Below are 51478 nucleotides of genomic sequence, written 5' to 3' on the forward strand. Positions count from 1 at the left end.
TCTCAGTTTTACCAACACCGGTTGGGCCAATCATGAGAATGTTCTTTGGCTGAACTTCTTCGCGCAGCTCTTCATCCAACTGCTGACGACGCCATCTGTTGCGCAGTGCAATTGCCACTGCGCGTTTCGCGTCATGCTGGCCGATGATATAGCGATCGAGTTCACTAACGATTTCCCGAGGAGAGAAATTTGTCATTTTCTTACTTTCTAGTTCCGGATAGGTGGCAGATATGTAGTGAGTGTGGTTCCTGCAAGAGGGCGCATAACGATCCGTCGCGCCACGTTCCAGCCTGAACCGAGTAGCAAAACAAAACTCCCAAGCAATACAAGGGAGATAGCAGTTAGCTGCGATGCAGAAAAGTCGGCAGACTCCAGCAAATAGGCTAATGCGAAGCCTAGGTAACTCAGCGCTGCAACCAGCATTGCACGACGGTCGATGATGAGAGCGACCGCACCAAATGCCAGGACAACAGCAATGGAGACCAAGGCATAAGCTTCTGTCTGCTGTTCAAAGTACATTCCACTCAAGATGGAATGAACGATAAGCGGGGCAGCAAGCAGGTGAAGCCAAAAAGCCTTGTCTGTGTTGAGTGTTTCTCGCTTGGTGTCTTTGGTGTCAAAATACATCGCGCAACCGAATGCAAACAGACCGCAGACCAGCGAAACCCAGGACAGATAGTCAAGAATTTTCGTGTCAGTCACTAGTGTCAATGCGCCTACGATCAAGCCCATGATCCCCGCAACAATGACGGTCAGTGTTATTGGCACCTTAAAGCGCCAGTAAAACAACGAAGCGCCCACTAAAGCGAAGATGGAACTCAGAATGACCTGAATGGCTTCGGAGTCGTTGTTCAGAACATCAGGTGTGAACAGGCCAAATCCAACAAGCGCAATTGAACCTCCAAACAATCCTGTCAGTAAAATTGAAGGAAGCGCGAGCTTCTTGATCTTGGTGAACCATTCAGCCAGCACCCATGTGATGATGGCAGCTGCGCCAGCAACAGCAGCTGTAGGAAGCCCGCCTTGAGTGAGCGTGTCCCCAAACCCAACACCGTAGCCAGCAAAAAGAATTAGGATACCAAGGCTAATGAAAATATCATGAAAGCCGCGTGTAAACCGAACTTCTTCCGGATCATGGAGGCTATCAGTCGTTTGTTGGTTCTGAATGTTTTCTGCTTGAAGAGATAAATAGGAGACGAGCTTATCAGCTTGATCTGCGCTGATAATTCCTGCGGAGATGGCTCCGGTAAGAGATGCTCTTGATATCATCAGTTCCTCGTCAAATCCAAATGGAACATTAAAAGCTTCAAGTATCCTTGGCTTAGCAAATTAAGCTGATCTAAAAGTGTCTTGAACGCAGAACTGGAGATCGAAAATTATTGATCTCCAGTCGTATCTTGTCGCTATCCTTACTCTTCGTCGAGCACTTCGACGGTAACGTTGCTGTTTGTGTAGACGCAGATGTCTGCTGCGATTGTCATGGACTTGCGACATACCTCTTCTGCGGTCAGGTCCATATCAACCAGCGCACGTGCCGCGGACAGCGCGAAGTTGCCACCGGAACCGATGCCCATGACGCCATTTTCCGGCTCAAGCACGTCGCCGGTACCTGTCAGCACCAGAGAGTGCTTTTTGTCAGCAACCAGCATCATGGCTTCCAGACGGCGAAGGTAGCGGTCTGTACGCCAGTCTTTCGCCATTTCAACGCATGCACGCATCAACTGGTCAGGGTATTGCTCAAGCTTGGCTTCAAGGCGCTCAAACAGCGTGAACGCATCAGCAGTCGCGCCTGCAAAGCCGGCAATAACCTTACCGCCTGCCAGTGGGCGGACCTTGCGTGCAGTGCCTTTAATGACCGTTGATCCAAGAGACACCTGACCATCTCCAGCAATTACGACTTTGCCGCCTTTGCGCACGGTCAAGATGGTTGTGCCGTGCCACTGTTCAGGTTCACTCATTCATTTTTCTCCAGAGTTCTATCGGCAACGGAGCAAACTCCCGCGCAACTCAATTTCAAATTTGTGTCTGCGGTATTATGTATGTAGTCCTTGCCGCATTGCCAATGCGGCAAGCCAAAAAAACTCAGTTATCCTGTAGCTTTACGTGACTTGCCTCACTGACGAAGCGGTCAACAAGCTTATGCAATCGCTTGATCTGATGGTCTTTTGTGAGGTCGCCATTTTCATCAAAGGACTTGCCCGCAAAATTAATAGAGACCATTTCTGGCAGGACAAGGCATCCTAAAGACACTTCCATGATCGTTCTCAGGTGCATGAGGCCTCTCAAAGAACCATGCGCACCGGGAGAAGCCCCACCGACAGCATAGATCGACTTGTGGAAGAGCTGAAGCGGCTCTTCCTCTGGCAACTGGATGCGACTGATCCAGTCCAATGTATTCTTCAGCAAAGGGGTGATTGAGGAGTTGTATTCCGGGCTGGCTATGAAGATCCCATGATGGGTCTCAATGAGCTTCCTGAGCTTGAATGTATTTTCAGGGATACCCGTATCATCTTCCAGGTCACCATCGTAAATAGGCAGAGGATAGTCGGCGAGGCTGATTGTGGTTACTTCTGCATTGGCGATCGTCAGGTGTTTCGCCATCAGCTCTGCCAGCATTTTATTGTAGGATCCCTTGCGGGTTGAACCTGAAAAAACGAGTATCTTTGGCTTCATAGGGCTATCCTCACGACATGGCTCTGCAACCTCTCGTTCAAGAGCTGCATGATCTCTGGTAAAGTCGGCACGAAGAGTACCCTATACTACCCAAGCGTAAGGTTTATGGAAGATGCGTGTTTTTAGGTGATTGACCGCTAAACGCCTGCCTTTGAGAAATCAAAAGGGCTTTCGGAAAATCCAGACACGAGCTGGAGGAATATTCTTCACGATCCATCCGGTTTTCGACCAACTGAACATTTTGGATTTCAGTGTTACCGGAGACGCGAAGGAATAAGAGAACTGGATGAAGGGAGCACCGGGTCTCATAAGAGCGAAGGCATCACGAATGCACTTCAAGCGAAATTCCATCGGCCTGGACACAAGCGGTAGGCTCGAAACCACAGCACACAATGAGTTTGGCGCGATATGCTCAAGGCTGGGACGCATGTTGTAAGCGTCACCTTGAACCACGTTCAATCCTTCAAACTTGTCACTGAGATGTTCGCAGAAGTCTGTGCTGTACTCCAAGCAGGTAAGACGGTCTTTAGAGATGCCTGCTTCCAGAATAGCTTTTGTGACCGGGCCTGTGCCAGGTCCCAACTCTAAAACCGGATTATTTGACTGAACGGGAACGAATTCTGCCATTCTCTGGGCGAGAACAGGGCCTGACGGGGCAACTGCTCCGGTCGTGAGTGGTGCTTCCACCCACGCCCGAAGAAATTTGGAAGGCTCACGAAATTTGCTCAAGGCATTTCCTGCCCGTGACCTCGTTTCGTGAAACATTCAACTCTCCGTAGCATCAACAAAGGGTACTACTGAGATATTACTGATTGGTGGCAATTTAAAGAGCTATGCCTTGAAATTCTCCAAAAAATCTTTTGCCTTTGCAAAAAAGCCAGTAGATTCCGGATGATTTTCTCCAGAGGATTCACCTTCAAATTCTGAAAGAAGCTCTTTCTGCCTCTTCGTAAGGTTTGCTGGTGTCTCCACGGCAACCTGAATATACATGTCGCCCTTCTGGCTAGACCGCATAATCGGCATGCCTTTACCGCGCAGTCTGAACTGCTTTCCGGTCTGAGTGCTTTCAGGAACTTTCACGCGCGCTGTATTGCCATCCAATGCCGGAACTTCGAACTGACCACCCAGAGCAGCAGTTGTCATTGAAATTGGCACGCGGCAGAAGATGTCAGCACCGTCACGCTGGAAGAACTCATGCGGACGAATGGACAGGAAGATGTAAAGATCGCCTGCGGGACCACCGCGAGCACCGGCTTCACCTTCGCCTGACAAGCGAATACGCGTGCCATCTTCGATGCCTGACGGAATATTCACGGAGAGCGTGCGCTCTTTCGTTGTCCGGCCAGTACCGCCACAGCTGTCACATGGATCTGTAATGATCTCACCACGACCCTGACAGGTCGGACAGGTGCGTTCCATGGTGAAAAAGCCCTGAGCCGCTCTGACACGCCCAGCACCGCCACAGGTTGGACAGGTGGACGGACGGGTTCCGGACTTTGCGCCGGAGCCACTACACGGCTCACATGTTACTGAGGTTGGAACCTCGATCTCGACGGACTTACCTTCGTAAGCTTCTTCAAGAGAGACTTCCAAGTTGTAGCGCAGATCTGCGCCGCGTTCACGACCAGAACCACGACGGCCACCACCACCACCAAAGAACTCATCGAAGATGTCTGCCATGGAGGAAGCAAAGTCGCCCGGACCTGCTCCGCCGCCACCACCAAAGCCGCCGTTTTCAAAGGCTGCATGGCCAAATCGATCGTAGGCAGCGCGCTTTTGCGGGTCTTTCAGGGTTTCGTAAGCTTCGCTTACTTCCTTAAAGTTTGCTTCCGCTTCATCATTACCAGGGTTTCGGTCAGGATGGAATTTCATCGCGAGTTTGCGATAAGCGCTCTTAAGTGCCTTTTCGTCGACCTCCCGTGCTACCCCCAGCACCTCATAGTAGTCGCGTTTAGACATTATGAAATAAGCTCCAAAGACGTGATGTCTATTTGCGTTTTGAAGCCTCAGGAGAACATCAGCTCAGTCTGAGGTCACTGTAGGCAGTCGAGTTTAATTCTTGCTTCGCAACGAACTCACTCGTGAACTGCACTCATCTTCAAAACAAAACTGTTTACTGTTCAGTCGGTGATTGAGGTGCAGCTTTAAGCGCAGCGCACACATTACCAACTACCCATATGTAGGAAGCAGCTCTCTCAAATGCAATTGCACCTAAAAGGTTCTCTTCGACTAAAATCTTCCATACAGTCGGGAAATACTTGAATAAAGTTTACCTCGCAAGCCCATAGGAGCTTGCGAGGTAAAAGTATTAGTTAGCTGGACTTTTTGTCGTCGTCGCGAACTTCTTCGAAGTCTGCGTCAACCACATCGTCAACTGGCTTTGGTTCACCATCGTCTTCAGCACCCTCTCCGGCTTCTTCTGCCTGAGCGTCCTTGTACATAGCTTCGCCAAGTTTCATGGAAACTTCTGCAAGAGACTGGGTTTTCGCAGTGATATCTTCCAGATCTTCACCTTCCAGAGACACCTTCAATGCAGCCAAAGCGCCTTCGATTGCAGACTTGTCTTCGTCTGAAACCTTATCGCCGTACTCCTTGACGGATTTCTCTGTTGAATGGTGAAGTGCTTCACCCTGATTTTTGGCTTCAACCAGATCCTTACGCTTCTTATCGTCTTCAGCGTGAGATTCTGCGTCTTTCACCATCTGCTCAATGTCAGCGTCGGATAGACCACCAGATGCCTGAATACGGATCTGCTGCTCTTTACCTGTGCCTTTATCGGTTGCAGACACGTTCACGATACCGTTGGCATCAATATCAAAGGCTACTTCAACCTGCGGGACGCCGCGAGGTGCTGGTGGGATGCCAACCAGATCGAACTGACCGAGGATCTTGTTGTCCGCAGCCATTTCACGCTCGCCCTGGAAGACGCGGATGGTCACTGCAGTCTGATTGTCTTCAGCTGTAGAGAACACCTGGCCCTTCTTGGTAGGGATTGTGGTGTTGCGGTCGATCAGACGTGTGAACACGCCACCAAGGGTTTCGATGCCGAGGGACAGCGGAGTAACGTCGAGAAGCAGAACGTCCTTAACGTCACCCTGCAGAACGCCAGCCTGAATTGCCGCACCCATTGCAACAACTTCATCAGGGTTTACGCCCTTATGAGGTTCTTTGCCGAAGAACTGCTTAACAATTTCCTGAACCTTAGGCATGCGAGTCATGCCACCGACGAGAACAACCTCATCGAGTTCACCAGCTGCAAGGCCTGCGTCTTTAAGAGCCGCTTTCATTGGAGCAACAGTACGCTGAACCAGATCGTCAACGAGTTGCTCAAACTTAGCGCGGGTCAGTTTAAGGGTAAGGTGCTTAGGACCAGAAGCATCTGCTGTGATGAACGGCAGGTTGATTTCAGTCTGAGAAGAAGAGGACAGCTCGATCTTTGCTTTTTCAGCTGCTTCTTTCAAGCGCTGCAATGCGAGCTTGTCGTTCTTAAGATCGATGCCCTGCTCTTTTTTGAACTCACCCGCAAGGTAGTCAACCAGACGCATGTCAAAGTCTTCACCACCGAGGAAGGTGTCACCGTTGGTGGACTTCACTTCAAATACGCCATCGCCGATTTCCAATACGGAAACGTCGAAAGTACCACCACCAAGATCGTAAACTGCGATGGTCTTACCATCGTTTTTGTCCATGCCGTATGCAAGGGCAGCTGCAGTTGGTTCGTTGATGATACGCAGAACTTCAAGGCCAGCGATCTTACCGGCATCTTTGGTTGCCTGACGCTGAGCATCGTTGAAGTATGCAGGAACGGTGATAACTGCCTGGGTGACGTTTTCACCAAGGAAACTTTCAGCGGTTTCTTTCATCTTCTGCAGGATGAAAGCAGAAACCTGGGATGGGGAGTACTTCTCACCCTCAGCTTCAACCCATGCGTCGCCGTTGTCGGCTTTTACGATTTCGTATGGGACGAGCTTTTTGTCTTTTGCAACGGTCGGATCATCAAAACGGCGACCGATGAGACGCTTAACAGCAAACAAGGTGTCTGTTGGGTTGGTTACAGCCTGGCGTTTCGCTGGCTGACCCACAAGCTTCTCACCATCGTCGGAAAACGCAACCATAGAAGGGGTAGTACGCGCACCTTCTGCGTTCTCGATTACTTTGGCGTCCTTGCCGTCCATTACAGATACGCACGAATTTGTCGTGCCGAGGTCGATACCGATGACCTTTGCCATGTTTTCACTCTCCTTTCGGCAGACCGCCCGAACCCCAAAGGCCTTCGGATAATGTCGGATCAACATCCGACCGGTCCCCAATACATTGCACTTGCGTGAGTTGTCGCAAACACGCAAGAAAACTTCAATTGGCTATATAAGAGGGGTCCCTTGCCCCTGCAAGGGACAGGACCCGATATATCGACACAAGATCTACCCGAAGCCATTTTCTGAGTTAAGAAAATGAAATTTTCTTTGGAAAACCACAGAAAACACCTCTATTGCATCCCGATTTTCTGCGTTACCCCCATTTCTAAGAGGGTGTTTGTGGATAGAGCTCTTCAAGAGAGACAGAGTGTCCACTTTCCTGGACGATGCGCACGTGCTCCCGTGAAAGCTGCCTTGCCGCGTCGACACCGCATGCATGGGCAATCATATCGACTTCCATCCGCACACTATGGCAATAAGCAGCAACACGGTGGCTCTTCTCTGTTGGATCAAGGCCGGCCTGAAGCGCTTCGTTGTGCGTGGTGATACCCGTTGGGCATGTGTTCTTGTTGCATCGCATAGCCTGAATGCAGCCCAACGCGAACATGAAACCGCGAGCTGTAACCGTAAAATCTGCACCTTCACACAGTGACAAAGCGACGGCTGAGGGCGTAATTCGCTTTCCAGAAACAATGATACGGATACGATCACGCAGATCATGCTTTCGCAGAACATGGTCCACGATTGGCAGGGCCTCAGAGATCCTTAGACCTACGTTGTCCATGAGAGGCATTGGCGCTGCACCAGTACCACCATCTGCCGAATCGATGGTGATAAAATCAGGTGCATGCTCGATTCCACGGTGGTTGATTTCACGACAAAGCTCTTCCACCCAAAGGCTCGATCCAATCACGGTCTTGAAGCCAACAGGCTTCTTAGCAATACTGCGAACGCGACTGATGAAGTCTAAGAGCTCACCTGTATTGCTGATTTCAGGGTGACGATTTGGGGCATGCGAGGGTTGCCCGACTTTGAGCCCCCGAATTTCTGCGATCTCAGGTGTCACCTTTCCGCCAGGCAAGAGACCACCTTTTCCAGGCTTGGCGCCTTGAGCGAGTTTGATCTCGACCATCTTGACCTGAGCGTTGTCCGTTATTTTTTTCAGCTTGTCTTCATTGAGAGTGGAGTCATCATTCCGACAACCATTTTTTGCCGTCCCGATTTGAAAGACGATGTCGGCGCCACCTTCTAAATGGTAGGGAGACAAGCCACCTTCCCCGGTGTTCATCCAGCACTTTGCCATCTTTGCACCTCGCGAGAGGGCGAGAACCGCAGGACGGGAAATTGCACCGTAACTCATGCCAGAGATATTAAAATAACTGGGTGGCACATATGGATTTTCGACATAGGGGCCAATGAGAAGCGGTTCTGGTTCGTCAATCTCCTTCTCCAGTTTTGCAAAAGGGGCATTCACAAACAGCGCTGTTCCCGGCAAGTTGAGGTTTTTTGTGGACCCGAATGCCATTGTGTTGCCTTCAGCCTTGGATGCTCGATCTATCCAAGTGCGTTCGGCACGATTGAACGGCATTTCCTCTCTATCCATTGCAAAGAAGTACTGGCGAAAGAATTCACCTAAATACGCGAAGAGTGATCGGAAGCGGCCCACAACGGGGTAATTATGCCGAATCGCGTCTTTGTGTTGGCGGCGATCAACTACATAAAGAACGATGGTTACAATGACCGCGAGCAGAATTAGGAGTGAAACAAATGCTGCAAAAATATTTAGTACAGCCGAAAGCAGTGGAGGTAGAAGGTGCATTTGTGGTTCTCCTTAACCGGGAAACCACTATTTTGAGGAATATGGGTTAAATTCACTTTCGGCAAATCTCTCCAAGTTTTCCGTTTTTATAAGCGGTCTTTTCAGCAGATATGCCCGGCTTAAAAGAGATATCGAGATGCGATTGAGCGATGACTTTCCTAAAGGTTTCAAATACCTGCCCGGATATTTCTCTTCGGAAGAGCAAAAGGAACTTGTCAATACGCTCAGATATCTCGTCAAAGAAGCTCCATTGTTCACTCCCGTGATGCCGCGAACAGGAAAGCCATTTTCTGTTCGGATGACCAATCTTGGAACATTGGGTTGGGTATCTGACAGGAGTGGTTATCGCTACCAGTCTCAACATCCGGAGACCGGTCAGCCCTGGCCTGTTATCCCTGAGGTCCTGCAGGCTCTTTGGAACAAGGTTGGCAACTGCCCGGCAGCGCCAGAAGCCTGCCTCGTGAATTATTATGCTGCAACAGCAAAAATGGGCATGCATCAAGACAGTGATGAAAAAACGTTTGAAGCCCCTGTTGTTTCGGTCAGTCTCGGAGACACAGCAATATTCCGGCTCGGCGGTGTGAAGCGCGGGGGCTCGACGCAATCACTCAAGCTTAATTCAGGAGACGTTGTTGTACTCGGGGGAGAAGCGCGACTATGCTACCACGGCATTGACCGTATCCAGGGTGGGAGCTCAAGCCTCCTTAAGGACGGAGGCAGATTAAATCTGACTCTCCGCCGCATCTCGCCATTTTAGCTAGAGCATCAGGCTTCTTCGAGCGCACCAGCCATAAAGAAGGCACGAATGCCGCTGGACACGAAACGAATAGTGCCTTCGACTATCTCGTCCTGATCCATTTCTTCATCGTAAGGGCCTTTGGAAGCTCCGGTCACAACGTAAAGCGCCTCTAACGTTGCGCTGTGCATGAGCATCATCAACAACTGAGCACGAGGTCCTGTTGGGATGTCACTCTTCGTGGCTTTTGCCAGAGCCTTTGTGATGCGAAGGATAATCCTCGGTGGCTCCCATGAGTGCATGATCTTCTGGCCGGACTCTGGATCGGAGAAGACCTGACGAATGAGAACAACAAACGGCACCAGCTTTCCGGTGTCTCTTGAGATCCCTTGTACAATCAAGGGCTCCATAAATGCTCGGGTTATCTCTTCTAGATCGGGTTCGCGCCCGCCAACTTCCAGCGCATCCAGACGCTGCATGCGCATATCGTCAATTTCGCGAAGGCGGCGCATAAAGACTGCCCTGACGAGATCATCTTTGCTGCCAAAGTGATAGTTGACTGCAGCAACATTGGCATCGGCTTTTTCGGTGATCATTCTTACAGAAGTTTCCGCAAGACCATGTTCAGCGAGCAAGCGTTCTGCGGCATCAAGTAACCGTTCACGGGTCCCCAGTTCAGAACTGTCTGGCACAGCGGCACCTCCAGGAAGATAGTTTACAATTGTTTTGAGAACTCTCTAAAGGTTTTGAGTAGACCCTTAGAAATCTCAAATACTTCTCTTAAGCTATCTTGCTTTTAGCACGTTTTATTGAGCAACAACCCGCCTACAATTCATATCATCAATTGCAATGACTATATAAAACTTAGATAAATTTATGCAGTAACTTAGTATGATCCAATTATTTCTAGATTTTTCACATATAGCCGGCTAACCAATAAAAAACGGGAGCGTAACAACTCCCGCTTTTCATAGTTTCAACTCAGAATGTCTTAGAGGTGGATGCCGTAAGCAATTGCTGAAAGAGCGATTGCAATGACCCAAAGTGCGACACGTCCAGACCGGCTATGCTTCGCTTCCGATCTGCCAATCGCATCTGCGGTTGCCTCATCGAATCTCAGGCCGTTGTTTGCCATCGACTCCAGTTGATTGGAAAACTTGCTCGCACGGTCAGCAATAATCGGCAAATCACTTGCCAGACGACCCAAAACAGTCACGCCTGTTGCTAGGTCTGTGATGCGTCCCATAGGGCCAAGGTTTCTCTGAATCCAACCGGTTACAACAGGATCAGCCGTGTTCCACATATCCAGATGCGGGTTCAGCGAGCGGGCGACACCTTCTGCCAGAACCATGTTTTTCTGTAGCAAGATCAACTGAGGCTGAGTGTGCATGTTGAACATCTCAGTCACTTCAAACAACTGTGTCAGCAAACGCGCCATTGAGATTTCACTGGCATCATGCCCATGGATCGGCTCACCAATCGCCCGAATTGCTTGCGCGAATATATTCACGTCCTGATCTGCAGGCACATACCCAGCTTCAAAATGAACTTCGGCAACTCGCAGGTAATTGCGAGTTATGAAGCCATAGAGAATTTCTGCCAGGAAGCGGCGCTCAGACAGCCCCAAACGCCCTGTGATCCCTAAATCGACTGCTACCAGAGTTCCATCCGGTTCAATGAAGAGATTGCCCTGATGCATGTCCGCGTGGAAAAAACCGTCACGTACGGCATGGCGCAAGAAAGTCTGGATCACTTTATTGCCTAGTTCAGCCAGGTCATGGCCAGCTTCTTCGATACCTTCCAGATTGGAAAGCTTTACACCGTCAATCCATTCCATGGTGAGTACGGAACGAGAGGTGCGGGGCCAGTCCACACTGGGAACGCGAAAATCTTTGTCGTCCTTGCTGTTTTCACCCATTTCAGAAAGAGCTGCGGCTTCCATACGCAGGTCCATTTCCAAAATGACAGCGTGCTCATAGGTCTCAACCATCATAAGCGGACGAAGGCGGCGGCTTGCCGGACTGAAGCGTTCAGCAAGGCGCGCTGCAAGGTAAAAGCTCTTCAAGTCGCGCTTAAACCCGCGCTCGACACCGGGGCGCAGCACTTTAACAGCTACTTTTTCCAGTTCGCCATCGCGGTTTCGGAAGTACGCAGGGTGTACTTGTGCAATCGACGCAGCGGCGACTGGTTCACCAAACTCTTCAAAGTGATCTTCGACTGTTTTGCCGAGCTGTTCTTCGACTGTTTTGCGTGCGTACTGCGTCAGAAATGGCGGAACATTGTCCTGAAGTGCAGATAGTTCCTTTGCCGCTTCCTTACCAACCACATCCGGGCGTGTCGCAAGAAACTGCCCCAACTTAATGTAGGAGGGACCAAGGCGGTTCAGCGCATCTGTCAGGCGTGCTGCAGCATCTTTTTTCTCAATGCCACGACGCTCAAGCATACGTGCGACGCCAATAGCCAAGCGCGGTCCGGGAGGGAGATCTGGCAGAGAAACGAGTCCGAACACACCTTCGCGGGCCATAACATAACCCGCGAAAACCAGACGCATAAATGGCACAATATTTGCGATCATAACTGGTTAGATTTTCCAGCCGGAGTGAAGTGCAGCGATACCGCCGGTGTAGTTTCGATAGGTGACACGCTCAAAACCTGCATCACGTATCATCTGCGCAAAACGTTCCTGATTTGGAAACTTGCGGATAGATTCTACAAGATAGCTGTATGGGTCTCCGTCACCTGTCACCGCCTGTCCGATTTTTGGAATGGCGTGGAAGGAAAACAGATCATAGACCTTATCAAGTGCTGGCACGTCTACCTGAGAGAACTCAAGGCACATGAAGCGACCGCCGCGTTTAAGTACACGGTGAGCCTCTTGCAGTGCTTTTTCGATTTGTGGGACGTTACGGATACCGAATGCGATGGTGTAGGCATCGAAGTGCTTGTCCGGGAAAGGCAGCTCTTCTGCGTTCCCCTGAATGAACTCGATGTTTTCTGAAAGACCAGCAGCGCTCGCACGGTCTTTGCCAACACCCAGCATCGATCCGTTGATATCGCAGACGGTTGATTTGATTGTCCGGTTAGAACGCTCAACAACGCGGGTTGCGATGTCTCCAGTCCCACCAGCCACGTCCAGATGTCGCCATTCACGGGCGCCATTCTTTGGTGGGTTCATGCTGGACACCATCGCATCTTTCCAGAGACGATGCATTCCACCAGACATGAGGTCGTTCATCAGGTCATAGCGGGATGCCACTTTGTGGAAAACATCATCCACCAGATCCTGCTTTTCACCTTCGCGAACTGTGCGAAACCCGAAGCTAGTTGCCATTTCAGTCGGGTCTGTTACGGATGCCTGCTCAGGGGTTGAGAACTCACGCGCCATAATCAAATCACTCCATTTCGCGGGCGAACATAGTACAGCTTGTTACAAAGCGCTATTGTTGAACGTAATCTTTGCCCAGCAGCAAACCACTGTACCAACGGATATCTTATGCCTGAATTACCGGAGGTTGAAACAGTCCGTCGTGGACTAGCACCTTTTTTTGACAATGCAACAATTTGCAGAGTTGAACAACGCCGACCTGATCTTCGTTTTCCTTTTGGCGATGATTTCGTAGATCGCCTGGAAAATCGCAGAGTTGTTTCCTTCAGCCGCCGCGCGAAATATCTATTGCTTGATCTGGACAGCGGTGATGTTTTGGTGATGCACCTTGGCATGTCGGGTTCGTTCCGCTGGATCGAAACTGATGATCGAGAACCAACACAAACCGTTGAAATGTATCATGCAAAAGGCAAACACCCTCAGCATGACCATGTGATTTTCCATGTTCGTCCAGCTGATCAGGAGACGATCGTAAAGATCATATATAATGATCCGCGGCGCTTTGGATTTATGGTGCTCATTCCTCGCAGCGAGCTGGCGACACACCCGATGTTTGTCGATATGGGGATCGAACCACTTGGCAATGAGCTGGATGGAGCCTACCTCGCCAAGCTGTTTGAGAACCGGAAGACCTCTCTGAAAGCAGCTTTGCTCAATCAGAAGTTCATTGCAGGACTGGGTAACATTTATGTGTGTGAAGCACTCTGGAGAACGGGGTTAAGTCCTTTCAACAGCGCATCCACACTTGCGGGCAAATCCGGTAAGCCGCTTAAAAAAGCCGACGAGCTTTCCAATCACATTCGGGAAGTCTTGCAGGAAGCGATAAAATCCGGCGGATCTTCCCTGAAGGACCACCGGCAAGCGGATGGTTCTCTCGGATATTTCCAGCACAACTTCTCTGTCTATGATCGTGAGGGAGAAGCTTGCCGAACTCCCAAGTGTGCTGGCGTCATTGAGCGGAAGATCCAGAATGGGCGCTCAACATTCTTTTGTCCGAAATGCCAGAAGTAGCATGCGAGCTGACATGTCACGCTTGAGGGAATTGCATTCCCTAGAGCAACTGTCTAGGAGACAGGCATAATATTATAAAAGCCAGCAGGATGCCCTGCAAAAGGCGAGAAAAGGATGGCCCTATGAAAATCGGTGTAGTTGGTGTTGGCGCTGTTGGAAGTACTGCAGCCTACGCCATGGCCATGAACGGTGTGGGCAACGAAATAGTGCTTGTCGATTACAATCCGAAACTCGCTATTGCCCAGGCGGAAGACATTCTTCACGCGACCCCATTTGCGCGCCCGATGAGCGTTATTGGTGGCGATTACAGTGACTTGAAGGATGCAGCAGTCGTCGTGATTGCAGCTGGTGTCAACCAGCAACCGGGAGAGACCCGGATTGAGCTGTTGGCACGCAATGCTGGTGTGTTTGCAAAAGTCATTCCTGAGGTGCTGAAATATGCACCAAATGCGATCCTGATCATCGCAACCAATCCGGTTGATATCATGACTCAGGTTGCGACCGAGATTTCTGGTCTGCCGCGCAATCGCGTTATCGGCTCAGGTACAATTCTGGATACTGCACGGTTCCGTACTTTATTGGGTAAACATCTGGGCATCACGCCAACCTCTGTACATGCAGATGTGCTTGGTGAGCACGGTGACAGTGAAGTGCTTGTCTGGTCTGGCGCGAAGGCAGGCAACACGCCGTTGTTTACCTTTGCCGAGCAGATCAACAAGCCAATCACTCAAGATGTTCGTGACCGTATTGACCATGGTGTTCGTTACGCTGCCTATTCGATCATCGAAGGCAAAGGTGCAACCAACTACGGCATTGGCGCAGGGCTCTCCCGCATTGTGAAGGCTATTGTGACAAATGAACATGCTGTCATCAGCCTTTCCATCGTCAATGAAGAGATTGTTGGCGTGAGGGACACGGCCCTTTCAGTGCCGCGAGTGCTGGGTGCTGATGGTATTGAAGCTACGCTCCTCCCAAGTCTGGATGAGTTGGAACGTAGCCAGCTGCAAGCGTCCGCGGTGGCGTTGGAAACGGCGGCAAAAGAAGTGCTTTCCAAGCACCTGAAATAGTGAAGATCCTGCAAAAGCTTTATTTCGGCAGTTTTATTAGGCTTTTGCGGAATTTTCTTATTCTCACCTTGGCAAAAACCTGTTTTTCACCTATGCCACAGACCTAGTTTCTGATGCACAAGCGCATACAATCGCCAAGTTAGCTATTGGATTAGGTTTGTTGCGCGCGTCTGTGCACCACTTGCAGCGCGGAGAGTATTGATGACACAGGCGGATATCGGCCTTGTTGGACTAGGCGTCATGGGAGCCAACCTGGCTCTTAATATCGCAGACAATGGCTATAAAGTAGCGGTGTTCAACCGTACTGCAGAGGGAACCCAAGCTTTCATGGAGAAGGCTGGACACCTCAAAGACATGTTTATTCCCTGCTACAGCACAGAAGAGCTGGTAGCGAACATCAAAGCCCCTCGTCCTATCATTTTGATGGTTCCGGCAGGCGAGCCAGTTGATCAGCAGATTTCTGTTCTGAAAGACCACCTGAAAGACGGTGACATTCTGATTGATGCAGGCAACAGCGACTTCCACGACAGTAATCGCCGCTACAAAGAACTGGCCGACACGCCATTCACCTTTGTTGGCATGGGCGTTTCTGGTGGTGCAGAAGGCGCTCGCTTCGGTCCATCCATCATGGTTGGTGCTTCTGAAGCCGCTTACGGGCGTATCGAGCCTATCCTGAAAGCGATCTCAGCAAAGCACAATGACGAACCTTGCGTTGCTTTGATGGGCCCTGAAGGCGCTGGCCACTTTGTGAAAACCCTGCACAACGGCATTGAGTATGCCGACATGCAGATGATTGCTGAAGTGCACGAAGTTCTCACCGAGACCCTTCACCTGAGCATTCAGGAACAAGCCGAGATCTTCTCCAAGTGGAATGAAGGCCCGTTGGCGTCTTACCTCATTGAGATCACCGCAAACGTTATGGGTGTGATTGATGAAGAGAGCGGCAAGCCAATTCTGGATGTTATTCTGGATACTGCTGGTCAAAAAGGCACTGGTCGCTGGTCTGCTGTCGAAGCGCATCTGCTTGGCGTTCCGGCAACTGGCATTGATGCAGCTGTTGCAGCTCGCTGCATGTCTGCAAGTCGCGCACTCCGTCAGGAAGTTGCAGAACTATACCCGCAGTCTGATGCAGTGCTGACTTGGGAACTCAAGCAGGAAGGCATTGATGCCTGTGAACGTGCTCTGATTGCCGGTAAAATTGCAGCCTACGCTGAAGGCTTTGCTGTGCTGGCTGCTGGCGGCAAGGAAAACGGCTGGGATCTGCCAATGGGTGACATCGCTCGCATCTGGCGTCAGGGCTGCATTATCCGCTCACGCTTCCTGGATGAGATTGCGCAGGCATATGACCAAAATCCTGACCTGAAATCTCTCTACCTGGCTCCTGCTATTGCTGAACGTATGAAAGATGCTGTTCCTGGTCTGCGCGATATGCTGAGCTTGAGCATCACCAACGGCGTGCCTACGCCTGCTCTTTCAGCAGCGCTTGGTTCGTTTGATATGATCCGTCAGAAGCGGACTGCTGCCTATGTGATTCAAGGTCAGCGGGACTTCTTCGGTCAGCATGGCTTTGAACGTACGGACAAAGAAGGTTCCGGCTTCCATGGCCCTTGGCCTGCTGGTGGCGCGTAAGCCAGATACAACTTAGGCATGCTAGTTATTAACTAGGCTGTGCTATGCCTGATTGAAATTTGATACAGAAACTGACAGGACCCCTATGTGGCCCTGCCCGTCTTTAAGAAGGCTGGCATGTAGAAGCTACAAACTAAGCCTTTACTAATCCCGGGAATAAGATGTGACTGCCAATTCACCCAATGGAGCTGAGATTTACCGCCGTCTCATTAAAGCGATTGAGAGCCGTGAGCTGAAACCCGGCAGTCGCTTGAGAGAAGCTGAACTGGCAGAGAAATTCGGTGTCAGCCGCACACCTATCCGGGAAGGCCTGAAGCGCCTTGAGGCGCAAGGGCTTGCTGTTCATGAACCGAACCGCGGCATGGTCATTCCTAGTCTGGACCACAACCAGATCAGCGAACTGTACTATCTGCGAGAAGTGCTGGAAGGAACTGCTGGTCGCCTAGCTGCGCAGCACGCCTCAAGCGCTGAGATCGAAATTCTGCAGGAAATGGTCGAGTCCGACATGCAGAACCTTGCGGATGCGGAGCGCCTGATCAAGACCAACCGTGAGTTCCATCGCCGCTTCTATCTCGCTTCCCACAACCGCTATCTGGTTGAGCAAATTGATCATATGCGCCTATCTTTGCTGCTGCTCGCGGGCACGACCCTGACGGATGATGACCGTCGTCGTCTAGCGATTGAGGAACATGCTGAGATTGTGGATGCAATTTCCAAGCGAGATTGTGATCGTGCTGACAAAGCTGCACGTCATCACATCGCGGAAGCCCATAAGGCTCGCTTAAAATTCTTCACTCAACTCACCTGAGTCTTGTCAAAATCTGGATGATTTGGAGCGCGTTCTGCTAACAGGGCGCGCTTTTTGTTTAAGTGAGTCGGTATAAGTACCTAGAAAACCAGCCAAAACAAGCTTCACTTTTATTAGTCTGAGATATCACATAAGTTTCATATGAACATAGTAGACGTTCATATGAACAGCATATTTGCAGATTGAAGCAGACTTTTGTGATGGAAACAGCGCTCAGTACAAGACAATCAGAGATCATCTCTCTCGTGCGGTCCAATGGTTTCGCGAGCGTAGACTCGTTGTCGGAGCAGTTTGCGGTTACCACCCAGACGATCCGTCGAGACATAAACCGCTTGAGCGAACTGGGGCTTTTGAGACGGGTTCATGGTGGCGTAGAGGTTCCGGCAAACCGGGGCAACATCACCTACAAAGCCCGAAAGATCCTCAATTTTGAAGCAAAGAACGCGATTGGGAACTCTGTTGCGGAGTACATCGACGATGGTGCAACACTTGCTTTTTCCATTGGCACGACGCCCGAGATTGTTGCAGAGGCTCTTGATACCCATGAGGGTTTGAAGATCTTTACGAACAACATGAACGTAGCCATTGCAGCACTACGGAACACTTCCAGCGAAGTTACGATTGCAGGAGGTCGATTGCGTCATGGCGATCTGGACGTTCTTGGTTCAAGCGCAGAAGGTTTTTTCAAAAACTACAAGTTCGACGTCGGCATCTTCGGCGTTGCTGGCGTGGATAGCGATGGCACCCTTCTGGACTTCAACGAGGATGAAGCCACTGCCCGTCAGTCCATTTTGGCGAACTGCCGTCAATCGTTTCTTGTTCTGGACCATTCCAAGTTCGGTCGCCTCGCCCATGTCCGCGCTGGATTCCTGACTGATGTTTCGAAGATCTTTTGCGAAGAAACTCCGCCAGCTTCAATCCTTTCAATAATTGAGAAGTCATCTGCAGAGCTCGTAATCTGCAAACAGGAGCCTACTCTATGAGCAACCTGAACCATCCAGCTCGCCTAGAACTCTCAAACCTGACCAAGTCCTGGGGAGACTCAACGGCAGTCAACAATGTCAACCTGTCCGTGGATGGTGGAAGTTTTACGGTCTTATTGGGGCCAAGTGGATGCGGCAAATCCACGACGTTGCGCTTGATTGCCGGGTTGGAAGAAGCGACTTCCGGGCAAATTACAATAGGCGGGAGAGACGTGACTTATCATTCCCCCGCCCAGCGTGACATCTCTATGGTGTTCCAAAACTATGCGCTCTTTCCGCATATCTCTGTGGCTGAAAACATTCTGTTTGGGCTCAAAGTACGCAAAGTAGGCAGAGCAGAGCGGGATGAGCGGCTGAAGACTGCAGCTGATCTTCTCGGGATTTCTCAGCTGTTGGACCGGAAGCCATCCCAGCTCTCTGGAGGGCAGCAACAACGGGTTGCTCTAGGTCGCGCCATCGTTTCTCAAAAGCCTGTTTGCCTGATGGATGAGCCCCTCTCCAACCTTGATGCAAAGCTTCGTCAGGAGATGCGCGTAGAGTTGAGAGCACTACAGCAGCAGCTTGGGCTGACAATGGTTTATGTAACCCATGACCAGACAGAAGCCATCACCATGGCCGATCAGGTAGTGCTGATGAACAAAGGTGAGGTTGAGCAGGTTGCAACACCAAAGGTGATCTATGAGCGCCCTGCCAGCGTGTTTACAGCGCGTTTCATTGGTACTCCGCCGATGAACATTGTGGAGCTGGATAAGGTTCGTTCTGTCACCCCTGTCACGGCTCAATCCCTGCTGCCTGATGCACCAAAAGGATGTTTGCTGGGCCTGCGCCCGGAGGACATCAGATTAACTGGTGAAAACGGCGTTCCGGCCCAGGTGATAAGCCTTGAATACATGGGGGCAGATACGCTGGCTAATTGTTCTGTTGGCGGTGAAAAGCTGCTTGTTCGCGTGAAAGGCTGCACCGAATTGAGCCCGGGGCAGAACATTGGCCTGGCCTGGGATGATAAAATTCCTGCAAGCTTTCAGAGAGATACCGGCAAGCGCCGGGAAGAATTCAAGCCGGTCGAGGTGCAATTCGAGCCGGCTTGAAAAACGCGCATCAGCGCATTGGAGTGCCCCAATTACTAGGGCAATTTGAGGATATAAACCTATGAAATCCATTTTCAAGTCTTTAGGTCTGGCAGCTTCTGTTGCTGCTCTATCCCTTGGTACTGCGATCAGCGCTCATGCGGTTGATCTGCAATTCTATTTTCCTGTGGCTGTTGGCGGTACAGCCGCGACAACAATTGAAGAACTGACAGCAGAATATGCGGCTGCTCATCCTGACGTGAGTATCGATGCTGTTTATGCCGGTTCTTATCAGGATACTGTTTCCAAAGCTCTGACCGCAGCGCGTGGCGGCAACCCTCCGCAGCTCTCTGTAATCCTGTCAGTCGACATGTTCACTCTCATTGATGAAGACGTGATCATTGCGTTTGATGATGTGGCCAACTCTGACGAAGACAAGACGTGGTTGAATAGCTTCTATCCTGCCTTCATGGAAAACTCCCAGACTGGTGGGAAGACTTACGGTATTCCGTTCCAGCGCTCGACACCAGTTCTCTACTGGAACAAGGAAGCCTTTAAAGCGGCAGGTCTGGATCCTGAAAAAGCACCTGCAACATGGGAAGAAATGGTTTCCATGGGCCAGAAGCTGATCAAGAAAGACACTTCCGGCAACGTGACCCAGTGGGGCGTGCGCATTCCTTCCTCTGGTTTCCCATACTGGCTGTTTCAAGGCCTGACCACCGAGAATGACGCTATTCTGGCGAACGCTGAAGGGAACAAGACCAACTTTGACGATCCAAAGGTTGTTGAAGCTCTGCAGTACCTTGTCGACCTTTCTGGCAAGCATGGTGTGATGGCTCCAGGCATCATCGAGTGGGGTGCTACTCCGAAGGCTTTCTTTGAAGGTAATACCGCTATGATGTGGACCTCGACTGGTAACCTGACCAACGTGCGCAACAACGCTCCGTTCGATTTCGGCGTTGCTATGTTGCCGGCAAACAAGCGTCGCGGCGCACCGACCGGTGGTGGTAACTTCTACATCTTCAAAGATTCCAGCGATGAGCAGAAAAAGGCATCTGTAGACTTCGTGAAGTGGATCACTGCTCCGAAACAGGCTGCGAAGTGGTCTATGGCGACTGGCTACGTTGCGCCATCTCCAGCTGCTTGGGAGACTGACGAGATGAAGGCTTACGCAGCTGACTTCCCGCCAGCACTCGTTGCTCGTGAGCAGCTGAAGCACGCCGTTGCAGAACTCTCCACGTTCCAGAACCAGCGCGTGACCCGTGTCTTCAACGACGCCCTGCATGCTGCAATCACCGGTAAGAAAACACCGGAAGAAGCTCTTAAAAGTGCCCAGGCAGAAGCGGATCATATTCTTTCTGAGTACCGCTAAGCCACATTGATTTCATATGACCCAGCGAGGCGCAGCCGTTCTGTGCCTCGCTCCAGCATTTTCCAAGAGGTTGCCCGATGACCAGACGTATGCAGTGGATTTACGCGTGGCTGTTGCTCACTCCAGCAATGGTGATGTTGTTCGCGTTTACCCACTTCCCGGCCATCACCACTATCATCAATAGTTTCTTCTCCACTCCGCGTGGGCGCAGGCCAGCCAAGTTCGTTGGACTGCAGAACTATGAGGAGTTGATGGCTGACCCGACCTTCTGGAAAGTGCTGGTCAATAACCTTTGGTATGCGATGGCAACCATTCCAGCTTCTATCGGCATCTCTCTGCTGATGGCCATCTGGGTGAATGACAAGCTTAAGGGACGTAGTCTTGTGCGCATGTCGTTCTTTGCACCGACTGTGTTGCCTTTGATCGCGGTCGCAAATATCTGGTTGTTCTTTTATACGCCGGGCTTTGGGTTGATCGATCAGATCCGCATGGGTGTCTTCGGGCTTCCCGAGAACTCATGGCTGGGCCAGCAGGAAACAGTGCTGATTTGCATGATGGTTGTGACTATCTGGAAAGAAGCCGGGTTCTTCATGATCTTCTATCTGGCAGCACTACAGGCCATTCCACCCTCCTACAAAGAAGCTGCTGATATTGAAGGGGCGAGTCGTTGGACCTTCTTCTGGAAAATCACCTGGCCGCTGCTCATGCCAACAACTTTGTTCGTATCTATCAATGCTGTTATCAACTCTTTCCGCCTGGTGGACCACATCTTCACCATGACAGGCGGAGGGCCAGATAACGCTTCGTCTTTGCTGCTCTTTTATATTTATGAGGTCGCCTTCAAGTACTGGCAAACCTCTTATGCCGCCACGCTGACTGTCGTGATGCTGGCGCTTCTTTCGATCATTGCGATCGGCCAATTCTTCTTCATGGATCGTCGGGTGCACTACAGATGAGCGACTTATCTCTTTCCAATACTGTTGAAGCAACACGTCCACGCCAGTTCGATTTTGATCGTGCTCTCAACACGTTCGGAGCGTGGACACTGGCGATCTTATGGGCCCTGCCTCTGCTCTATGCGATCTGGACTGCATTCCATCCAGCAGCTTACGAAGCCAATTTCGAGTTATTTGCACCGCTCACTTTGGAGAACTTCACCAAAGCCTGGTCAGCAGCTCCATTTGCTCAGTACTTCCTGAACACGACCATGCTGGTGACGATCATTTTGATAGCGCAGTTTGTTTTGGGCACTCTGGCAGCTTATGCCTTTGCACGCTTTGAGTTTCCCGGCTCAAATATCCTGTTCACTCTGGTGCTTTTACAGCTGCTTGTGATGCCGGATATCCTGATTGTCGAGAATTACAAGATGATCCGAAACCTTGGCCTGATAGACACCATCGTAGCAATTGGCTTGCCCTATATGGCATCTGGGTTCGGAATCTTTCTTCTGCGACAGACATTTAAGACCATTCCGCGAGAGTTAGATGAAGCCGCACGCGTTGAGGGCGCCGGACCTTTACTGGTGCTCTGGAAGGTTTACGTGCCGCTGGCAATTCCGACCTACCTCGCTTACGGGCTTGTTTCAGTCAGCCACCACTGGAACAATTTCCTCTGGCCTCTGATTATCACCAATTCGGTAGAGACGCGTCCCGTCACTGTTGGGCTTTCTATCTTTGCTGCGGTTGATGGTGGTGTGGAGTGGAGCGTTATCAACGCAGCAACGCTCATGACATCAGGTCCGCTGTTGATCGCTTTCCTGCTGTTTCAGAGACAATTTGTGCAGAGCTTTATGCGCGCAGGGATTAAGTAGGGAAATCGTAATTCTTACCCCTCAAATTTAAATGAAATGGGTGACCTTTGAGGAGGTTCACGACAGTTTTTTGAGGGGAATGAATGAAACTTACCGCGATAACAGCCAGTATCTTTGCAGTATTACTCGGAATTTCTGGGTGTGCAGTGGTTTCAGTCGGGGGAGCTGCGGTCTCGGTTGCTACAACTGCAGTAACAACAACTGCAAAGGTTGGAACAAGTGTCGTAGGAGGAGCGGTGGATCTTGCTATTCCGGACGATAACGAAGACGACGAGTAATAGGTCTGTTACTTCAAATAGATAGCGTAGTATTTAAATCAATCTACGCTAACGGTTTCAGTGCTCGCCAAAACCACTTCTATTGCGCGGTGCAACTCGGACATTTGGTCTTCGTCGAGGACTTCAACAAGTTCACTGCGCGTTTCTACATCCAGCTGCTCAAGTGTAAATTTCTCTGCAGGAAGCTCTACGAGAGGTTCAGAACTGGCAGAAATCGGCAGAATTGGGCTATCCAGGCGCTCTGCTTTGACGCGAGCATCTTCCAAAATGACATGCACGAGGCCGCGGCGGTCGTCGGGGAGATTAACCTCGGCAACGATCGCATTGACAGTGTCGCGGTCTCCCAGCAGCAATACTGGCGGCTTGGAAGTCGCAGAATTAGTCATCGAGAGGGCAGTCAGCAACGCGCCCATAAACACTACTAGAAGATACGGCATATACTAGATTCTTACGGTCTAAGTGTCAGTTCAAGCTCAGATTATACAGGACAGAAGTATGAAGTAATAACCGCTCGAACTGGTTCATTTCTTTATATTCTTCCAGGGTGTTACGCGCCAGTGCAGGATCATCCGTGATAATTCCATCTACACCCATGGAGATGTAGCGCAACATTGTAGACGGATTGTTAACCGTCCAGACAAAAACCTGCTTATTGGTCTCTTGTGTTCTTCTTATGAAGTTCAAAGAGGCGGAGGCGGAGGAGACGGCTACGAAGTTTCCTTTGAGTTCGGAGAAATTACCGATAGATGTGGCGGTAAGAAGGCCGATGTTCCAATTTGGTTCTAATTTTCGCATTCTTGTGAGGGCTGATCGCTCTAACGACATGATTGCTATGTCGTTTTCCATGTTAGCCTGCGTGATGATGCGTGCGACCTCATTTTCGAGGTGTTCGTTGCGGCTGCGGGGATAATATTTGAGCTCGATGAGGAGAACTGCCTTCCCCCTCACAATCTCAAGCGCCTCGCGAAGCGTTGGGACGCGTTCACCCTGAAACTCCATCCCAAACCATCCGCCCACATCGAGAGCCTGGATTTCCTCCAGTGTCAGGTCCCAGACATTGGCTGGCTTGCTGATGAGGCGCATGAAGTCGCTGTCGTGGGCGATGACCACGGAGCCGTCTGCGGCTTCCTGAACATCGACTTCAATCCAGTCGGCTTTGTCCTCAATTGCTCGCTCCAGCGCTGCTATGGTGTTTTCCGGCGCGTGGGCGGAGGCCCCGCGGTGGGCGATGATCAGGACATCTTTTTGCGGCAGATCGGCTGAGACCCAATACGTCCCTGTCAGCACCACGATGGTTCCGACCACTCCAATGAGAGCGGCAAGGCGCATAGGTGTCAGTGGGTTGGCCCACTTACTCTCCAGCTTTGGCGTATGCGGCACCTCAGAGAACGTGTGCCCCTTTCCATCGGCAACGAACAAAGCTGCCTTGAAAAGCAATGCCATAGTGCCAGACATGACGCCACTGATCAGCGTATTGCCGACCAACAGAAGCACGACGAGGCTGCCCAGGATCGCTGCCAATGTCTCGGGGGAATTCTCCCCAAACGAAATGGCGTAGGAGCCGATCAGTTCCAGCGAGATCAGGAAGAACGCATGGATGAGGATGTCCAGAAGCAACCACAGCGAGACGGCACCTGCAAAGACAGGACGGAGGCCACGCGAGAGGAACCGGGCCCGCGAAAAGGCGGAGCCAACAGGATGATCTCTCAGCACCACGAGCGGCAAAGACAAACCCCAGACGAGGATGGCATAGAGTGGCATAACGATAACCAGTGCCACCCCAATTCCGATGAAGAAGGCAGCCATCCAGAACTCAACGGGTTGAAACTGGAGGTAGTAGCTGAAGTCATGCTCCTGCAAAAAGATTAGTATACTCAGTGCGATAATGACAAGACCCGGGATCATTGCCATCACCAATCGCTGTGTCAGCCGCCATGTAAACATACCAAGGCGGGGGAACATGCTGAGCGTTGAGAACAGAGCATTCCGTGCAGCAGGGAACGCGCTTTCCTGCCTGTCCAGCACCGCGAGCAGAGCAACCTGCTCAAGCAGTGCCATGGCGATGAAGACGACGACAAAGAAGAACGCACCGAGCAGCCCAATCGGCGACAGAAAGAAAGACGCGATCTCATAATCGGCCAGCACTGCATTGCCGGAAAGGCCAATAACGAAGTTGCCGATACCAGCAACAATAGGTGTGATTGCAACTGCACCGAGAAAAACAAAGGCATAGTGAACCAGCAGCAAGCGAAATGCGTTTGCTTTCCAGCCACGAAGTATCAATTGAGCAAGCGTGTTTAATCGAGCTGCCATACCCTGTTCTTATCGTTGTTGGTGCAGACAGACTGGCTGATTGATGCCAATTAAATGCAATGTACCTGAAGAAGGTTCCGTAAGAGCGCATAGGTGCTGCGAAGTCAAGATATGCCAAACAAACGGTAACAGTTGAGCGGGGGATTCGCGTATTTTCCCAATATTATCCCATTTATTTATGCGAATGATTTGCAACTGCAAAAGTGCGGAAAAGCTTTTAATGACAATAAGTTGCAACTGAAACTCATATTTAGAAATACTCTAAACTACTGAAAGTGCACGTTTTTAAACTTGACAACAATAGTCAGGAATATGAAATAGCCGCAGTTTTCTCACGCTTTAGGGCGTGACAACATTTGGCAAACTGAATTCGTGCAGCCCGGATTTTCCGCTCGCAGCGCGAGGCGAATTCACTGCACATTTAAGGGGATTACAATGAGCTTTATCCGTGGCGCTTTGCTCGGCACTGTAGCACTCGGCAGCCTTTCTACTGTTGCTGTCGCTGCAACTCCTTCTGACGTTCTTGCAACCTACGGCGACATCGCCCAGGCAGCGTTTGAAGACTCTCTGACAACTGCGAAGACCCTTCAGGGTGCAGTGGACGCGCTTGTCGCAGAGCCAACTGAAGACAACCTGAAGGCCGCACGCCGCGCATGGATTGCAGCTCGTAACCCATACCAGCAGACAGAAGTTTACCGCTTTGGTAACGCGATCGTTGATGACTGGGAAGGCAAGGTCAACGCCTGGCCGCTTGACGAGGGTCTGATCGACTACGTTGATGGTGCTTACGGCAATGAGTCCGAAGAGAACCCATTTTACGCAGCAAACATCATTGCAAACACCAAATTGACTGTTGCTGGCGAAGAAATCGACGCCACTGAAATCACCCCTGCGCTGCTTGCTGAACAGCTTCAGGAAGCTGGTGAAGTGGAAGCAAACGTTGCGACCGGTTACCACGCAATTGAATTCCTGCTGTGGGGACAAGATTTGAACGGAACGGGGAAAGGTGCTGGCAACCGTCCTGCTTCTGACTTCGACGCTGCAAATTGCACCGGCGGCAATTGTGAGCGCCGTGCAGACTACCTTCAGGCTGCAACGAAGCTGCTTATCACCGATCTGGAAGAGATGGTTGCAGCATGGAAAACCGACGGCGCAGCACGTAAAGAGCTGGCTGACAAAGGCGAAGCTGCAGGCATCGCAACCATCCTGACCGGCATGGGTTCCCTGTCTTACGGTGAACTGGCTGGTGAGCGCATGAAGCTTGGCCTGATGCTGAACGATCCTGAAGAAGAGCATGACTGCTTCTCTGACAACACCCACATGTCTCACTACAACGACGTGGTTGGCATCAACAACGTATTCCAGGGTAAATACACCCGCGTTGACGGTTCTGTTGTTGAAGGCGCTTCCCTTAAGGACTTGCTTGCAAAGGCAGATTCCGCTGTTTCAACTGAGTTGGAAGGCAAGCTGAATGCTTCCCTCGGCACCTTTACAGCCATGAAAACCCGCGCTGAAACCACTGAATCCTACGACCAGATGATTGGTGAAGGAAACACAGAGGGTAACGCAGTGGTACAGGCTGCTATCGATAGCCTGGTTGACCAGACATCTTCCATTCAGCGTGCTGTTCAGGTGCTGAAGCTGGAAAATATTGCATTCGAAGGCTCCGACAGCCTCGACAACCCTTCTGCAGTATTCGAATAAGATATCCAGTCCCGCACGAGACACCTCGTGCGGGACTTATCCCCCTCGCCTTTTGTTTGCGTTGTTATGTGCGTTCATTTGCGTGTTTTAGCGTTTTTGCGAAGGCCTATGTAAATACAGGCACCCGTTATGCCAGGAATGGTTCCAGCCACACTTCGCCGTCGTGCAGGAGTGATAGCCACTACCGCCGCTTTTACCAGCTTCCTCATTCCCGCCGCTTCTGCTGTTGATCTGAACCAGCGAACCGATTTCAGTGACGGGGATAAAGCGAAAGTCAGCCGGGTTTTGAAGGCACCGACTGATTTCTCCAAAGCTGAAAATTTTGAGTTTATGCAAGCGGGAAAAACAACGACCCGGAAGCCTCTCAATCGCGCTGTCTTTACCTACCCAAGCGCCAACCTCCCTTTCGAGCAGCATCAGGACTTCCGTTTGGGTGAGAGCCTGTTCCAGAAATTTTGGGTGTCGACCCCGAGTTCTACACGCGCCTCTGACGGTCTTGGCCCTCTGTTTAATGCCCGCGCCTGCGAAAGCTGTCACCCGAAAGCAGGGCGCGGTCGCCCGCCGGTTGATGACGAACGCCCAGTTTCCATCTTCATGCGCCTCTCAGTTGCCCCTTCCACGCCGGAAGAGCGGGCTCTGATTGAGAGCGGTGAAGTGCCTCTCCTTCCCGAGCCGACCTATGGTGGCCAGCTGCAGAACTTTGGCGTGCCTGGCGTTCCCGGAGAAGGCGAGATGAAAATCACCTATGAAGAGATCAAGATTGATCTTTCTGAAGGTGAGACCGCCTCTTTACGCAAGCCAACCTACACCATTGAGAATCTGGCTTATGGACCGATGTCTGAGCATGCGCTGATTTCGGCTCGTGTTGCGCCGCCAATGATTGGCCTTGGCCTGCTGGAAGCGATTGCAGACACCGACATCACCTCTCAGGCTGATCCGGAGGATGCTGACGGTGATGGCATTTCTGGCCGAGTAAGCTGGGTGAACCCTGCTGACCCTGACACCAAGCAGGTTGGCCGCTTTGGCTGGAAAGCGCTGAACGCCACCGTGCAATCTCAATCTGCTGGTGCTTTTGCAGGCGATATCGGCATTTCGACACCGTATGACCTGCGCAGTTATGGAGACTGCACCGAAGCCCAGACTGCGTGCTTTGAGCAAGCGCATGGCGAGCAGGCGCATCTTGGTGTTTCAGAAGCGCCTGACCCGGTTCTGGACCTTGTGGTGTTCTATTCTCAAAACCTTGCCGTGCCAGCGCGTCGTGATGCGAATGACGCCCAAGTGCTTGCTGGTAAAAAGGTATTTTACGAGACAGGCTGTGCAAGTTGCCATACGCCTAAATATGTCACCAGCCGCACAGCTGAAAACCCGGAGCATCAATTCCAGCTGATCTGGCCTTATACAGACCTGCTGTTGCACGATATGGGCGAAGGTTTGTCTGATGGTCGTCCAACAGGTTCTGCCAGCGGAAATGAATGGAAAACACCGCCGCTTTGGGGTATTGGACTGACAGAAACTGTCAATAATCACAGGTTCTTCCTGCACGATGGACGTGCACGTGGCCTGCTGGAAGCTGTGCTGTGGCACGGCGGTGAAGCAGACGCTGCCAAAACCCGTGTAGTTGAAATGCCTGCTAAGGATCGAGCTAATCTGATCCGGTTCCTGGAGTCTCTTTGATGCAGTTTAAGCGTGCTGTCACTCTCAGCCTGGCCGTTGCCTCGGCAATTGTTGTCTCTACGCCCTCTTTTGCGGCAGATACCACTGACTATGCTCAGTTCCCGCGCTCCAGCGTAGAGCAGTATATTCGCCCGGCGACCAAACAGCTTGTCAGCGCGCAGACCGACCTTGAGAAGCGAACTGGTGATTTGTGCACCAGTTCCACAACTGAAAGCACCACTGCCTTTAATGCGGCTTTCAGCAAATCCGTTGCCGCACTCGCTGGCGTTGACTTTTTACGCTATGGGCCAATGGCGCAGGACAACCTTGCTCAACGGCTCGCCTTTTTGCCGGACAGTCGCGGTGTGGTTCGCCGCCAGATCAATAAGGTGGTTGCCAAACAGGACCCTACTGTTCGCGACCCAGCCTCTCTTTCTGTCAAAAGCGTTGCCTTGCAAGGGCTGACTGCTCTTGAACGCATCTCTTATGCCAGTGATGGCACTTTGACGCTTGGTTCTGGCAAGGACGCTGTTTACCTTTGCGATTATGCCGAGAGCATCAGCATCAATCTGGTTGGTGCCGGATTGGAGCTTGAAGCCGAATGGGCTGATCCTGACGGTTTTTCCAAGGTGCTTCTGGAGCCAACCAAAGGTGGCGGTGTGGTGCACACCCACAAAGAAGCTGCGGAGATGGTGTTCAATGCCATCACCACGGGTCTGATTGTCGACAAAGACCAGTATCTGCTTGTTGTGCTTGGCAAGACCGAGAAGAAAGCCAACCCAAAGAAGGCGCCATTTGCCCGCAGCGGTAATGCTGTCACCTACCTTTCAGCCAGCCTTGCGGGTTTGCAAGGCGCTTTGAATGCAGGTGGCTACGCAAAGGTGCTGGAAGACGAGCAGGACTGGGTGGAAAGCTCGCTGAACTTTGAGTTTTCCAATGCGCAGCGTGTGCTTGCGAACTTGCCAAAACCACTTCAGGACACTGGCAAAGAGCCGGAAGTGCGTGAGCAACTGCGTTATCTGATCACCATTATCGATGGCATTAAAGTTGTGATGGCAGAAGACCTTGCTGGCTACGTTGGCCTTGCAGGAGGCTTTAATGCGCTTGATGGCGATTAAGCCCCTTGCTCTGAGCAGACGGCAGTTTTTAACGGGTCTTGCTGCTTCTGGTGTTGCTTTAAGCGCCAGCAGTTCTCTGGCTTTTGCCAATGGCCTGCCTTTTACTGAGGCCGCAGACCTGCAACTGTTTGCCAGTGCTTTGCGTACACCAACGGGCAGTTATGCTCTTGCTGTGTTTAGCGAAGATGGCGAGGTGCTGTACCAGACAGCGTTGCCGGATCGCGGGCATGCCATATCCTTTGACCGCAACTCCATGCGCCTGCTGTCTTTCGCGCGGCGGCCCGAGACTTTTGCGGTGCTTGCAGACCTGACAGGTGCACGAGAGCCGGTTGTTTTCACGTCACCTGAAAATCGTCATTTCTATGGACACGGGGTGTTCTCACCTGATGGCCGTTTGGCCTATGCGCCTGAAAATGACTTTGCCAACGTGCGCGGTGTGATCGGCGTCTATGATGTTTCCGGTGACCAGCCAAAGCGGATCGGCGAGTTCGAGAGCTATGGTGTTGGTCCGCATGATTTGCTGATGTCACCCGATGGCTCGCAGCTTGTTGTTGCCAATGGCGGGATTGAAACTCACCCTGACATGGGGCGTGAGAAGCTGAACCTGGACACGATGAAGCCCACTGTGGCTTTCATTGACACTGCAACAGGTGATCTGCTTGCCAAACAGGCACTTGGCTCTGATTTGCACCAGCTCTCCCTGCGCCACATGAGCTTTGACGGCAATGGTGATGTGTGGGTTGGCGGGCAGTTTCAGGGTGCGAAGGATGCGACGCCTCCGCTGATGGTGCATCTGGGGCTTGATAAGGCCGCTACAGCTCTGGAGATGCCACTGGAGCTTACCAAGGGCCTGCAGAACTATGTTGGCAGCGTGGAGATGAACCGCTCCGGCGACGTGATTGCAGCCTCCTGTCCGCGTGGCGGTAAAATCCTGTACTGGGATGTGGCGCAGCGGTCCTTCATCGGTTTCCACCAGGTTGCAGATGGCTGTGGTGTGGCTCCGCTGGACGAGGAAAGCTTTGCTATTACTGACGGAAACGGCGCCATCAGCTTTGGCGGAACCGAGGATGGTGTGGCCCAGATTATCAGCCAGAGCGCCGGCGTCAGCTGGGATAACCACCTGACACCACTGGGTATCTTGCGGGAGGGTTAGGCTCTTCCTGTGCCTTTCCACATTTTCGAGGGTTGTTGTAATTGGCGCATTGCAGCGCGGCTTAGGATCGGGTAAAGACTACAACACCTCAAGGGCACCTACGCCCGACACAGGCACCCGTAGCTCAGTTGGATAGAGCGCTGCCCTCCGAAGGCAGAGGCCATAGGTTCGAATCCTATCGGGTGCACCATATTTTTCCATTGTGATTGCCGCGCTATATCTCCTAATTCCGCTCTACAAAGTTTGTTAAGTTAAACGGGCTGCTGGATTTTTTGTTTTGTGAACTCGGAGAGGCGATTCAGGAAGACTCCCAGGTCTTGTTGGAGGTTGTTGAAGTTCGGGTACTTTTCGAGTGTTATTTCGCTCATGTAGAGGCCGCGGCTGACTTCGATCTGGAGGGAGTGCCAGCCTTGTTGGGGGCGGCCTGTGTGGATGACCAGTTCCGCGCCTTTGTAGGGATCATTGATCTTCACCTCATAGCCAAGGTTTGTGAGGATATCCCAAGCTGTGTAGATGTATTCGCGGTCGCAGGTGGTGCCATCCCGATCGCTGAGGGTGATGTCTGGCCTTTTTTCGCCTGCTCCAGTTTCGTGCATGACTGTGGAGACCGCCTGCATGCTGTGGCAGTCCAGGTGATAGGCCACACCGAAACGCGCATGGGCTTGTTCCATCAGGCGCGTGAGTGCGTCGTAGTAGGGTGTGTAATAGGCATCTATGCGGTTCTCGATCTCCGCAACGCTCAGTTCACGGTCATAAAGCGGACCGCTGGTGGGTGGGGCTTCTGTCCAGATGAGGCCTTTGCCAAGGTCACTGCGGAAATCTGGTTTTGCAGCTCGTGTCCAGCCTTTGATGGTAGCCGGGTCAATGTTGTCGGCACGTCGATTTGGATCGATATAGATGCGAGGGAAGAGCGCCTCGAGGTAGACGCCACCGGTTTCAGCTGCTTTTTCAAAGAGTTCGTGGACGTATCTGTCTTCTGCGCATTTGTAGCGGCTGGCGGGCACACAGGGGCGGAAGTCCGCGGGGTAGATCTCTCCGGAATGAGGAGAATCCACCACCAGCGGGTTGGTCAGCTCTATGGGTCGATGGATGTTCAGCACGTTTTCGATGGATTGGGGCAATGTGTTTCTCTCAAATGTTTTTGGTTTAACTAGGCATCATTAAGGTGACAGGCAGAGACATGGCCGGGAGCAATTTCCCTCAGGGTTGGCTGCTGCTCTGAGCATCGTTTGGTGGCAAATGGACAGCGCGGATGGAAATGACATCCGCCTGGTGGTGCAAGAGGTGACGGGATTTCGCCTTTGATCGGCTCATACACCTGTTTGCGGGCGTCAATGCGCGGGACTTCGCGCAGCAGGGCCTGCGTGTAGGGGTGGTTGGGCTTGGAGAAGAGTTCATCCGTTTTTGCAATCTCAACTACGCGGCCCAGATACATGATCACCACACGGTCCGAGAGGTGCTCCACTACGCCGAGATCATGACTGATGAACAGATAAGTGAGGCCGAGCTGTGCCCGCAAGTCCATGAAAAGGTTGATGACCTGCGCCTGAATGGACACATCCAGCGCTGCAATGGACTCATCACAGACAAGGAATTCCGGGTTTACGGCCAAGGCGCGGGCGATGCCGATGCGTTGACGCTGTCCGCCGGAGAACTGATGCGGGTAGCGGGTTTTGAAATCTGGATCTAAGCCGACGCGGAGAAGCATCTGGTCCACATAGTCGGAGAGCTCTGCCTTTGAGACAAGGCCATGGACACGCGGGGCTTCCCCGATGATCTCATTCACCCGTTTGCGTGGGTTGAGAGAGGACATGGGGTCCTGAAAGATCATCTGCACCTTCAGTTGGGCATTTTTGGCATCCGCACCGGAGAGCTGTTTGACGTTGTCTCCATGGAACTGAACGGTGCCGTTGCTGGCCTCATGGATGCCTGCCACGACGCGGCCCAGCGTGGATTTTCCGCAGCCGCTTTCGCCAACAAGACCAACCACTTCGCCCGGTGCAATGCTGAGCGAGACATCATCGACCGCGTGAACCACCTGCTCCTTAAGACTGGAACCGAAGAAACGAAGTGTTTTCTCAGCAAGGTCCAGCTTTTTGGTGAAGCGCTTGGAGACGCCTTGCAGCTCGATGACCGGAGTTTCCAGAAGCGTCATGCCATTTCCTCCTGCTTTACAGGATGGAAGCAACGGACTTGCCTTTCCTCTCCTAACTGCGTGATCTCTGGCGTGGCGACCAGACAATCACTCTGTTTTGCCGAGCAACGACTGGAAAAGGCGCAACCAGCGGGCAAGTTGAGCAAAGAGGGTGTCATGCCGGGGATCTGGTAGAGTTTGGCGCCGCGTTTGTTTCGGCTTGGGACAGATTCAATGAGGCCCTTGGTGTAGGGGTGCAGCGGTGCGTCCAGCACCTCATCAATGCTGCCCTGCTCTACAATCCGCCCAGCGTACATAACGGCAATCCTATCTGCCAAACCGCTGATGACGGCCAGATCATGCGTGACCCAGATGAGGGACATGCCGGTCTCGGAACACAACTTGCGGACCTCGTAGAGGATCTGTGCCTGAATGGTGACGTCCAGCGCCGTTGTTGGTTCATCGGCGATGATCAGATCTGGCTCGTGCAATAATGCGATGGCGATGGCCACACGCTGTCTCATGCCGCCTGAGAACTGGTGCGGGTAGGACGTGAGGCGTTCATCCGGTGAAGCGATGCCGACGCGGACGAACGCTTCACGGCAGCGTTCTCTGGCCGCTTGTTTGGATATGTCCTCGTGGGCCTGAATAGCCTCAATCATCTGCGTGTCGATGCGCAAGACGGGATTAAGGGTCATCATGGGGTCCTGAAAGATCATGGCGATCGTCTTGCCTCGCAGCTCGCGCCACTGTTTTTCGTCTTTTCTGGCCAGATCATCTCCATTGAGGAGGATCGAGCCACCAACCACCCTGCCCGGTTCGTCCACCAGACCGATCAGCGAGAAACCCGTCACGGTTTTGCCAGAGCCACTCTCACCAACGAGACCGAGGATTTCACCGGGTTTGACGGAGAAGCTGACATCATCAACGGCTTTGACAACACCTGCCTTGGTGAAGAAGTGGGTTTTGAGGTTTTTGACTGTGAGTGTGTTTGGCGTGTTCATTTTTGTCCTCACTTCCTCAGGCGCGGGTTGAGGACATCGCGCAACTGATCGCCCACCAGATTGATGGCAACCACGGTGACAAGCAGGGCTATGCCGGGGAAGATTGAAATCCAGTATTTGCCGCTAATCACGTACTCAAAGCCATTGGCAATGAGCAGGCCGAGAGATGGTTCTGTCTGTGGCAGACCAACACCGAGGAACGACAGGGTTGCTTCCAGCGCAATGGCGTGGGCGGTCTGAACCGTTCCAACCACAATGAGTGACGGCAGACAATTTGGCATGATGTGCAGGAAGAGCACGCGGGCATGACTAAGGCCAAGGCAAGTGACGGCTTCCACGTACTCCTTCCCACGTTCAACAAGGGCTGTTCCCCTCACCGTTCGGGCGTAGTAGGCCCATTGCGCGACAACGAGGGCGAGGATGATTTTGTCGACGCCTTTGCCCATCAATGCCAGCAACATCAAAGCAACCAGAGAGGCTGGGAAGGAAAGCTGCAGGTCTACGATACGCATGATGAAGGTTTCTGTACGGCCTCCAACATAAGCTGCGATCAGACCGACGGACATGCCGATGATGAGTGCGATGATGCCGCTGGTGACACCAACAGAGAGCGAAATGCGCAAGCCGTAGAGGATCGCAGAGAAGAGGTCACGCCCTGCCCCATCTGTGCCGAGCCAGAAGGTGTACCCGTCAAAGCTTTGCTCTCCTGGCTCCATGCGTGCATCCAGCACGCTGACTTGGGCTAGGTCATAAGGGTTTTGCGGGGTGATCCATGGGGCGAACAGTGCTGCCATAATGATCGTGAACAGTAGGAGCGCAGCGACGACGGCAACTTTGCTCTCAACAAACTCTGAGAGGAAGCGGCTCATGGGAGTATCGCCAGAGAAGAGCTGCTTTCGCGGTGGTTTGAGGCTTGTTTCTATGGTCATGAGATGCCCCTTAGTTCGCCGCATCCTGAAGCCGCACTCGCGGGTCCAAAATGGAGTAGAGGATGTCAACAATGAGGTTGATGACGACGAAGAGCACCACGATAATCATCAGATAGGCCACGATGATCGGGCGATCTAGCTGCTGAATGGCATCGATGAGCAGCTTACCCATGCCGGGCCATGCGAAGATGGTTTCTGTAACTACCGAAAAAGCAATGAGAGAGCCGAATTCCAAGCCAAGGACTGTAACCACGGGGATCATGATGTTCTTGAACAGGTGCACCATAACAATGCGGTTGGCAGAGAGACCTTTGGCGCGAGCGAATTTAATAAAATCCATATGCATCACTTCCCGCACCCCTGCCCGTGTCAAGCGGATCACCAGCGAGATTTTTAAGAGCGCGAGATTGAGTGCCGGTAGAACAATGTGAGACAAGCCATCTGCGGTGAGGAACGAGACCTGCATGCCGAGCACCGAGATGGTGTCTCCACGCCCTGTAGCGGGCACCCAGTCTAGCATCACGGCGAAGAGCATGATCATCATGATGCCAACCCAAAATGTGGGCAGTGAAAAGCCCAGAATTGAGCCGCTCATGATGAGGCGTGAGGAGATGGCGTTGGGGCGTAGACCCGCGTAAAGACCTAACGGAATGCCAATGACAACCGCCATGAGGAGCGCCATGAAGGCGAGTTCCAGCGTGGCAGGCATCCGCTCTACAATAAGCTTGAGCGCTGACTCACCAAAGATAAAGGAGGTGCCCAGATCTCCTTTGAAGGCGTTGCTGACGAAGACCGTATATTGCTGCCACACGGGCTTATCGAGGCCGAAGTCGCGGATGACGCGCTCAATCTCGGCCTGATCCGCATCCGGTGCGACCAGCATATCGATGGGGTCCCCCACCACATTCACGCCAAAGAACACAATGACGGACATAGCAATCATGACTATGCCACTTTGCATCAGGCGTCTGAGAACGAAGACAGACATGTCTTTAAATCTTTCGCAGGTAAAGCCAACCCATTGAAATAATTAAGGTGAGTGCTGGCCTTAGAAAAGAAAAAGACCGGCATAAGCGCTATGCCGGTCTTTTGTTTGCATGCGATTACTCAGCGGATACGCCCCAGGACAGGGTGTATTCATCCGTGCGAGGCAGGTACTCTAGGCCCTTGCGGGTCGCCCACGTATTCACCTGATAATGCAGCGGAATGATCGCCTGATCGTTGATGGCGATTTCAGTTGCTTTTGCGAGCAGATCCTGACGCTTTTCATCATCGACAGTTGCCAGAGCTTCTTCAATCATGGCGTCCACTTCAGCATTGGAGTAGCGGCCACGGTTGGAAGAGCCGAACCCCTGGCTCTTATCGTAGGTATGGATGAGAGAGCGGAGTGGTGAGGATGCTTCGCCAGAACCAGCGCCCCACCCCACGAGAACCATTGAGAACTCGGGCGTGTTGTTTGGACCACCACGAGATGCGCGCTTGAAGTAGACAGACCGCGGCATGGTCTCCACATCGGTTTTGATGCCAACGCGGTTAAGCATCTGTGCGATAGCTTCCACGATCTTGGCATCGTTGATGTAACGGTCATTCGGGCCGTGGATGCGCAGTTCGAAGCCATCACCAACACCGGCAGCTGCAAGCAATTCTTTCGCACCCTTTGCATCATACTCAACCGGCTTCAGGTTTTCGCTGACACCAAAGAAGCCATCTGGCAGAAGCTGACCTGCTTTGACGGCTACGCCTTCCATCACGCGTTCAACGATCAGATCACGACTGATGGCCTTGGAGATCGCCTCACGAACACGCTGGTCTTTCAGCGGGTTTTTGATCGCGCCGCCGCCCATGGCTTTCACGAATGGACTGTCGTCGCGGTCATGGTCCAGATGCAGATAGATGACGCGGTTGGATGGCCCCTGCCACAAGGAGACTTTGTCGTTGCTGCTTAGCACTTCAATGTCTGTTGTTGGGACGCCGTTGATCAGATCAACATCACCTGCCAACAAAGCAGCCACACGAGACGGGCCGGATTTGATTGGCTTGAAGGTTACCTTGTCCCATTTTGGCTTTGCACCCCAGTAATCAGGGTTTGCCTCCAAAACAATGCGATCACCCGGCACGTACTCAGCATATTTGTATGGGCCGGAGCCAACGGTTGCCTTGCCGGAGTTGTACATCTCGGTTGTCGCGTCCGTTCCGGCTTCTACAGAGATGATACTGACGGTTGAAATGTCATTAGGAACAAGCGGATAAGGCTTTTCAGTCACGATATGGACTGTGTAGTCATCAATCTTTTTGACCGTTTTGCCTTTGGTGTATGTGGCAAAGCTGGATGGTGAGTTTGGCACATTTGGTGCGCGCTCAAATGAGAACACCACGTCATCCGCATTAAACGGATTGCCATCATGGAACACGACGCCTTCACGCAGTTTCAGTTCCCATGTGGTGGCGTTAATTGGCTTCCAGCTGGTTGCGAGGCCAGGCTGTAGCTGCTGTTTTTCGTTTTGGTGAATAAGCCGGTCAAACATATGATAGGCAATCATATTGTTCGGACCCAGATTATGGTAGTGCGGGTCAATCGCGCTCGGCTCTGAAGACAAGCCGATTGTCAGGTCTTCAGCAGACGCTATTCCACCCATAAGCAACATGGCACTTGCTGTTCCAGCAAGCCATTTGTGCAGCTTAATCATTGCTGCTCCCCTCTCAAAATTTTCGTTCCCTCTGGCGATTAAAATTCATTCGCCCAGTAACAATGCCGCTGCTTCTTTATATGAGTGTGCTTCTGCCAAAACGGGCAAATCACCGGTAGAGCTTCGCGGTTGACTTAAACCGTAGTATGTGTTTTCAACATTGTCATTCAAAATTTTATAATCAAAACGCATAGAACTATGTCAGATACCCCTACACGCCCCCGTCTCAGCCTGCGAGAGTTTGAAGTTTTACGCGCTGTTATCAGCGTTCGCAAAACAACTGCCGCTGCTGCTCGCCTCGGTATTTCGCAGCCAGCAGTGAGCCGCGCGATCAAGCATCTGGAGGAACGTCTCGGTAAAACACTGTTTAATCGGGAGAGCGGTCGGCTTGTGCCAACCTCTGATGCTTTGGCGCTGAATGAGAAGCTTGAGGCTGTTTTTGAGATGTTGGCGGGGATTGAGAACGAGACCTTCGTTTCTCAGCACAGCAGCAAGCCGCTGCGCCTTGCTGCGCCGCCAACAATCTCACACCGCTTTTTGCTGGGCGTGATGGCTGCTTTCATCAAGGCTTATCCGGGGCAGAAGGTTGAGTTGGAGATTGGTACATCCTCGGATGTTCGCAATCATGTGGCTGAAGGGCATGCCGATTTGGGGATTACCGACGGGTTATCCAAACACGCTGGATTAACCCTGGAACCGCTGCGCTCTGCCATTGCACATGCGGTTTTGCATCGGGATCATCCCCTTGCCAGCAAAGCATTTATTGAGCCTGAGGACTTCGATGGGCAAGATTTTGTCGCCCTCACACGAAGGTTTCCTGTGCGAGCGATTTTGGAGCGCATGTTTGCGGAACGGGGAATTCGGCCTAATATTGTTGCCGAATCTTCTACCGCCGTCTCCGTGAGTGAGCTGGTGCATGCAGGTGTTGGTGTCAGCGTCCTCAACCCGTTTCCTGTGGCGCGAAACCATCCAGAAACGCTGGTTTTTCTGCCGTTTAAGCCGCGCATCTCCTACCTCAACGCCTTTATACTGCCCGCAACGACACCAAGCACGCCAATCGCCAGAAAATTCATTGAGTTCACGCGCGCCTTTGAGATTGAGGACCCATATTCAACACCAGCCTAGATATGGTTGTTTGGCTGGTGTGACCTATACTTTTCAAGGACCATTGCCATGATTATTGAAAGTACAGCTTACCCTATCGAAATCGATTTTCCCGATATCCTGCCCTACAAAGTCGGCAATACCGGAGTGGATTGGATCACCACATTTGATTCCGGCACTGCCGGCCCGCATGTGATGATTTCTGCGCTGGTGCATGGCAATGAGCCGTGTGGTGCGGTTGCTCTGGATTGGTTGTTCAAGCAGGAAGTTCGGCCTGTGCGCGGCAAGCTGAGCTTCGCTTTTATAAATGTGGCGGCTTACAACTCGTTTGACCGGAATGACCCAACCGCTTCGCGTTATCTGGATCAGGATTTCAACCGCGTTTGGCAAAACTGTTCGCTGAATGGCCCGGAAGTGACGCGCGAGCTGGAACGAGCACGCGAAGTGCGTCCTGTTGTCGATACCGTAGATTACCTGCTGGACTTGCATAGCATGCAGCACAAGAATCCGCCGCTTATGCTTGCTGGCGATCAGGAGAAAGGCCGTGCGTTAGCCAAGCAAGTAGCTGATCCTGAATGGATCATCTGCGATTCCGGCCATGAGGAAGGCAAGCGATTGCGTGATTATGATGGATTTGGCGACGCAATGAGCCCCAAGGCTGCGCTGTTGCTGGAGGCAGGGCAACATTGGGAAGCTGCGGCTGGGCCTCGTGCTATTGCAGCGTCTATTCGTTTCCTGCGTGCAACAGAGTGTGTGCCTGCTGATTTTGGTGAGGCGTTTCTTGCAGAACAGCCGCCACTGGTTCCGCAAAAAACAATAGAAATCGTGGCACCTGTTACGGTTCAGCATAAAAACTTCCGTTTCAACGATGATTACCTTGGGATGGAGGTCATTGCCGAGAAAGGAACTGTGATTGCGACGGATGGAAAAACGCCAGTTGCAACACCGCATGACAACTGCGTGCTGATTATGCCAAGTCGCCGGTTGCTGGTTGGGAAGACTGCCGTACGACTTGGGAAGCTGTTGGATTAAGAGTACTTTGGGGCTGGGAAACTGGTTCCCAGCCACGCAATTTAAGCGCTTAACTCTGCGGTTTCAGAGCAGATATTCTTCAAGCTTTCCCATTGCCATTCACTGAGAACGGGCGTCTTCTTTGCCCCAGGGTCGGCAAGCTCATTCAGCGTATTCACGCGTTCTTGTGTTGGCGGATGGCTGGAGAGGAAGCCCAGAGCCTGTGTGAGAGCATTGGCTTCACTGTGCTCTGCTGCGATCTTTTCAAGGAAGCTCGCGAGCCCGGTGGAATCTACGCCTGCGTTTTCCAGCATCTGAACAGCGAAAAGATCGGCTTCACGCTCCATGTCTCTGGAGTAAGAGCTGTCGAGCATAGACTCCCCAACACTGGCAACGATACTGCCGCCGGTGAAGTCTCCGATGAACATGGAAAAGACGATTCCCGTGCCCGCCACGTTTATCAGCTGCTGCATGGAGTGACGGTGTTTGACATGGCCAAGCTCATGCGCCAGCACGGCGGCCAGTTCGTCAGGACTATCAACCACCTCCAACGTGTTGGAGAGAATGGTGATCCTGCCACCAGGAAGGGCGAAAGCATTAGGTATCTTGCTTTCAACCACTGTCATCACCGGGTCAAACGGCAAATCCATACCCTTTGTGAGGCGCTTTGCCATTTGCTCCAAAGCGGCCTGACCCGTTGAGGCTTTACAGATTTTCTCTTCACTCAAAGCCGGGATCAGTGTTTCTTCAACGCTCTTGCCAAGTTCCGCTTCCCAGGACCTCGGCACGTTGTGAACCGCGTATTTGGAAAACGCAGGTAAAAAGTAAATCAGCGCAAGCGCAATCAGGGCGATGGATGCCAAGCTGCCAAACACAATTTTCTTTGTGTTTTCACGCTTTGGAAGCCCCGCTACTAAACGAATTTTGCGCTCAACGGATTGCGCGGTCTCTGTATTCGTGATTTTGACGTAAGCAGTGCTTGTTGGCTTGTTCAGCTCTACCACCATGGCGGTTTGAGATGTCCAATCACAGAGCAGTTTTGCCGCGGACCAGCGCGCATATTCCTGATCGCCTGCCAGATCTGTCAGGACCATCTCATCATAGTCAAACCAGATCTGACAGTTGCGTACAGCTGCAGACGTGCCATCAAAGAACTCAGCGTTTCCAAGCAGTAACTTCATGGTCAGATCACTTCAAACCCTGCATCAAGCGTATCAGCAAGCCCCATGCCAACTGCATTTTCCAGATCACCAGCAGCAATCGCATCCTTTACGCTGTGGGCGTTGATGACCACCATGCTGCTCATCTTCCACTCAAACAACATGACTTGAAGGACCATCATGTTGGCGAACAGAAGCACTCCATAATAAAGAGCAAAGACTGGCAAGAAAGCCAGACTGAAAAAGCCACTCTGTGGCTCTAGCTGGACTCCAACTGTTACAGCCAGAAGAGTACCAACTGCACCTACAATTGAGATACCCACGCCAACAATCACACCATGAATGATATAGGCGCCGTAGAACTTGGAAGCTCCGATATAACTCTCGAAGCCGGTATCACCAATCTTTGTGGAGTTGGCCTGAAGACGGAAGATTCTCGCCATGGCAAGAGGCCAGAGGACCATAGACAACAGAACTACGAGCGGTAGGAAGGCGAGGGCTTTACCTTGTGTATACATCGCCGCAATCAAGATAAATGCGACGGGCAATAACGTGATCGCATAAACAGGTATCAACGCATCAAAATAGTTCTTCGCTTTTGCAGAATAGCTAAACTGCTGATTTCCAAAATAACTGGCTTCTGCCAGCATTCTGTCCAGCTTTGCCATACGCCATGGTAGAGCAATGCCCAGAGTAATGACTGACAGGATAGTCCAGAAAAGCCAAACGCCCACATAACGCCAAGCAGAGCCTTGCATGTGGAAGCGAATGCCGCGCCAGCTTGTGCGGGTTAGCAGGTATCTGCGGCGGCGAAATAGTGCGTATGGTGTCAGCAGAAAACCAACAACAAACATGATGCCGAAACCAACGATTGTTGCAATAGGCCCCATGAACTGGAGACCGAAACCGAGCGCATAGAACGGTATTAGGATTGCTAGAGCAATCAGGAAACCAATGAAAAGCTCTTTGCCCGTGCCATGGTAGCGAAGATGATCGCCTTCCAGATGGGTCGCGGACCAAAGAGATCTACGCAGGCCCGTCATGGCCCAGAAACGGTAGATACCCAATGTAGCAACCGTCAAAGTGACCCATGTCATAATGCGTCCGAAGAACGAACCGCCAGAAAAGAGGATATAACTCCGCTTTGGTGAACCCGGATTTTCCTGAGCAATGTCAATAGTCATGGCACGATCCAAAATTTTTAAATAAAAACGTCTTTCTCTGTAATTCCACTCGTCAAATTATGCAAACACTCGAAAGCTGAGTGAGCACTATTCTTCTATAGCAACTCTTAGGCCATGAATGCCTGAGGATTTCTTAGGTTAACGAAAACAGGCGCATCTTTGCAGATGCGCCTGTGTAGAATCGATGAATGTTCTGCGTCCTAAACGAAGCAGTCCATGATTTCCTGTTCGCGAATGATACCGACCGGGCGGTCTCCGCGATAAACTGCGATTGGACCAGCGTTGTGGCGCTTCATCTCAATCACTTCGCGGATCATCTGCTTCGCTGCGCATTTTGGCATCTCTTCAACGCTCACGATCACATCAGCGCTCATCTGAGAGAGGTCTGTCATGATGTCTTCAGCGTGCAGAACGTTGAGTGGGTTCATGTGCGCGACAAAGGACTCAACGTACTCATCCGCTGGTTTCTTCACGATTTCCTGCGGTGTACCGATCTGCACCACATGACCGCCTTCCATGATGGCGATGCGGTTGCCGATTTTGGCGGCTTCGTCGAGATCATGGCTCACGAACACAATGGTTCTGTGCAATCTTTCCTGCAGTTCCAGCAGCTCATCCTGCAGACGGCTGCGAATGAGAGGATCGAGTGCAGAGAACGGCTCATCCATCAGCAGGATTGGCGCATCTGTTGCGAATGCACGCGCCAGACCAACACGCTGCTGCATACCACCGGAAAGCTCATGCACGTATTTGTCGCCCCAGCCGCCAAGACCAACAAGTTCCAGCTGCTCTTCGACACGTTCCAGACGCTGGGTCTTAGGAATGCCGGAGAGTTCCAGGCCGAAGCCAACATTGTCTCGCACAGTGCGCCAAGGCAGCAGGCCGAACTGCTGGAATACCATGGCAACACGTTCGCGGCGCAGTTTGCGCAGGCGAGAGGTAGAGCAAGTGGTTGGGTTGACCTGCTCGCCATCGTCAGCAACGAGCACTTCGCCGCGGCAAACCTTGTTCAGGCCGTTGATGGCGCGGAGCAGGGTGGATTTGCCAGAACCGGACAGGCCCATGAGAACGAGAAGTTCGCCCTGCTGGATGTCGAAGGTCGCGTTGGCAACACCAACCAGCTGGCCGGTTTGGTCCTGAATTTCAGCGCGGCTTTTGCCGGCATCAATTAAGGGCAGGGCAGCGTCGGGCTGATCGCCGAAAACAATGGAAAGGTTTTTGAAGGAAACAACAGGATTGGTCATTTTTTGCTGCCCTTTTCTTCTGAGCTCTTGAAGAAACGGTCAAGCACAATAGCAATCAGCACGATTGCAATACCAACCTCAAATCCTTTAGCGATGTTCACTGTGTTCAACGCACGAAGTGTTGGAACACCAAGGCCATCCGCACCAACAAGGGCAGCGATCACAACCATGGACAGTGACAACATGATGGTTTGCGTCAGGCCAGCCATAATGTTTGGCAGCGCATATGGCAGCTCGATCTTAAAGAGCTTCTGCCAATAGGTCGCGCCAAAAGCTTCACCAGCTTCCAGCAGATGTTGCGGCGTGGAGGCAACACCAATCTGGGTCAGGCGAATGGATGCGGGCAAGGCGAAGACGACAGTTGAAATCAGACCTGGAACGACACCCAGTCCGAACAGGATCAGGGCGGGGATCAGGTACACAAACGTTGGAATTGTTTGCATCAAATCCAGCACAGGCCGTACCCATGAGAAGAACTTAGGGTGATGCGCGGAGTAAACGCCGACAGGAATACCAATCAACATACAGATAAAGGTGGAGCTGAGGATCAGCGCCAGCGTTTCTGTGGTTTCATCCCAATAGCCCTGGTTGATGATGAGCAGCAGGCTCACCGCAACAAACGCTGAAAAGACGAAGGATCTTCTGACCACAAAGGCCAAAGCTGTGGCAATGACCACAATGCCGAGCGGGTGAGGGGCTTGTAGAACCCATAGTACACTGTCGATGAGCCATTCGATTGCAACGGAAATCGCATCGAAAAAGCCACTTGCATTGTCGGTGAGCCAGTCAACTCCCCACTTGGCCCATTTGCCGATGGGTAGTTTGTGCTCTGTTAGCCACTCCACGGGAAACCTCAGATTTTGTTATTGTGTGTCAACGCGTTAACGTCATTTCATTTGCAGGGCAGGATACAAAATTATTGGTACCGACAAGCAGCTTGCCCCAGTGCGCAATGGTTATTCCAGGTGCCGGAGTGTTCTGGAATAATGCGCTAAGAGGCGGACTGCGAGTGTATCGCATCCGCCTCTCAATTCATGCTCGGTAATGACCCTTAGAGGCCGAATGCAGTCTTTGCAGCAGCAAGACCGTCTTTACCGTCAAAAGTAGTTACGCCAGCAAGCCATTTATCAAGAGCCTCAGGGTTCTTCTTGATCCATGCTTTTGCTGCGTCTGTTGGCTCTTCACCGTCGTTCAGAATGCCGTTCATGATCTCGTTCTCCATCTGTAGGGAGAAGGTGAGGTTCTGAAGGAATTTGCCCATGTTCGCGCACTCAGCAGAGTAACCTGCGCGGGTGTTGGTCAGAACGTCAGCGCCGCCGAAGTTTGGACCGAAGAACTCGTCACCGCCGGTGAGGTACTTCAGCTCAAAATTGGAGTTCATTGGGTGCGGTGCCCAACCGAGGAAGACGATGTCCTGGTTCTTGCGAGTTTTACGCGCGACCTGGGACAGCATGCCAGCTTCAGATGATTCGACGAGGTCGAATTTGTCGAGACCGAACGCGTTTTTCTCGATCATATCAAGGATCAGACGGTTACCGTCGTTCCCTGCTTCAATGCCGTAGATCTCGCCATCAAGGTCTCCAGAGAATTTTGCGATGTCCGCAAAGTCCTTCAAACCCTTGTCATAGGTATACTTAGGAACAGCCAAAGTATACTTGGCGCCAGTCAGGTTGGTTTGAACAGTATCAACGGTGCCAGCTTCACGATATTTCGCGATATCAGCTTCCATTGTCGGCATCCAATTGCCGAGGAATACATCAATATCGTTGTTTGCGAGAGACGCATAAGTGACTGGAACGGAAAGTACTTTTACGTCTGTTTCGTAACCGATCGCGTCCAGCACAGACGTTGCTGTGGCGGTGGTTGCGGTGATGTCTGTCCAGCCCACGTCGGAGAAGCGTACAGTTTTACAGGCTTCCGCTTCTGCGGCGAGAGCTGACCCAGTGATTAGTAATAGTACTGAAGCAGAAGTAGAAAGTTTCTTTATCAGGCCACTAGCAACACTCATGTAAATCTCCCCAATTTCGATATTTATTTAATAGAGCCGTAGAATTGTGTAGAAAACATGTCCCAAACACTATCAAGGCGACAATTAAATTTTCAAATTCCTTCGTTCACTAAAGCTAATAAACACCCGATGGACTAAAGGCAACCTCTCCGTTAGATATTAATTACGATAAATCTGAGTGCAATACTTTTCAAAAGCTCCGAAATGTTCTAAGAACTATTTTTATTGATTGAACGTTCAATAAAAATAATCTTGGAGTGAGTTCGGCGCAAATGCCTAAGGTCGGAATGGAAGAGGAACGCAAAACCTCGATAATTATGGCAACGATCAAAGCGATCCATGAAAAGGGATACGCAGCGACGACAATGGCAGATATTGCCAAGAATGCCAGCGTTTCGACGGGTCTGCCACATCACTACTTTGGCTCGAAGGCAGCTGTCTTCAACGCGACCATGAGCTTTTTGCTGACGGACTTGAGCAAGCAGTCCCGCAAGCGCTTGCTGAAGACGAAAACCCCTATGGAGCGGATCGATGCGATCATCCATACCAACTTCAGCGATGAGCAGTTTCAGCCCTCCGTTATCTCGGCGTGGTTTGCGTTTTATGTGGTGGCGCGAACGGAACCGGGAACACGCCGGTTGCTTCAGATCTACCACCGACGGCTGATCTCGAACCTCACTGCGGAATACCACCGCGTCACAGATCGTGAGACGGCGATTACAGCGGCAGAAGGTACAGCTGCGATGATTGACGGGCTCTGGCTGCAATGCGTGCTAACGACAAACCGACCTGACGGGTCACCGGCAACAATGCTGGTTCAGGACTACGTGAAGAAATGTTTCGACAGCTTTGAAACGACAGAAACTACACAATAATAACTGGAATACGGCTTCAAGCCCAAGAGAATACAATGACTGCAGATTTCATTATTGTAGGCGCCGGCTCTGCTGGATGCGCCCTGGCAAACCGTCTTTCTGAAGATCCCCAAAACAAGGTGGTTTTGCTGGAGTTTGGTGGTACGGATATCGGTCCGTTTATCCAAATGCCCGCTGCCTTGTCCTATCCCATGAACATGTCCCGCTACGATTGGGGCTATGAGAGCGCGCCCGAGCCGCATCTGGATGGGCGTAAGCTTGCTTTGCCACGTGGTAAGGTGATTGGCGGCTCTTCCTCCATCAACGGCATGGTCTATGTGCGCGGTAATGCCTGCGACTTTGACAGCTGGGAGGAAATGGGAGCGAAAGGCTGGGGTTACCAAGACGTTTTGCCTTACTTCCAGCGCCTTGAGAATACCGAGGTCGACGGAGACTGGCGCGGAAAGTCCGGCCCGCTCTACGTCTCTCGCGGTACACGCTGGAGCCCGCTTTACGATGCCTTTGTGCAGGCTGGTGAAGAGGCTGGTTACGCCAAAACTGACGACTACAACGGTTATCGTCAGGAAGGCTTTGGCGATATGGAGATGACGGTGCACAATGGCCGTCGCTGGTCCGCCTCCAATGCCTACCTCTGGCCCATCAAAGGCCGCGAAAATCTGGAGATTATCTCTGGTGCGCACGTTAATCGTATTCTCATGGAAGGCAAACGTGCTGTTGGCGTTGAGTATGTGCGTGGCGGGCAGGTACATCAGGTCAAATGCTCCCGCGAAGTGGTCGTTTCTGCATCTTCCATCAATTCTCCAAAGCTTCTGATGCATTCCGGCATTGGTGATGCAGCTGCTCTGTCCGCTCTGGGCATTGATGTGATTGCAGATCGCAAGGGTGTTGGTGCGAACCTTCAGGATCATCTGGAACTCTATATTCAGCAGGCGTGTACTCAGCCGATTACGCTTTACAAGCACTGGAATCTGCTCTCTAAAGGCGTGATCGGAGCTCAGTGGCAGCTGGCAAAATCTGGCCTGGGCACCACCAACCACTTTGAGACCTGCGGCTTCATTCGCTCCAAAGCGGGCGTGATGTACCCTGACATTCAGTTCCACTTCCTGCCGTTTGCGGTGCGTTATGACGGGCAGGCGGCGGCTGAAGGCCATGGCTATCAGGTTCATGTTGGCCCGATGCGCTCCAAGTCTCGCGGTGCGGTGACGCTGCAATCTGCGGACCCAATGGACAAGCCGAATGTGCTGTTCAACTACATGAGCCATGAAGACGATTGGGAAGATTTCCGCCAGTGCATTCGCCTGACACGTGAGCTCTTTGCTCAGCAGGCGTTTGATCCATTCCGTGGCAAGGAAATTCAACCAGGCAAAGACGTTGAAAGCGACGATCAACTGAATGCTTTCATCAAAGAACATGTCGAGAGCGCCTTCCATCCGTGTGGCACCTGTAAGATGGGTGACACGAATGACGAGAGTGCTGTGGTTGACAGCGAATGTCGTGTGATTGGTGTTGACGGTTTGCGCGTTGCGGATAGCTCCATCTTCCCGCAGATTACGAACGGAAACCTCAATGCACCTTCCATCATGGTTGGTGAGAAGGCTGCAGACCATATTCTCGGAAAAGGTATGCTTCCTGCCAGTGATAAGCAGGCGTGGGTACACCCGAACTGGCAGAACGAACAACGGTAAGTGTTGGATTAAGAAATGACGAAAACAGATAACCTGACAAATGCATCCCTGCGTGCGCAGCCTGGTGGCTCTCACTTTATTGGCGGCACTTACGTTGAAGATACGATGGGTGAGGAGATCCTCAGCCTTTATCCAGCAACACAGGAAGTGATTGCGCGGGTTCACTCCGCAACACCGGCGATCATCACCAAAGCTGTTGCATCCGCACGGACGGGCTTTGCGATCTGGCGTTCCATGGCACCTGCTGAGCGCTCCCGCGTTCTGCGTAAGGCTGCTGACCTGATGCGTGAGCGCAACCGTGAGCTTTCCGAGCTGGAAACGCTTGATACGGGTAAGCCGCTGCAGGAAACTCTGGTGGCTGATGCTGCTTCTGGTGCTGAAGCACTGGAATATTTTGCAAGCGTTGCGGCTACCTCTAACGGCGAACACATCGATCTGGGTGGCTCTTATGCCTTGACCAAGCGCGAGCCACTGGGCATTTGCCTTGGCATTGGCGCCTGGAACTACCCGATTCAGATTGCTGCATGGAAAGCTGCTCCGGCGCTGGCTGCTGGTAATGCGATGATCTTCAAACCATCTGAAGTGACTTGCCTGTCTGCGCTGAAGCTTGCAGAGATCTTCCGTGAAGCTGGCTTGCCGGATGGTGTATTCAACGTGGTGCAGGCAAACCGTGAAGCAGCTGCTTCTCTGGTTTCCCATCCTGAAATTGCCAAGGTTTCCCTGACGGGTTCCGTGCCAACCGGTATGAAGGTTGCTGAAAAGGCAGCTTCTCAGCTGAAGCACATGAGCCTTGAGCTAGGTGGCAAATCTCCGGTGGTGATATTTGAAGACAGTGACATCGACAATGCCGTTGCTGCAGCGATGAACGCTAACTTCTATTCCACCGGTCAGATCTGCTCTAACGGCACGCGCGTGTTCGTGCATTCTTCCATCAAGGATGAGTTCCTGAAGCGTCTGAAAGAGCGGACCGAGAAGATCCTTATTGGTGATCCGCTGAATGAAGACACACAGCTTGGCCCGCTCGTCTCCAAAGCTCAGCTTGAGAAAGTGATGGACTACATCGCGATTGGTCAGAGCGAAGGTGCGGTTCTCTATGCTGGTGGAGGACGTCCGCAGGTGGCCGGTCTTGGTCGCGGCCTGTTTGTTGAGCCAACCATCTTCACTGAAGTCAAAGACGACATGCGCATTGCTTGCGAAGAGATCTTTGGTCCTGTGATGTGTGTGCTTGACTTTGATGATGAAGCTGATGTGATCCGCCGCGCCAACAACACCGAGTTTGGTTTGGCTGCTGCTGTGTTCACGAAAGACATTCAGCGTGCTTACCGTGTGATTGATCAGTTGGAAGCTGGCACTTGCTGGATCAACAACTACAATCTGACCCCGGTCGAGATGCCATTTGGTGGCTTCAAGAACTCCGGTATTGGCCGTGAGAATGGTCAGTGGGCGCTGGATCAGTACTCTCAGGTTAAGAGCATCTATGTAGAGATGGGTGATGTTGAGGCTGGCTGGTAAACAGCCTCAACCATCATTTTGAATGAGCAGAGTAGGGGCTCTTGGTCGCGTATCTTTATCCGAAAACCGGTTTCCACTTTTCGGCGATACACGGCGTCCCTACTCACGCATTGCATGGGCGATCTGATCGACCATTGGCTTCATGATGTATGAGATCACTGTGCGGTTTTCTGTCTGAATGAACGCCTCAACCGGCATACCCGGCACCAGATTTTTACCACCCAGTTTGTCCAGCTGATCTTCTGAGATTGTCAGCTCTGCCATATAGAAGCTGAGACCGGTTTTGGGGTCTTCCAAAAGATCAGGTGAGATCGTCTTCACCTGAGCTGTCAGCTCGGGTGTTGTGCGTTGATCAAAGCTTGGCAGGCGGATCGTTGCTTCCTGATTGGGTGTCAACTGATCCACATCGATTGGCTGCACCTGCGCTTCAATCACCAGAACGTCTTCACGTGGCACAACTTGCATCAACACCTCACCGGGAGCGATAACACCGCCGATGGTGTGAATGGTCAGGTCGTGCACTGTGCCAGACTGAGGTGATTTGATTTCCATGCGCATCAGCTGGTCCTGTGCAGCAATCTTCTTTTCTTCAAGTTGAGCAACCTCTGCCCGGACTTGCTGAAGCTGTTCCAGTGTCTTTGTCAGCACATCTTCTTCGATCTGCATGATCTGAATATTGCGTTCCGCGATCGCTTCTTCTGTCTTAGCGACCTGAGCTATGAAGTCCCCATATTCACCCTGAAGCTTGGTTTTTTCGCGCTTGAGGGCTGTGACACGTGACTCTGTGACCAGTCTTTTGGCCAGCAACTTGTTGAGGTCTTCCAGTTCGCCATCGATCAGGCTGATCTCGATTTCTTTGGCATCTCTTTGTTGAGACAGTCCATCAATTTGCTTTCTATACTGCTGAATCTGAGCACGCATCTGGTCCTGTCGGCCACGCAGGTTTTTGGTCTTCGCGACCATCATCCGGCGTTGCCCTTCCTGAATGGTGTTCAGTACCTGTGAATGTGCATCATCTGTGGCTCGTGTTGAGAAGAGTATTTCTTCTTCTCCATCACGTTCTGCGATCAAACGGGCTTCCTGCGAGTAAAGATTGTCGAGCTGTTTGGTCACGACAGCAAGGTTGGCGCGGGTCACCGTGTCATCAAGGCGGAGCAGGGTGTCTCCCGCATCAACGGTATCCCCATCAGTCACCATGATGGAGCGGACAATGCCGCCTTCCATGTGCTGCACATTCTTGGTGTTGGTCTCAACGACAATGGTACCGGGAGCAATAATTGCGCCGCGGATTTCCATCAGGCCGCCCCAGAGGCCTACGCCTCCAACAAGGATAACAACCAGAAGACCAGCGCAGATCAGATGGAATCTAATGCTACCCTTGATCTGCTTGTCACTTTCAGAATGATTATACATTATGCTGCTCCTCGTTTGGCAGGAGCTTTAATTGCTGCTTTTTGCGGGACTTGCTGAGTTTGAACCGGGGTTACAAGTTGCTTCATAACCTCATCTCGCGGACCAAAGGCAGCTTGTCGGCCATCATTGAGCACGAGTACCTTATTAACCGCCGCAATCGCACTTGGGCGGTGGGCAATGACAATGACGATCTTACCTCGGCCCCGCATCAGTTTGATCGCATGGGTCAGACAGGCTTCACCTTCCGAATCCAGGTTGGAGTTAGGCTCATCCAGAACGATGAGGAAAGGCTCACCATACATGGCACGGGCGAGGGCGATGCGCTGACGCTGGCCGCCAGATAAGGCATACCCACCACTGCCGATAATCGTGTTGTAACCATCCGGCAGGCCTGTGATGAACTCATGGATACTGGCAATTTTCGCAGCTTCGATGACATCATCAGGGTTTACGTCTTCCTTGAACCGGGAAATATTCTCCGCAACCGTGCCATCAAACAATTGAATGTCCTGCGGCAAGAAGCCAACAAATTCACCGATGCGCTCCGACGTCCATTGATCAAGCTCTGAGCCATCAAACCGGATTGATCCTGTCAGAGCATTGGTGATGCCGACAATCGAGCGGGACAATGTTGACTTGCCAGAACCGGACTTGCCAATAACGCCAAGACCTTCGCCAGCCGCAAGACTAAACGAGATGCCTTGCACGATTGGCTGACGGATACCAACCGGACCACATGCCACACTGTCCAGA

Annotated in this window: 45 protein-coding genes, 1 tRNA gene and 1 pseudogene; 21 read left to right on the plus strand and 26 right to left on the minus strand. The window is 51.9% G+C overall.

Annotation, left to right across the window (positions count from 1 at the left end):
* The 8 genes and pseudogenes from PPL9_RS34215 to PPL9_RS13025 all read right to left on the minus strand — a co-directional run.
* Positions 1–196: pseudogene (locus PPL9_RS34215) on the minus strand (HslU--HslV peptidase ATPase subunit); the annotation flags it as partial.
* A gap of 11 nt (positions 197–207) precedes the next feature.
* A complete protein-coding gene (locus PPL9_RS12995) occupies positions 208–1269 on the minus strand; it encodes a hypothetical protein (RefSeq protein WP_057463083.1) in 1062 nt (353 codons plus the stop codon).
* 140 nt (positions 1270–1409) lie between these two features.
* Entirely contained in the window at positions 1410–1958 is a 549-nt protein-coding gene (gene hslV, locus PPL9_RS13000; protein WP_057463084.1) for an ATP-dependent protease subunit HslV, read from the minus strand.
* A 124-nt stretch (positions 1959–2082) separates the two neighbouring features.
* Positions 2083–2673, minus strand: coding sequence for an NAD(P)H-dependent oxidoreductase (locus PPL9_RS13005; RefSeq protein ID WP_057463085.1), 591 nt, complete (start codon positions 2671–2673; stop codon positions 2083–2085).
* A gap of 159 nt (positions 2674–2832) precedes the next feature.
* Complete coding sequence (locus PPL9_RS13010) at positions 2833–3402, minus strand: rRNA adenine N-6-methyltransferase family protein (protein ID WP_244273389.1); 570 nt, start codon at positions 3400–3402, stop codon at positions 2833–2835.
* Between the two features lie 102 nt (positions 3403–3504).
* A complete protein-coding gene (gene dnaJ / locus PPL9_RS13015; protein ID WP_057463086.1) occupies positions 3505–4632 on the minus strand; it encodes a molecular chaperone DnaJ in 1128 nt (375 codons plus the stop codon).
* A 353-nt stretch (positions 4633–4985) separates the two neighbouring features.
* Positions 4986–6902, minus strand: coding sequence for a molecular chaperone DnaK (dnaK, locus tag PPL9_RS13020; RefSeq protein ID WP_057463251.1), 1917 nt, complete (start codon positions 6900–6902; stop codon positions 4986–4988).
* A gap of 292 nt (positions 6903–7194) precedes the next feature.
* On the minus strand, positions 7195–8688 hold the full coding sequence (locus PPL9_RS13025; RefSeq protein ID WP_057463087.1) for an FMN-binding glutamate synthase family protein: 1494 nt from the start codon (positions 8686–8688) through the stop codon (positions 7195–7197).
* A 136-nt stretch (positions 8689–8824) separates the two neighbouring features.
* Between PPL9_RS13025 and PPL9_RS13030 the strand changes: the two genes are divergently transcribed.
* A complete protein-coding gene (locus tag PPL9_RS13030; protein WP_057463088.1) occupies positions 8825–9445 on the plus strand; it encodes an alpha-ketoglutarate-dependent dioxygenase AlkB in 621 nt (206 codons plus the stop codon).
* Between the two features lie 8 nt (positions 9446–9453).
* Here PPL9_RS13030 and PPL9_RS13035 read toward each other — a convergent pair whose 3' ends face one another.
* The 3 genes from PPL9_RS13035 to ubiE form a co-directional block, all read right to left on the minus strand.
* Positions 9454–10116, minus strand: a complete 663-nt coding sequence (locus tag PPL9_RS13035) for a helix-turn-helix domain-containing protein (RefSeq protein WP_057463089.1) — start codon at positions 10114–10116, stop codon at positions 9454–9456.
* Between the two features lie 299 nt (positions 10117–10415).
* Positions 10416–11999: a 2-polyprenylphenol 6-hydroxylase gene (gene ubiB, locus PPL9_RS13040; protein ID WP_057463090.1), complete on the minus strand. Its 1584-nt coding sequence runs from the start codon at positions 11997–11999 to the stop codon at positions 10416–10418.
* 6 nt (positions 12000–12005) lie between these two features.
* Complete coding sequence (ubiE, locus tag PPL9_RS13045; RefSeq protein ID WP_057463091.1) at positions 12006–12809, minus strand: bifunctional demethylmenaquinone methyltransferase/2-methoxy-6-polyprenyl-1,4-benzoquinol methylase UbiE; 804 nt, start codon at positions 12807–12809, stop codon at positions 12006–12008.
* Between the two features lie 108 nt (positions 12810–12917).
* On the opposite strand from ubiE, the gene mutM reads away from it, so the two are divergent.
* From mutM to PPL9_RS32710, 10 genes are all read left to right on the plus strand, one after another.
* Positions 12918–13820, plus strand: coding sequence for a bifunctional DNA-formamidopyrimidine glycosylase/DNA-(apurinic or apyrimidinic site) lyase (mutM, locus tag PPL9_RS13050; protein ID WP_057463092.1), 903 nt, complete (start codon positions 12918–12920; stop codon positions 13818–13820).
* 122 nt (positions 13821–13942) lie between these two features.
* Complete coding sequence (locus PPL9_RS13055; RefSeq protein ID WP_057463093.1) at positions 13943–14887, plus strand: L-lactate dehydrogenase; 945 nt, start codon at positions 13943–13945, stop codon at positions 14885–14887.
* A 201-nt stretch (positions 14888–15088) separates the two neighbouring features.
* Positions 15089–16516 (plus strand): NADP-dependent phosphogluconate dehydrogenase, encoded by a 1428-nt coding sequence (gndA, locus tag PPL9_RS13060; RefSeq protein WP_057463094.1) that lies wholly within the window; start codon positions 15089–15091, stop codon positions 16514–16516.
* A gap of 163 nt (positions 16517–16679) precedes the next feature.
* A complete protein-coding gene (locus PPL9_RS13065) occupies positions 16680–17324 on the plus strand; it encodes a GntR family transcriptional regulator (RefSeq protein ID WP_057463095.1) in 645 nt (214 codons plus the stop codon).
* 200 nt (positions 17325–17524) lie between these two features.
* On the plus strand, positions 17525–18307 hold the full coding sequence (locus PPL9_RS13070; protein WP_057463096.1) for a DeoR/GlpR family DNA-binding transcription regulator: 783 nt from the start codon (positions 17525–17527) through the stop codon (positions 18305–18307).
* Positions 18304–19395, plus strand: a complete 1092-nt coding sequence (locus PPL9_RS13075) for an ABC transporter ATP-binding protein (protein ID WP_057463097.1) — start codon at positions 18304–18306, stop codon at positions 19393–19395. The genes PPL9_RS13070 and PPL9_RS13075 overlap by 4 nt, the downstream gene beginning before the upstream one ends.
* 61 nt (positions 19396–19456) lie before the next feature.
* A complete protein-coding gene (locus PPL9_RS13080; protein ID WP_057463098.1) occupies positions 19457–20746 on the plus strand; it encodes an ABC transporter substrate-binding protein in 1290 nt (429 codons plus the stop codon).
* A 77-nt stretch (positions 20747–20823) separates the two neighbouring features.
* Positions 20824–21702 carry a sugar ABC transporter permease gene (locus PPL9_RS13085; RefSeq protein ID WP_057463099.1) on the plus strand — a complete coding sequence of 293 codons (879 nt, stop codon included), beginning with the start codon at positions 20824–20826 and terminating at the stop codon, positions 21700–21702.
* Entirely contained in the window at positions 21699–22556 is an 858-nt protein-coding gene (locus PPL9_RS13090; RefSeq protein ID WP_057463100.1) for a carbohydrate ABC transporter permease, read from the plus strand. Before PPL9_RS13085 ends, PPL9_RS13090 begins: the two co-directional genes overlap by 4 nt.
* 83 nt (positions 22557–22639) lie before the next feature.
* Positions 22640–22834, plus strand: coding sequence for a hypothetical protein (locus PPL9_RS32710; RefSeq protein WP_057463101.1), 195 nt, complete (start codon positions 22640–22642; stop codon positions 22832–22834).
* A gap of 38 nt (positions 22835–22872) precedes the next feature.
* On the opposite strand, the gene PPL9_RS13100 is transcribed toward PPL9_RS32710, so the two are convergent.
* On the minus strand, positions 22873–23271 hold the full coding sequence (locus PPL9_RS13100) for a hypothetical protein (RefSeq protein ID WP_057463102.1): 399 nt from the start codon (positions 23269–23271) through the stop codon (positions 22873–22875).
* Positions 23272–23296: 25 nt separating this feature from the next.
* Positions 23297–25147, minus strand: coding sequence for a glycerophosphodiester phosphodiesterase (locus PPL9_RS13105; protein WP_057463103.1), 1851 nt, complete (start codon positions 25145–25147; stop codon positions 23297–23299).
* Between the two features lie 435 nt (positions 25148–25582).
* Between PPL9_RS13105 and PPL9_RS13110 the strand changes: the two genes are divergently transcribed.
* The 5 genes from PPL9_RS13110 to PPL9_RS13130 all read left to right on the plus strand — a co-directional run bounded on the left by PPL9_RS13110 (position 25583) and on the right by PPL9_RS13130 (position 30965).
* Positions 25583–26851, plus strand: a complete 1269-nt coding sequence (locus tag PPL9_RS13110; RefSeq protein ID WP_057463104.1) for an imelysin family protein — start codon at positions 25583–25585, stop codon at positions 26849–26851.
* Positions 26852–26980: 129 nt separating this feature from the next.
* Complete coding sequence (locus tag PPL9_RS13115; protein WP_082596812.1) at positions 26981–28525, plus strand: di-heme oxidoredictase family protein; 1545 nt, start codon at positions 26981–26983, stop codon at positions 28523–28525.
* Positions 28525–29622 carry an imelysin family protein gene (locus tag PPL9_RS13120; RefSeq protein ID WP_057463105.1) on the plus strand — a complete coding sequence of 366 codons (1098 nt, stop codon included), beginning with the start codon at positions 28525–28527 and terminating at the stop codon, positions 29620–29622. The genes PPL9_RS13115 and PPL9_RS13120 overlap by 1 nt, the downstream gene beginning before the upstream one ends.
* Positions 29612–30775 carry a DUF1513 domain-containing protein gene (locus tag PPL9_RS13125; protein ID WP_057463253.1) on the plus strand — a complete coding sequence of 388 codons (1164 nt, stop codon included), beginning with the start codon at positions 29612–29614 and terminating at the stop codon, positions 30773–30775. The genes PPL9_RS13120 and PPL9_RS13125 overlap by 11 nt, the downstream gene beginning before the upstream one ends.
* Before the next feature lie 113 nt (positions 30776–30888).
* Positions 30889–30965: transfer RNA gene (locus tag PPL9_RS13130), tRNA-Arg, on the plus strand.
* Positions 30966–31026: 61 nt separating this feature from the next.
* Here PPL9_RS13130 and PPL9_RS13135 read toward each other — a convergent pair.
* The 6 genes from PPL9_RS13135 to PPL9_RS13160 all read right to left on the minus strand — a co-directional run bounded on the left by PPL9_RS13135 (position 31027) and on the right by PPL9_RS13160 (position 37529).
* Positions 31027–31896: an N-formylglutamate amidohydrolase gene (locus PPL9_RS13135; RefSeq protein ID WP_208989348.1), complete on the minus strand. Its 870-nt coding sequence runs from the start codon at positions 31894–31896 to the stop codon at positions 31027–31029.
* A gap of 29 nt (positions 31897–31925) precedes the next feature.
* Complete coding sequence (locus tag PPL9_RS13140) at positions 31926–32930, minus strand: ABC transporter ATP-binding protein (protein ID WP_057463106.1); 1005 nt, start codon at positions 32928–32930, stop codon at positions 31926–31928.
* Positions 32927–33913, minus strand: a complete 987-nt coding sequence (locus PPL9_RS13145; protein WP_057463107.1) for an ABC transporter ATP-binding protein — start codon at positions 33911–33913, stop codon at positions 32927–32929. Before PPL9_RS13145 ends, PPL9_RS13140 begins: the two co-directional genes overlap by 4 nt.
* An 8-nt stretch (positions 33914–33921) precedes the next feature.
* On the minus strand, positions 33922–34842 hold the full coding sequence (locus PPL9_RS13150; RefSeq protein ID WP_057463108.1) for an ABC transporter permease: 921 nt from the start codon (positions 34840–34842) through the stop codon (positions 33922–33924).
* Between the two features lie 10 nt (positions 34843–34852).
* A complete protein-coding gene (locus tag PPL9_RS13155) occupies positions 34853–35830 on the minus strand; it encodes an ABC transporter permease (protein WP_057463109.1) in 978 nt (325 codons plus the stop codon).
* Positions 35831–35945: 115 nt separating this feature from the next.
* The gene (locus tag PPL9_RS13160) at positions 35946–37529 is read right to left on the minus strand and encodes an ABC transporter substrate-binding protein (protein WP_057463110.1); all 1584 of its coding nucleotides are present in this window, start codon (positions 37527–37529) and stop codon (positions 35946–35948) included.
* A 198-nt stretch (positions 37530–37727) separates the two neighbouring features.
* On the opposite strand from PPL9_RS13160, the gene PPL9_RS13165 reads away from it, so the two are divergent.
* Both PPL9_RS13165 and PPL9_RS13170 read left to right on the plus strand, forming a co-directional pair.
* The gene (locus tag PPL9_RS13165; RefSeq protein ID WP_057463111.1) at positions 37728–38654 is read left to right on the plus strand and encodes a LysR family transcriptional regulator; all 927 of its coding nucleotides are present in this window, start codon (positions 37728–37730) and stop codon (positions 38652–38654) included.
* Between the two features lie 48 nt (positions 38655–38702).
* Positions 38703–39665, plus strand: a complete 963-nt coding sequence (locus PPL9_RS13170) for a M14 family metallopeptidase (protein ID WP_057463112.1) — start codon at positions 38703–38705, stop codon at positions 39663–39665.
* Positions 39666–39706: 41 nt separating this feature from the next.
* Here PPL9_RS13170 and PPL9_RS13175 read toward each other — a convergent pair whose 3' ends face one another.
* The 5 genes from PPL9_RS13175 to PPL9_RS13195 all read right to left on the minus strand — a co-directional run bounded on the left by PPL9_RS13175 (position 39707) and on the right by PPL9_RS13195 (position 45240).
* Positions 39707–40825, minus strand: coding sequence for a M48 family metallopeptidase (locus PPL9_RS13175; protein WP_057463113.1), 1119 nt, complete (start codon positions 40823–40825; stop codon positions 39707–39709).
* A gap of 2 nt (positions 40826–40827) precedes the next feature.
* A complete protein-coding gene (locus tag PPL9_RS13180) occupies positions 40828–41988 on the minus strand; it encodes a DUF898 family protein (RefSeq protein ID WP_057463114.1) in 1161 nt (386 codons plus the stop codon).
* A gap of 200 nt (positions 41989–42188) precedes the next feature.
* Entirely contained in the window at positions 42189–43232 is a 1044-nt protein-coding gene (gene choV, locus PPL9_RS13185) for a choline ABC transporter ATP-binding protein (RefSeq protein ID WP_057463115.1), read from the minus strand.
* Positions 43229–44077, minus strand: a complete 849-nt coding sequence (choW, locus tag PPL9_RS13190; protein WP_057463116.1) for a choline ABC transporter permease subunit — start codon at positions 44075–44077, stop codon at positions 43229–43231. Before choW ends, choV begins: the two co-directional genes overlap by 4 nt.
* 206 nt (positions 44078–44283) lie before the next feature.
* Positions 44284–45240 (minus strand): choline ABC transporter substrate-binding protein, encoded by a 957-nt coding sequence (locus PPL9_RS13195; protein WP_057463117.1) that lies wholly within the window; start codon positions 45238–45240, stop codon positions 44284–44286.
* A gap of 272 nt (positions 45241–45512) precedes the next feature.
* On the opposite strand from PPL9_RS13195, the gene betI reads away from it, so the two are divergent.
* From betI to betB, 3 genes are read left to right on the plus strand one after another with little or no spacing between them, the layout of a single operon-like run.
* On the plus strand, positions 45513–46115 hold the full coding sequence (gene betI / locus PPL9_RS13200) for a transcriptional regulator BetI (protein ID WP_057463118.1): 603 nt from the start codon (positions 45513–45515) through the stop codon (positions 46113–46115).
* Positions 46116–46150: 35 nt separating this feature from the next.
* Positions 46151–47800 carry a choline dehydrogenase gene (gene betA, locus PPL9_RS13205; protein WP_057463119.1) on the plus strand — a complete coding sequence of 550 codons (1650 nt, stop codon included), beginning with the start codon at positions 46151–46153 and terminating at the stop codon, positions 47798–47800.
* 48 nt (positions 47801–47848) lie between these two features.
* The gene (gene betB / locus PPL9_RS13210; protein WP_193775898.1) at positions 47849–49312 is read left to right on the plus strand and encodes a betaine-aldehyde dehydrogenase; all 1464 of its coding nucleotides are present in this window, start codon (positions 47849–47851) and stop codon (positions 49310–49312) included.
* A 99-nt stretch (positions 49313–49411) separates the two neighbouring features.
* Here the strand turns inward: betB and PPL9_RS13215 are convergent, their stop codons facing one another.
* Both PPL9_RS13215 and PPL9_RS33290 read right to left on the minus strand, forming a co-directional pair.
* Positions 49412–50725: an HlyD family type I secretion periplasmic adaptor subunit gene (locus PPL9_RS13215; protein WP_057463121.1), complete on the minus strand. Its 1314-nt coding sequence runs from the start codon at positions 50723–50725 to the stop codon at positions 49412–49414.
* Positions 50725–51478 (minus strand): ATP-binding cassette domain-containing protein (locus PPL9_RS33290; protein ID WP_208989349.1); only part of this gene is annotated, 754 nt, incomplete at its 5' end. The genes PPL9_RS13215 and PPL9_RS33290, both read right to left, overlap by 1 nt.

The organism is Pseudovibrio sp. POLY-S9 (genome assembly GCF_001431305.1).
Taxonomy (GTDB): Bacteria; Pseudomonadota; Alphaproteobacteria; order Rhizobiales; family Stappiaceae; genus Pseudovibrio.

What these genes read in the sequence shown, in the direction of transcription:
- PPL9_RS12995 (WP_057463083.1), bottom strand. Translation starts at nt 1,269, where the DNA reads ATGATATCAAGAGCATCTCTTACCGGAGCCATCTCCGCAGGAATTATC.
- hslV (WP_057463084.1), bottom strand. Translation starts at nt 1,958, where the DNA reads ATGAGTGAACCTGAACAGTGGCACGGCACAACCATCTTGACCGTGCGC.
- PPL9_RS13005 (WP_057463085.1), bottom strand. Translation starts at nt 2,673, where the DNA reads ATGAAGCCAAAGATACTCGTTTTTTCAGGTTCAACCCGCAAGGGATCC.
- dnaJ (WP_057463086.1), bottom strand. Translation starts at nt 4,632, where the DNA reads ATGTCTAAACGCGACTACTATGAGGTGCTGGGGGTAGCACGGGAGGTC.
- dnaK (WP_057463251.1), bottom strand. Translation starts at nt 6,902, where the DNA reads ATGGCAAAGGTCATCGGTATCGACCTCGGCACGACAAATTCGTGCGTA.
- PPL9_RS13025 (WP_057463087.1), bottom strand. Translation starts at nt 8,688, where the DNA reads ATGCACCTTCTACCTCCACTGCTTTCGGCTGTACTAAATATTTTTGCA.
- PPL9_RS13030 (WP_057463088.1), top strand. Translation starts at nt 8,825, where the DNA reads ATGCGATTGAGCGATGACTTTCCTAAAGGTTTCAAATACCTGCCCGGA.
- ubiB (WP_057463090.1), bottom strand. Translation starts at nt 11,999, where the DNA reads ATGATCGCAAATATTGTGCCATTTATGCGTCTGGTTTTCGCGGGTTAT.
- ubiE (WP_057463091.1), bottom strand. Translation starts at nt 12,809, where the DNA reads ATGGCGCGTGAGTTCTCAACCCCTGAGCAGGCATCCGTAACAGACCCG.
- mutM (WP_057463092.1), top strand. Translation starts at nt 12,918, where the DNA reads ATGCCTGAATTACCGGAGGTTGAAACAGTCCGTCGTGGACTAGCACCT.
- PPL9_RS13055 (WP_057463093.1), top strand. Translation starts at nt 13,943, where the DNA reads ATGAAAATCGGTGTAGTTGGTGTTGGCGCTGTTGGAAGTACTGCAGCC.
- gndA (WP_057463094.1), top strand. Translation starts at nt 15,089, where the DNA reads ATGACACAGGCGGATATCGGCCTTGTTGGACTAGGCGTCATGGGAGCC.
- PPL9_RS13070 (WP_057463096.1), top strand. Translation starts at nt 17,525, where the DNA reads ATGGAAACAGCGCTCAGTACAAGACAATCAGAGATCATCTCTCTCGTG.
- PPL9_RS13075 (WP_057463097.1), top strand. Translation starts at nt 18,304, where the DNA reads ATGAGCAACCTGAACCATCCAGCTCGCCTAGAACTCTCAAACCTGACC.
- PPL9_RS13080 (WP_057463098.1), top strand. Translation starts at nt 19,457, where the DNA reads ATGAAATCCATTTTCAAGTCTTTAGGTCTGGCAGCTTCTGTTGCTGCT.
- PPL9_RS13085 (WP_057463099.1), top strand. Translation starts at nt 20,824, where the DNA reads ATGACCAGACGTATGCAGTGGATTTACGCGTGGCTGTTGCTCACTCCA.
- PPL9_RS13090 (WP_057463100.1), top strand. Translation starts at nt 21,699, where the DNA reads ATGAGCGACTTATCTCTTTCCAATACTGTTGAAGCAACACGTCCACGC.
- PPL9_RS32710 (WP_057463101.1), top strand. Translation starts at nt 22,640, where the DNA reads ATGAAACTTACCGCGATAACAGCCAGTATCTTTGCAGTATTACTCGGA.
- PPL9_RS13100 (WP_057463102.1), bottom strand. Translation starts at nt 23,271, where the DNA reads ATGCCGTATCTTCTAGTAGTGTTTATGGGCGCGTTGCTGACTGCCCTC.
- PPL9_RS13105 (WP_057463103.1), bottom strand. Translation starts at nt 25,147, where the DNA reads ATGGCAGCTCGATTAAACACGCTTGCTCAATTGATACTTCGTGGCTGG.
- PPL9_RS13110 (WP_057463104.1), top strand. Translation starts at nt 25,583, where the DNA reads ATGAGCTTTATCCGTGGCGCTTTGCTCGGCACTGTAGCACTCGGCAGC.
- PPL9_RS13115 (WP_082596812.1), top strand. Translation starts at nt 26,981, where the DNA reads ATGCCAGGAATGGTTCCAGCCACACTTCGCCGTCGTGCAGGAGTGATA.
- PPL9_RS13120 (WP_057463105.1), top strand. Translation starts at nt 28,525, where the DNA reads ATGCAGTTTAAGCGTGCTGTCACTCTCAGCCTGGCCGTTGCCTCGGCA.
- PPL9_RS13125 (WP_057463253.1), top strand. Translation starts at nt 29,612, where the DNA reads ATGGCGATTAAGCCCCTTGCTCTGAGCAGACGGCAGTTTTTAACGGGT.
- PPL9_RS13140 (WP_057463106.1), bottom strand. Translation starts at nt 32,930, where the DNA reads ATGACGCTTCTGGAAACTCCGGTCATCGAGCTGCAAGGCGTCTCCAAG.
- PPL9_RS13145 (WP_057463107.1), bottom strand. Translation starts at nt 33,913, where the DNA reads ATGAACACGCCAAACACACTCACAGTCAAAAACCTCAAAACCCACTTC.
- PPL9_RS13150 (WP_057463108.1), bottom strand. Translation starts at nt 34,842, where the DNA reads ATGACCATAGAAACAAGCCTCAAACCACCGCGAAAGCAGCTCTTCTCT.
- PPL9_RS13155 (WP_057463109.1), bottom strand. Translation starts at nt 35,830, where the DNA reads ATGTCTGTCTTCGTTCTCAGACGCCTGATGCAAAGTGGCATAGTCATG.
- PPL9_RS13160 (WP_057463110.1), bottom strand. Translation starts at nt 37,529, where the DNA reads ATGATTAAGCTGCACAAATGGCTTGCTGGAACAGCAAGTGCCATGTTG.
- PPL9_RS13165 (WP_057463111.1), top strand. Translation starts at nt 37,728, where the DNA reads ATGTCAGATACCCCTACACGCCCCCGTCTCAGCCTGCGAGAGTTTGAA.
- PPL9_RS13170 (WP_057463112.1), top strand. Translation starts at nt 38,703, where the DNA reads ATGATTATTGAAAGTACAGCTTACCCTATCGAAATCGATTTTCCCGAT.
- PPL9_RS13175 (WP_057463113.1), bottom strand. Translation starts at nt 40,825, where the DNA reads ATGAAGTTACTGCTTGGAAACGCTGAGTTCTTTGATGGCACGTCTGCA.
- PPL9_RS13180 (WP_057463114.1), bottom strand. Translation starts at nt 41,988, where the DNA reads ATGACTATTGACATTGCTCAGGAAAATCCGGGTTCACCAAAGCGGAGT.
- choV (WP_057463115.1), bottom strand. Translation starts at nt 43,232, where the DNA reads ATGACCAATCCTGTTGTTTCCTTCAAAAACCTTTCCATTGTTTTCGGC.
- PPL9_RS13195 (WP_057463117.1), bottom strand. Translation starts at nt 45,240, where the DNA reads ATGAGTGTTGCTAGTGGCCTGATAAAGAAACTTTCTACTTCTGCTTCA.
- betI (WP_057463118.1), top strand. Translation starts at nt 45,513, where the DNA reads ATGCCTAAGGTCGGAATGGAAGAGGAACGCAAAACCTCGATAATTATG.
- betA (WP_057463119.1), top strand. Translation starts at nt 46,151, where the DNA reads ATGACTGCAGATTTCATTATTGTAGGCGCCGGCTCTGCTGGATGCGCC.
- PPL9_RS13215 (WP_057463121.1), bottom strand. Translation starts at nt 50,725, where the DNA reads ATGTATAATCATTCTGAAAGTGACAAGCAGATCAAGGGTAGCATTAGA.